We start from the raw sequence: 54833 nt of genomic DNA, 5'->3' as shown, positions 1-54833 counted from the left end.
GCCCTGGTTTGATGGCTATCTCAAATGGTTTCGCGGCCTGCTTCAACAAAGGGCAGGAACCGCTTGAAGCAAGAGAACCGTTCCCTTGCTTCTTGAAACAGCTAACCTGTCCCCCTGTTTTGCTGTTTTGCAACAGCTTTCGAAAAGTATGTTCTTTTGGACCTGCTCAGTTTGACGGTTAAACAAGCAGAAAAAGGGCATACTTTTTTATGCTTTTTGAGAATTATAAAATTATTTGTGGTAAAGTGGAAGCAAACTGAACGATTGGTAATCTGACTGAAGAAGAAAGGGAGATGACATTGTTTTACCCCTTTGAAATGGAACGTTATTTGGAAACCCTGCTGGGTGAGCGGGACCCGTTGTTGCATGAAATTGAAGAACAGGCACTTAAGGAAACCATCCCCATTGTGACGCCTATGGTTGGGAATTTTCTTAATTTGCTTGTCTTTACAAGCAAGGCTCAAACTATCTTAGAAGTTGGGACAGCCATCGGATATTCGACGATATGGCTGGCTCGTGCTGCCAAAGAAACTGGGGGGCACGTCACCACCATTGATATGAATAAGGATCGTCTAGCCCGGGCACGGGAAAACATTGAGTGTGCAGGACTGCGAGATCAAGTCACAACTTTAGAAGGAGACGCCCGTAAACTCCTAAGGACACTAGATGCGGCCTATGATCTTGTTTTTATTGATGCCGCAAAAGGGGAGTACTTAGAGTACCTTAGTTTAATTTACCCTTTAATTGCACCTGGGGGTCTGCTGGTGGTGGATAATGTCCTCTTCCGAGGATGGGTGGTGCCCGGAAGTACCTTTGCCCCTAAGTATGACCGGATGGTCGGAGGCCTGCGCCAATTCTTAGAGGACCTTTCTCTAAATCCTGATTTTTCAACCTCTGTTTTACCCTTTGGAGATGGAGTGTCGGTTAGTCGACGGATAGGCCCATGATTTCGAAACAGCGCTATGGTGAGATTGATTTCCTGAGGTCTGTAGCAATTTTGTTGATGGTTCTATTTCATATCGTCTATGATCTGAGGGAGTTCGCTGGGATCAATATAAACTATCAGGACCCGGTTTGGTTTCTGATCGGAAAAGCTTCAGCCTTACTCTTTATTTTCATTTCTGGGCTTGCCAGCGGGTTTAGTCGATCCCCCGTTAGACGAGGACTTAAAGTGCTGCTTTATGGAATGGGAATTACCATCGCAACCTATTTGGCCATGAAGGACATCTATGTTCGCTTTGGAATCCTGCATTTTTTGGGAGTAACCATGATCTTATCTCCGATTATTTACTCTCTGTCTTCGCGAATCCTCTGGGTCCTTGCCGGTGCTTCCGCTTTACTGGGTTTTTGGTTTAAAGGGCTGGTGCTGGAAACAAGCCTCTTCCTTCCCTTAGGCCTTATGTATAAGGAGTTCGGTTCTATGGATTATTACCCCCTTTTTCCGTATATCAGTGTAACCTTTCTCGGTGTTCTGGCTTACCGACATTTATACCAGCGGAGGTCAAAACCACTGGTTGCTTTTAAGCTGGATTATAAGCCAATTCTCTGGTTAAGTCGGAATTCTTTGCTGATTTATTTAGTTCATCAGCCCATAATTCTTCTAATAATCTTTGGTATAAGAGGATTCTGACTATCTAGATCAGTCATCTTCGGAGTATTATTGATAGAACAGTGTGGGATAATCAAGAAGGGGGCGCATGGCTTTGGTTATGTTTGTACATGAGCATCTAATGCAGGCAGTTTATTTTGCTCCACGCGGGAAGAAACGTCTTCTTTTTTTAGGAACGAATATTCAACAACGTTATTTAAGCCCTGAGGATAAGCTGATCGGTTTTGTAGGGGATGCGGGAGCAGGAAAGTCTTTACTGATCCGAGGTATGTTTCCGGGACTGGAACTCACGAATGATGACGATGGAATCAATATTAGACCCTTACCATTGATGGATGATGCAGATCGGGAGTATTTTCGCTATCATACCTATCACTTAGATGTCCGCTTTGAGTCCGCTTTTACTCAGCCCTGGAAAATCGCTGAAGCGATCCAAAAAGCGATTTCGGCAGGTCGTCGTGTTGTTATCGAGCACTTTGACCTTGTGTATCCCCAGCTCGGCGTCAATGCGGAAGTTCTGATTGGAGTAGGGGAGGAAGTGATTGTAACCCGTCCGACGGTCTTCGGCCCGGAACCGCAAAGCATAACGGATATTGTTTTTGATTCTATTAAGTACCGACGCATGGCGCACAGCGCCGAGGACATCACATCCATGATTCTTGAGGAAATGGGCTTACCTAAGCCTGAGGTGCACAGCGACATAAAACATGGTTTTGTCTTAGAACTTCCCGAAAAACCGGATATTGATTTAGATTTAGTTGAGCATCGCGTTCTCGACCTAATTAAAGCAGATTTGCCCATATGTTTTGCTAATGATAATCACATTCGAGTTGGAGAAATACTTTATCCATGCACAGGTCCTCGGATTCATATTCGACGTTCTGGTGAGATTAAAGGGTTTCACTTGCTTAAGGAATTTCGATTTGACCCCATCGCCCAGCTCTATACCATTGCTGGTATCGTGGGAGAGGAAACTACGCCTGCCCGGTCTTTGGATTTATTTGGTGCACGTAATCCGAAGGTTTAAATTGGCATTTTCCTAACGATTCTGATAAACTAAAATAGAAAAAACTGGTTAGAAGAAAGGTAAGGTTTTCGATATGCAACGTTCGAATGGTCGGGCAAATAATGAATTACGTCCTGTGAAAATATCACGTCAGTTTACAAACATTCCTGAGGGTTCAGTTCTCATAGAGATTGGCGAAACTAGGGTCTTATGTACTGCTACTGTTGAAGAAAAAGTACCTCATTTCCAAAAAGGGTCAGGTAAGGGGTGGGTAACTGCTGAGTACGCCATGATTCCTCGAGCAACTCAGACTCGGACCCAGCGTGAGGCAAGCAAAGGGAAACTCACCGGACGCACTATGGAAATTCAACGCTTAATCGGTCGCGCCTTGCGATCCGTGGTTGACTTAAAAAAACTTGGTGAGCGAACTATTTGGCTGGATTGCGATGTGCTTCAAGCAGATGGCGGAACCCGTACAGCCGCTATTACAGGGGCTTACGTAGCCATGATTGATGCGATTCAGTACTTAATGGAGAAGAAGCTTATTCGAACAAACCCAGTTCAAGATACTCTAGCGGCTGTTTCAGTGGGAAAGGTTCAGGGAGATGTGGTTCTGGATTTAGAATACGAGGAGGATTCTAAAGCTGAAGTGGATATGAATGTCGTCATGACAGGCGCCGGGAAGTTTGTGGAAATTCAAGGAACGGCAGAAGATATCCCCTTTGATCGGGCAGATTTAGATCATTTCCTAGAACTAGCTGAACAGGGAATCCGTTCCTTGATGGAAGTGCAGAAGTCTGCTGTGGAGACGACGGCATGAAGATAATACTAGCCACTCAAAACCAAGGGAAAATCCGTGAACTTCAAGACCTTCTTGGGGAAGAAGATATTGAAGTTCTCTCCCTAAAAGATATAGAAGACTGGGAAGATGTCGAGGAAAATGGTAAAACCTTTGCGGATAACGCTGCCCTTAAAGCCAGAGCAGCAGTCGAGAAAACAGGGTTAATTGCCTTGGCAGATGATTCTGGTTTAGAAGTTGATGCCTTAGACGGTGCGCCTGGGGTTTATTCTGCTCGATTTGCGGGTGAACCAAAAAATGACCATCGAAATAACGATAAACTCCTTGAACTATTAGAAACTGTGCCTGATGACCAAAGGCAGGCACGTTTTCGCTGTGCTTTAGTTGTAGCAACCCCTGAAGGGAAAGAATTTCTCACAGAGGGTACCGTCGAGGGGCAAATATTAACCGAACGTCGTGGAACAGATGGTTTCGGCTACGACCCGCTCTTTTTTGTCCCCGAATATGCACGCACCATGGCCGAACTAACCTTAGCTGAGAAGAATAAGCTTAGTCACCGTGCCCAAGCTTTTCGCAAAGCGATTCCGATTCTTCAAGCTCTTAAGGTATAGATTTAGAGTAAATACCCAGCATAATTAAAGCCAAAGATCTTGTCAAAAGCGAGGGAAAACTATCCAAAAAAAATCTTTTGTTTTTCCCTTGACGAATAGATAAAGATGAGCTATACTAATCAAGTCACCAAACGGACGGGGTATAGCGCAGCTTGGTAGCGCGCCTGCCTTGGGAGCAGGAGGCCGGGGGTTCAAATCCCTCTGCCCCGACCATTTAAATCCCAGCTTTCCTTAATAGTTGGTAACCTGGGTTCAAAAATCGTATCCTTGAAACTGCGCCTGTAGCTCAGTTGGATAGAGCATCTGCCTTCTAAGCAGGTTGTCGGGGGTTCGAGTCTCTCCAGGCGCACCAATATTAAAACCCTATGGTGGGTGTGGCGAAGTGGTTAACGCACCGGGTTGTGGTTCCGGCATTCGTGGGTTCAAGCCCCATCACCCACCCCATATTGCAAAAAATACACCGAGAATTTGATTCTCGGTGTTTTTGTTTTACTATCAGAAAGTATAAACTTGCGTTATATACTTTCTAACCATCAGTGCAACTAGGACTGCCGCCTTCGCCGGAGGCTTGGCGCCAGCCAAGTCTTCTTTATTACCCGTTAGGAATTATAATTAAGTTGATCTTGGAAACGGGGGAACAGGTTCACTGTTTCGCTAAGGCGAAACAAGGAACCTGTCCCCCCGTTTCATGTCCCCCTGTTTCACGGATTTTCTTGAGTTGGAAATGACTTAGAATTAAAATATAATTGACTTGGATGCTCTGGATATCCCTTGTTTGTCAGCAGAAACGTAAAGTTACTATTGGCACTATAATTGCATTATTTATCTGGATAAGTGGGATAAGGGGAAGGTCAATCTTGAAGCCAAAAAGGCGGATAGTAAACCATATTTCCTGTCCTTTATAGATAGGAAATCCTTTTTAATTGCTATATTCATTGTGGAGTGGTGATAATAATGGCTTATATATTAGGAATAGATACTGGAGGAACCTTTACAGATGGCGTCCTCTTAGATTTTGAAGCAAAGGCAGTCCTCGCCAAGGCTAAAGCCTTTACAACGCCGCAGGATTTGACCATCGGGATTAGAGAATGCATCAATAACCTAGGAGAAATCGACCCTAACCAAATCAAGATGGTTTCTCTCTCCACGACCCTCGCGACAAATGCGATCGTTGAAGGTCGGGGAGGAAAGGTAGGTCTAATACTGATAGGAAATAAACCGTCAGGAACATTCCCAGCCCAAAAGATCAGCTTAGTTTCAGGTGGACACGATGGGTTTGGTATTGCAACCTGCGAGCTTGATACGGAAGAGCTTAGCCAAGTTATTCGCCAAATGAAAGGTGAAGTAGATACTTTAGCTATCTCGGGTATTTTTAGTATAAGAAATCCGGAACACGAAAACCTTGCCAAAGAGTTAGTACAAAAAGAATGGGATGTGCCCATCGTTTGTGCTCACGAGTTAAGTTCTAGTATAGGGCTTTATGAACGGACGGTTACAGCATGCTTAAATGCCAAGCTATTGCCTATTATTGCGGACTTATTAAAAGCGGTTAAACAAGTGCTCCTGAAAAAGAAGATTAACGTACCAATCATGATCGTCAAAGGGGACGGATCTTTAATCAGTGAGGAAAAAGTTAGCCTTAAGCCCATCGAGACAATTCTATCCGGACCTGCTGCGAGTATTGTTGGTGCCATGTTTCTTTCGGGATTGGAAACTTTCTTAACTCTCGATATGGGTGGTACAACCTCTGATATTGGAATCATCAAAAGCAAATGTTGGAGAATGCATAAAGATGGGGCAATCGTTGCGAACTGGAGAACTCATATTGACACCGCTGGGATTAGCACCTTTGGAATCGGAGGAGATAGTTACATAACTGTTCCGACGAAAGGTCATTTAAATATCGGCCCAATCCGAGTAATCCCACTGAGTGTGGCAGGCGCCCGCTATCCTTATCTAAACAAGGAACTTAGTCAAATTCAAAGTTGCAAAGCACTCAGTGTTGAGAGTATCTTTAACGGGCAAACCTTGGATTGTTGGATGATTATTAAACCTCCTCAGGCTCTGGAGAACTTAAGTCGAGATGAACAATTAGTTATTGAAGTCCTAAAAGACGGACCCCATAATGTTCTAATTCTTAAAGAACGAATCGGGAAATATGTAAGTCCCTTTGCACTAAAATCCCTTGAACAAGCTGGGGTCATCGGACGGATATCCTTCACCCCAACCGATGCTCTCCATTGCCAAGGATACTTAGAAAAATGGAATGTTGAGACTGCCCATCAAGGGGCTAGGGTCCTCGCCAATACTTATGGTTGTAGTCCAGAGAAGTTTGTCACACATTGCCTGGATAATATCACCGAATCCCTTGCTCTTTCCATTCTACAAAGTGTTTCTTCTAAACAAGGATATGCCTTTGATATAAAGGATCCTAACTTGAAGTTTTTCCTAGAGCCCTTTTTCAAACGAATTAATCAAGATGCAGATATCCAAGTTCCTATCTGCCTAAATTACCCTATTGTAGCTATTGGCGCCCCTGTAAAAGCATATTTGCCAGCAGTGGGTGACTTATTGCAGACTCAAGTAATAATTCCTGAGCACAGTGAAGTTGCCAGCGCTATTGGGGCGGCTATGGGAAAAGTGACCGAAAAGATCACGGCTTTAATAAAACCCGGCTTTACAGTTCACGCCCCCTGGGGATTCGAAAAATTCATGTATTACGAAGATGCACGAGAAAAAGTTTTAGCTAAGGCAAAAGAAATCGTCTTGGAAAATGCCCGAAAAGCAGGTATAAGTGACCCGGAGATCACTGTAAACCAAGATAAGGTAACGAGCGAAACGGATTATGGGACGGTATTCATCGAAGAATTATTTGAGGTCATTGCCTCGGGCTATTGCCAAAGAAAGGACGATTTAAATGAATGCGAAGGTTTTTATTTGTAGCACTATGGCCGACGAGATCGAAAAGGTTCTTCCCCAGGGTATGGCTTATGAACTATTGCCCTATGCTCTTCATCGAGAGCCTAAAAAACTTAACCTGGAATTACAAGCCCGAATCGACGAGGACCAAGATCATGACACACTTCTATTTGGCTACGGCTTATGTTCAAACGGAGTTGTTAATCTTCATTCGGAAAAACACACGCTGGTTATTCCCAGGGTTCATGACTGTATCAGTCTTCTACTTGGTTCGCGGCAGATTTATCAGGAAGAATTCGAAAAATGTCCTGGAACCATTTACTTGAGCAAGGGGTGGATCGATCAAGGAGGTGATCCTAAGGCAGAGTACGAAAAATATAGTGAAAAATATGGTGAAGAAAATGCTCGATATATCATTGACACAGAATACCATAACTATAAACGACTTGTCTTCATAGATACGGAAGTAGGAGATCGTGCAACCCTTATCAACTATTCCAAACAAGCAGCGGACTTTATGGGGGCAAAGTTTGTAGAAAAAAAAGGATCTTGTCAGCTTCTAGAGAGATTAGTAACAGGAGACTGGGGAAAGGACTTTGTAGTGATTCCACCAAAAATGATGGTCACCCAAGAAAGTTTCTTCTAGTGGGACAAGAGGAGTGGTGATATGGCTTACATATTAGGAATAGACACAGGAGGAACCTTTACGGATGGGGTCCTCTTAGATTTTGAGGAAAAGGTTGTTCTCGCTAAGGCTAAAGCCTTTACAACTCCTCAGGATTTGACCATTGGCATTAAAGAATGTATTGAAAACTTAGGTGAGCTTGAGACAGAAAAGGTGAGAATGGTTTGTCTTTCCACAACCCTGGCAACCAATTCCATTGTTGAAGGACGGGGTGGTAAAGTCGGGCTAATCTTAATTGGAAAACGTCAGCCTATCGGAGACTTGCCTGCTCATAAAATTGCGCTGGTTTCTGGGGGCCATAACCTATACGGGGTCCCTTTCTCAGAGCTAGATACACAAGAGTTGACAAGGGTAATAGCCCAAATGAAAGGGGAAGTTGACACCCTGGCAATCTCAGGGAATCTTAGTATTCGAAATCCCGCCCATGAACAACAAGCCAAAGACATCATTCGCAGACAATGGGATGTTCCTATTGTTTGTGCACACGAACTCAGTTCAAAGTTAGGCTATTATGCCAGAACAGTAACTGCCTGCTTAAATGCCAGGTTACTACCCATCATCAGAGACTTACTGGGAGCAGTCAAGAGTGTACTAATTGAAAAAGCTATTCTGGCTCCAGTCATGGTTGTCAAAGGAGATGGCTCATTAATTAGTGAACAAACTGCTTTTGAAAAACCAATTGAGACCATCTTGTCAGGACCGGCTGCCAGCGTAGTGGGTGCAACATTTTTGACAGGAATTGAAACAGTTTTGACCCTTGATATGGGTGGAACGACAAGTGATATTGGCATCGTCAAAAACAAACGATGGCGAATGAATGAGCAAGGGGCAATGGTAGGTGGTTGGAGAACCCACATTAATACGGCAGAAATCAGTACCTTTGGCATTGGTGGAGATAGCTCTATAAGAGTTGATGCAGGAACTTACGTAAGAGGGGTTAACCAAGGGAAACTGAAGATAGGACCGACCCGTGTCTGGCCTTTAAGTGTTGCTAGCGAGCGTTACCCTAATCTTGTTGAGGAACTCAGATCGATAGAAGGGAAACGTGCTGTCTATCAAGGGCAAGCCGTCGATTGTTGGATGATCCTTAAACATCCCCAAAGCCTTGAGAGTTTGCGCCTTGATGAAAGGGCAATTATTGAGGCGCTAAGGGATGGAGCCCATAATATATTAACCCTAGAAAAACGTCTGGGTGGTTCCCACAGTCCCTTAGCCCTAAAATCCCTCGAACAGGCCCAAATGATTGGCCGAATCTCCTTTACTCCAACGGATGTCTTGCATTGTCTGGGTTTACTGCGAAAATGGAATGTGTCAGCAGCCCTTGAAGGATCTAGAATTTTAGCCATAGAATATGGCTGCTCGGCTGAGAAATTTGCAAATTATTGCCTTGAACAGATTACAAAGTCTCTTACACTTTCCGTTTTACAAAGTTTAGCCTCCAAACAAGGTCATACGTTTACCATCGATAATGACCAGAATTTCAACTTCTTAGACGAACCAATCTTTAAACAAACTAAAGAGGATCTCGACTTTAGCCTGAAAATTGGATTAAACTATCCCATAGTGGCCATCGGTGCGCCTGTTGAATCTTATTTGCCCACAGTAGGGGAGTTATTAAACACTCAGGTGATTATTCCTGAGCATAGTGAAGTAGCAAATGCAGTGGGAGCAGCAGTAGGTAAAGTCAGCGAAAGGGTAACAGCAATCATCAAACCAGGATACAAAGTCCACGCTCCATGGGGCTGCGAAGGATATATGATGATCGAAGATGCCCGCAACAGTATTCTTACCAAAGGCAAAGAAAGGGCTATCGAAAACGCCCGCCAGGCTGGAGTCAACAACCCCGAAATAACCGTCAACCATGACGTATCCTCCTGTGAAACAGATTATGGAAAAGTCTTCCTCAGTGAAGCCATCGAGATAATAGCTTCAGGCTACCCCTGAAACAGGGGGACAGGTTCACTGTTTCGCGAAACAAGATGACAGGTTGACTGTTTCGCCATTGAAACAGGAGGGGGCAGTCTAACCCTTTTGCCAAGAAATTTTGTAAATATTGAAAGTAGCACCGAGAATCAGTCTCGGTGCTTTTTTTAGTTGATTTAAAACCCATATTCCTTTTCGTTCACTTTGATTATTAATTAACTATTAAGTTCCCCCCTCAAAAATAATCTGGAACCCGTAAATGTAGTATGTAAGGTGGTCAAAAGTTTTAATATATGTTGCAAAAAAAAGACAAATAGAACATTAAAACCAATTTATGCCTTTTAAAATGATTATTTAAAGAAAAGAGGGTACAAATGAAAACAACTGATATGGCAAAAACTTCAGAATCATTGAGATCCACTAGAATTAAGAAAAAGCTAGCTATTGTCGTAACGGCAGCACTTTTAGCACTTCCCTTAGGAACAACACTTGTTCTTGCAGAAACAGTACCAGTCGAAACAACTTCTACAAACACCACAACGGATACAGGAAGTACAGATCCTGCACCTGACGCCACCAATGCGGACACCACCACAACAAATACCACTGGCCCAGATACCGCAGATACAGATTCGACAAGTACGGATACGACAGATACGGACACAGACACAAACACAGATACAGATACCACAAGCCCAGATTCGGAGAGCACAGATACAACGAATACCGATAACGAAGATGAAAATAACGAAGATACAGATACCACGACAGTTGTCGACGCTGACGGAAATGAAGTTGATCCCGCTAACTGGTTATCTGAACTAATCGGAAAACTTAAAATGGCCTTGGCCTTTGATCCGGCACGAAAAGGTGAGCTAAGTGAACAGCAGGCACTTGAAAAGTTAGCTAGAGCTCAGAAACTGATGGTTGAAGGAAAAATTGAAGAATCCCAGGTAGCTTTTAGTGAGTACACCAATAAGATTACTAAAGCGCAGGAATTCCTAGATCAGATTGAAGATCCCGACTCTGAAGAAGCCCAAAATCTTACAACTGCCCTTGCAAATGTCAACCATAATAATATTAAGGTTTTAGGCAATTTGCTAGATAAGCTTCCCCCGCAAGCCGCCCAAAAATTAGCCCTTAATGTCGTTCGCTCCATGGAAAAGGCTGTCATTAAGATGGAAAAACAAGAAGCTAAAAATGATAAAGTGACCTCACCCGAGACCACATCTGAGGGCACTTCGGAAACAACACTGTCAACCGAGAATAAAGCCTTAAAAAAACAAGCCAGAGAAGCCTTAAACGAATTCAAAAAATCTCTTAAACAAAAAGGAAAGATCCAGCTAGATGATGACCAAGACCAAGTCGACGAGGATAAGAAGGAAAACAATGTAGCAACTACACAGAAACAATTCTTCGCCGATGGTCAACCAACGTCTGTGACCGTTGCTCCTGCTGAATTGGAGTCTAAACAGATGACCGATCGATTATCCAAACAGGAGAATAGGGATCAAGACAAAAGGGACGAGAAAAGCAAAGACCAGGACAAAGACAAAAACCAAAATAATCAACGAAACAAACATCAGAACAGCCAACGAGATAATTAAATAGAATAGTTAACTTGCTACAAGGTCTAGCCTATTAAGCATCAAAGCGACTCTCGGGAGTCGCTTTTTCCATGCTAAGAAAATGTGGCGGTTAAGAATATTATCGGAAACGGTTGGGCGCTAAATATGTTTTAGACAAATTTCCCCTTACTTCGCAAAAAAGTTATGAGATGATGGGGAATGGCGATAGGGCATAAGAAAGAGAGTAAGACTATGAGGAAGATATTTCTGTATCTATTATTCGCAACACTGGTATTCTTTTTAGGAAATTGTAGTATTCCAGAAACAGTACAGGCAGAACAAGGAATCGTGACCACTGCAAAGGTTACCAAAGTTAGACCATTAACGGGCATAAAAAAGCTACAGAAAGATAAAATTAAGGCTGTAATTCTTGGAGATTCGATTGCCGTTAGCCAAGGTGCTTCAGATCCCTTAGAAACTGGATGGGATAGGGTTCTTAGACAATCCTTATCAAAGGAGTATTCAAACAATATTTTATGGGTTAATAAAGCTTCATCCGGAACACTTGTAGATTATTGTTTAACGAGAGCAACAGAGATAAAAAGCAATACGGATGTCGTCTTTATTTGTGTAGGAAGAAACGATAGAAATTATTACAAGCCGTATCAGTTTAGTAAAAAATATCAACAGTTAATCCGAATTATTAAAAGGGAGGCTCCTAACGCGGATATTTTTTGTATTGTTGAACCTCCTATGGTATCTGCTGATGAATCGTTATTTTTAGGTATCAGAAGAGCAATTATCAACGTATCTGATAAGACTGGGGCAAACTTACTAGATGTGTGGAGTGCATTTCCGAAAAATCAACGTGCTTTAGGTAAGCTGTTACAGGACGGGCTTCACCCTAATGACAAGGGTTACAAACTAATGTCAGATTACATAAATAATCGATTAGTTCGGCTTATAAATAAGATCTAGTAACCGCATAAAACGCTACTAAGTCAGTAAAGAAAGCAACCGCTCAAAATGCTTCTCGAAATCCTATGCGTTTCTTGCCCTAATATCAATGCGAGAAAAACAAAAAGACAGTTCAACCTTTTTAGGTCAACTGCCTTTAACTTACTAAATGGTGCGAGAGAAGGGACTCGAACCCCCACGGTTTCCCGCTGGAACCTAAATCCAATAAATTGCACCCTGCGCAATTATTAAGGAATATAGTAACCATGCTACTTTGAGACACTCCTATTGTTTGCTAATAAGTTTCCTGTTATGCAATTTGAAATTAAAATTTAAAGCATAGAAAATGAATTTTCATATTCTGTGCGTTTTTTGTGCGTTATGACCCGCTCTCAAGGGTCCTTTTTAATTTCCATTTCTTGCCCTTTTTCTGACCATCATATAGATTGCGGACGGTGTCGTCTAGTTCTTGGCGTCGATCGGCTCCGATGTGCTGGTAAGTTGCTTTAAGCGTCTGTATATCATGCCCTAGCCTTTCTGCTGCGTATTTATCCGGTATTCCCTTGGCGTACAACCAAGACGCATGGTAGTGTCTTAAATCGTGAAATCTAACGGGTGGCAATTCTTTGTGTTTATCAATTATATATTCTTTAAAATAGCTGGAGTAATAATCAGGACGAAGATCGAAGAGTCGTTCGGGTATGCTGTCCCAGCTCTTTCGATAGGCCTCAAGTAGATCCATGAGGTACGATGGGACCACAATATCCCTATATCCATTATCCGACTTTGGACCTTTGTCTACATAATCGTATTCGTCATTGATAGCCGTGTTTTCGTCCACGCGGATTGTTTTCTTTTTCCAGTCCACATCGTTAGGTTTAAGAGCAAATATCTCCCCTCTGCGTAGGCCACACCAAGCCGCTAACAAGACTATCATTTCGTCCCTGGTGCCCTTTACGGCATTATGCACCTTGAGAAATTCAAAGTCAGTCATTGGATAAGGTGTGTACTTCGCCTTAGAGGGTAAGTCTACATACTTTACGGGGTTTTTGTCTCTTAATGCTTCTCTTAGTATCTTGTTTAAAACCGAAATGTGTTTTCGCACTGTAGTAGGAGAAAGGAATCCCAGTTGCTTTGCCATAAACTTGCGAATGTGGATTTCTTCTACTTCCCTAAGCTTCATTTTCTTGAAATATGGAGCATAATGAACCCTTGAATATAGCTTATAAGTTGCATGGGTTGAAGGGGAAAGTCTCGTTTTATTAGTCTCGATCCAGTCGTTAATAAAAGCGATCACACCAATATTGCCAATGTTAGAGAAGTTCTTATCCTCGAGCTCTCTCTCGATCTCTTTGGCTGCAGCTTTACATTCCTTAAGAGTTGGTCTCGTTGCATATCGCCTGTCTTGAGTGCCGTCTTCTTTTAAACCAGCGTAGATTGTCGCCTGGTAGCCGTTTTTGACCTTCCTAAAACTCGCCATATTATCGTACCTCCGATTTAAACAATATCGCCTTTCCTAAAATCGTTACATTATCCTTCTTGCCATAAACCTGTTCAGGGTAGTTAGGGTTTTCGGATCTAAGGATAATCGATCCGTTAATCCGATACACTCTTTTCAATGTAGCATCTAGACCATCTATCAAAACTGCAGCAATTTCTCCAGTTTCAACATCTGATTGCTGTCTGATATACACTAAATCACCGTCAAGGATACGAGCCCCTATCATAGAGTCACCTTGCACCTTAAGGCAAAAGTCAGCCTTGATGCTTTCCGGGACGTATTCATAGTCGATTAGATCCTCTTGAGCCAAGATAGGTATACCGGCTGCTATTTTGCCTAGTACCGGTAATCTTCTGACGCTCTGATTTGCTTTCTCTCGGATCATATATTTGTCTACGTTTTCGTAGCCCATAAGCCATGCTGGGTTGAGGTCGAACTTATCACTAATGTTTCCAATTAAGTCAGACGGCATTGATTTGATGTCCCCAGACTCATATCGATTGTAAGTTGTCTTATTCGCGCCAAAGCTTTCGGCAAAGTCCTTTTGACTTAGCCCTGTTGACTCCCGGATCTCCCTGAGACGCGCAGCTGAGCGTTCTAATATTTCTTTTATCTTATCCACTTTGACAATCAACCTCCACGGCATGATTATATTATAGAATTGCGTGATTAGCAATTCTAATTTAGTTTTTACCGCATATAATTGTAAATTATACATTGACGAGACTTGTCTATGGGTATATAATAACCACATCGGTTGCATATTATGCAATCCAATAATAAAGCGGTGGTGAATAAATTGAGTGATAAGCATTTTTTAAAATTACGTGGAGCCGTTGCCGCGAAAGGTGAAACATTAACATCGTTGGCTGAAGAACTTTCTATTACCAATCAGGCTCTTGGCAATAAGCTTGCAAATAGGTCACCCTTTACTCTCTGGGAGATGCTAAAGGCTTGTAATTTCCTTGATGCGCCGATTGATATTTTTTTTGATCCAAAGTTGCATAATCTGCAATTTATGAATCGAGACAGGAGTGCATAAATTGTGATACGTGCAACGGGAGGTGGCCATGGAAACACGTAAATGTCCCAGATGTGGCAAGCCGGCCTATTCGTCGGTTTTTAATGAGGACTGGGAGTGCCCATATTGCCGGGAGGTGATCCAAGTAATTAAGAGGGAGGTGGTAACTTGCTCAGGAAAATCATCGAAACAAAAACAGGTCCATTGACAGCCGCTCAATTCGCGGAGGTCATGGACCTTGCGACTACGGACATACAAATCAACCGACTTAACTTCGGCAAGCGGACAAGTCTAAGTGAAGCGGTTGAGATAGCGGCCGGATGTTTTATTGCCATGAGTAGAGGAGCTGTTGCTTAAACATCTAGAAGGGGAGGTGATGCCATGTCGTACGAGATCATCCAGAAGCGCGGCTATGTAGAGCTCTGGATTGATGGTAAATTTGCCGGAAGCTTTGACTCAGAAGAGGAGGCAAAGGCAGAAGTCAATGCAGCGTAAGAAAGAAAGGTGAAAATTATTGGATGTCAAGGTAATTAATATGGCTAAAGAAGGAAAGCTCATGCCCTGCGCTCCGGACGTTTGCCAAGAGTGCGCTGTGAAGCACGAACCAGATATGCCGCACAATGCGCAAAGCCTATATTACCAGTACAAGTTTTATCAGCAGCATGGGCGGTTACCAACTTGGGAGGACGCGCTAGCACATTGTAAGCCTGAGGTGCAAGCCTGGTGGAAGAAAGAGCTCAGGGAACTGGGAGTAAAAACATTAGAAAGGTGGTATAGGAATTGGAAGCTATAGACATATTCAAGAAGCTTAGAGATGTTTCTAATGAGATGGTGGAAGCCCTTGAAGTGGAAGACTCCCAAAAAACTGAAGTTGCTATGGGCAAATTCTTAGTATTGATGATGCAACTAGAAGCGCTGAAGTAGGAGGTTATCTATGGTTAAACAAGCGCTGAAGTAGGAGGTTATCTATGGTTAAACAAGCGATCAAGACTTGTATATGCGGACAAGCCGTGGACTTTCCGGAAGGGGAAGTCAAATATATTTGCCGATGTGGAGCGGTTTGGGAGTTAGGGGAAGAAGGCTATTGGTTTACTGAAATGGCCCTTGCCCCAAAAGCCACAAAGCCAGTGGACATTTTGCCACGATCAGAGAAGTACGCCGCTTACCCTAAATCTAAGCCTAAGAGCAAGCGAAAGAAGGGGAGACGATGCTAGGGAGAATCAAAAAGGCTATCCGAAAACAGTTCCTCAAGGTTGATTGGATCAAGGCTGAAGTTGAGGCATATCAGAATCTCCAGCGAGAGAAGCGTTACCACCAAGAATGGGCGCAGCGTTTGCACAGTGGAAACACGGTCCGGGAACTAGATCCTCAAGAATCACACAAAACAAGAGCAACGGTTACTGATGATGAGGTAATTGTTGAGTATATGGACGGTCGGATGATTGGGCAAAGGCCAGTTACACCGACAATTATAAGGCCGTTTGGCATGGGGAGGCGAGAGCGCTGAAGAACGGAAAGAAACCAACGAGAAGGCAAAGAGAGATACTGAAATCTCTAAGACTTAATCCGTTAAACTGGCTGGTCGTGAAGGATTGCCCTCAGTGCTTTGAGGTTGTGCACCGTGTATCTAGGAAGGTTAGGAAATTACGAAGGGAGTGTTGAGCGGCTTGGACCGTAAAGCCTGGTTCATTGACTTCGCCAAAATTGCCGGGAGGCGAAACCTACAAGCTTACGCGATTGGAATTATCCGAAGCATTATATGCAATTCGGATATCTCAACTCAATTAGATGAGATTCGTAATGTCATTGAGTCTATGTGTGCAGCTCTTAACGATGAATCATTACCCTGGGATGTTATGGAAAATAAAAAAGCTTCCGCGCCAACGGAAGCCAAAGGAAAAACATATCACCTAGATTGTACCATAACTATCGCTGGAGTTGAAACATTAATGGAATGTGGAATGAAATGAAAAGGGTTGTGGTCCTTATGGCTGGAGTAGAATCCTATGAAGTTAAACTTAACTACTACGCCATGGCCGTGGCCATCCTTACCGATTGTTCCATCGAAACTGCTTTTGAGAAATTGCAGAGTGATCATCCTGATATGGTGAGGCCTCAGATTAGCGAAGAGGATTATCAAGATATCTCACGCTTCAAGGAAAGCGGTCTTTATTGGACCGAGATAGCGAGCTTCTACAATATACCATGGTACAACCTTTATAAAAGGGTGCGGGATCGGAAAGGGAAGGTGGGCTAATGGCGGTTATAATTGCCGGCACTGTCGAATGTGCTTATTGCGGAAAAGAAAGATCACCAAAGGATATGAAAATTGGCCACGTGTTCATTTTGAAAAGGAAATGGAGCGAGAGAAAGCAGAAGGAAGTTTCCTATGCTTTCAAGCAAAAGGATTGGTATTGCAAGGATGGCTGTCATCCTGATGATAGACACGGTAGTGAGACTTAAGAGAGAAGGAGAGCTATGGGGAATAAGAAGCAATATGGAGACTCTGATTCCTACGAGCGGAAACTCGAACGAGTCATGGAACGGATCGGAGTCAAGGAGTTTATTTACAACTTTGATCGATTTGGCTGTTGGGTCGAATTCCGCTACCAGAATGAGCTTTACCGATTCGAGCACAGCATAGAGAAGGCAAAGTCTAAAGGAATTAATCTTCGATATGGTTCAGATGCATTTGCACAAGTCGTATTAGCTCTAGAGGATCTTGCCCGAATGGTCGAACGGGGGATCTGAACTGGGTACCTGGGTAGCAGGGATGAAGTTTCTCCCGCCTCCAGTAGAGATCCCGAACTTTATTAGATTTTTAGGTTTCGAGCAAATACCTAACGGCCAGGAGGACATTAAGGAGCGGTTTCGACAGTTAGCCAAAACGATGCATCCGGACGTAGGCGGGACGGAAGAAGACTTCATCAAGCTTAAGGATGCCTCAGAAAAGGCAATGAAATATTTTGAGAGGTGAGATAACGTTGCACGCAAAAGCAATTGAAAAGATACGGTCTGAAATGACTCAAAATACAGCTAACTCCTACATTCAAGTGGTCGGTGGATTTCTGCTGCAGCATTTAGAATTACATCCCCAGGGTGCGGAGAAGATTCTGGCCATAGACAAAACCATTGCTAAAAGCCTTGAGGAAATGCGAAAGGAGGCCTCTAAAAAGAAGGTCGGTAATTGCGCTGTGCTCACCGATCAGGAAGGGTTTACTGTTGTCCTTAAATATTATGGGATTGAAGCGGCCGCTCCAGGTCCCGCCTCAAATATTCCTCCACAAAGCATTCCAAAGGAAGCGGCCGTAAATCCAACCGCTCCATCTGCACCAACAGCCACAAAGCCTGTCGATGACTTTGATATCAAGCTTGAGGACTTGCTGTCATAGGAGGTATTTGATGTTTACTGAATATATGGACCATTTTCCAGAAGGGTTAAGCCCTGACATCTTACGATATGCCACGGATGACGTATTCCGTCATAGTCGGTATATCTTTACCAGGCGTCAAGGGAAGCAACAATATGGCTATTGCACCCATTGTAAGCAAGAATTTAAAACAAATGGTTACTCCCATAATTCAACAAAAACATGCCCGGAATGCAATAGCGCATGTACCGTCAAAGCAAGCGGTCTTCGTCGCAAGAAATTGATTGATGAGGCATATTTCGTCTACTACGAAAAATCTCCTAAAGATCCGGGGATTATTATTGCCAGAGGAATCTATGCCGTTCGTGATTATTCAGATAACTATCACTTTGTCCAAACGATCTGCGTAGAACGAACCAGGTATATCTTCACCATGGGTAAGAGCTTGATGTTTGAGCGGTACGGCTATTATTCAAAGGCCAAAACAATGCAGCACGGGACGTTTGATTTACGGAAATCCGTTCATTCCATATATAGTCAATACAACGCTGATAACATGAGATTTATTGCCACTAAATATTCCCAGGAAAGCATCAGGGAAGCGGTAAAGGATACGCCCTTTGGCTGGAGCGGATGGGAGTCATATCACCATCAGGATATGGTCAAATTCTTTGATCTTTACTCAAAGTATCCAAGCATTGAGTATCTTACTAAGTTGGGATTTGAGGACATTGTTAAAGCAAAGCTGGCTGGCGAAATGACCTACAGCACCATCAACTGGCGAGGTAAGACCTTATTCAAAGTATTAAGGCTTTCGAAAAAAGAGTTCAATGAAATTAAGGCATCTAAGGTTTCACTTGACCCACTATTTTTAAAGATAATGCAATTATCGCGGAAGGACGGATCGAATCTATCTCCTACCGAGATAGGGGCTCTACGAAAACAACCATTTCACCTTAACGACTTACTAATCACATTGAAACATACTTCCTTGAGGAAATCCTTTAATTACCTTACAGGACAACTTGAAAAAAACAGCAAGCACTTTGCCAACTTTTACAATGCCTTAACTACATGGCGAGATTATATTGCGGATTGTATCACGCTCGAAATGAACCTCAAAGATGAAATGGTGCTTTTCCCGAGGAATCTGTATACGGCCCATCAGAACACCATAAAACAAATTAAGCTTAATGAGGATAAGGCTCTAAACGTAAAAATTAAGTTAAGGACAAATTACCTAAAAACCTATTACTTTGAGCACTTAGGCTTATTCATTCGAGCTGCTGAAAGCACTGGGGAGCTCATCAATGAAGGCAGCGCTCTACATCATTGTGTCGGTGGTTATGCCGCTCGATATGCGAAGGGTGAGACTGATATCCTATTTATTCGCAAAGTATCTGAGCCGGACAAGCCCTATTTTACGGTTGAAATCAAAAGCAAAACGATCTGGCAAGTAAGAGGAAGGAACAATTGCTCATATCCGCCAGGTGGCGACGTCGATCAATTCATCAAGGCATTTACCAATAAGAAACTCACTCCTAAAAAAGAAAAAGCACGTGTCCTGGTACCAGCATAAACGTAAGGAGGAACGCACATGAACGAGATCGCTATGGTGGACAAGAATCTATCCGTGGATCGAACGCCGGATATGATTGCCATTGAGATTAACAGCATCAAAGAACAAACTCGCAAGATAGTTCTGTTTAACAGTATTGAGATAGGCCGCCGGCTAGCTGAGGCAAAACTCATGCTTCCTCATGGGGAGTGGGGAGATTGGCTCAGTAAATCAGTTGATTATTCTCAGCGTACTGCCAGCAATTTAATAAGGATCTTTGAGGAATACGGATCAAGCCAGATGGTTCTATTCTGTGATAATGCAAAATCGCACGCGCTTGCCAATTTGAGTTATACCCAAGCCGTTGCGCTCCTGGGGATTCCTCAGGATGAGAGAGCGGCATTTATCCATGACCATGATATTGACAATATGTCCACCAGGGAGCTGCAGCAAGCCATCAAAGAAAAGCAAGAGCTTGAGGCCAAAGTCATGGAGCTTGAGGTCGCATGGGCTAAAGATAAAACCGTTGCCGTTAATTCCAAACGCATAGCCGATGAAAAGGCAGAAGAAGCGCAGAAATTACTCGAAGAGAAGCAGAACATTGAGTCAGATTTGCGTGTTACCGATAAAGTCCTTCGAGATACCCAGGCCGATGTTAAAAGGCTTCAGGATGCCCTTGAGGAGGAGCGGCAGCAATCGAAAGCTGAAGCTGAGCGGCTAGCTGGACTATTGAGTGAGGCTAAAGCCAATGGTGCTTCTGATGAAAAGGTAACGCAACTACAGAAAGAGCTTGAAGAGGCCCGAAAGCTGGTTGATACACTTACTCAGGAGCTAGATAAGCCGATTGAAGTTACAGCTGCACCGGTAGTCGAGAGAGTACCGGAAGAGATCGAGCGAGAACTCGCCGAACTTAGAGAGCGAAATAAGGAACTCGAGGCCAAGGGATCTCAGCCGATCAGTACAGCGACTATTAGATTCAAACTACATTTTGACTCGTTAGTAAAAGGATTTGGGGAACTGCTCCGTGTATTGGAAGAAATCGAAGATGGTGATCGCGATAAGTACAGGAGCGCAGTCAAGGCGCTAATCGGAAAGATGTCAGAGAAATTGTGATGAGGAGGGTCAATGGTGGCACGTTCGAGAAATATCAAGCCCAGCTTTTTTGAGAATGAGTATTTGGCAGAACTTAACCCATTGGCCCGTTTGCTCTTTATTGGGCTATGGGGCCATGCAGACAAGGAAGGACGTTTGGAGGATCGACCTAAAAAACTCAAAGCGGTTATTCTTCCATACGATGAATGCAACATAGATGAGTATTTACAAAGCCTTCACGATTCAGGCTTTATTGTTAGATACTCTATCGACGAAACAAATTACATCCAAGTCGTTAATTTCGCCAAACATCAAAAACCACATCCCAAAGAAGCTGCTAGCCAAATACCGCCACCGCCCGTTGATGACATAGTCGTGGAAAGTTACGGAAATTACACGGCTAGCAATGGAAATACCGAAACGAGCAAGCCTTTTCCTTCTATTCCTTCTTTGTCTTCTTTTCCTTCTATTCCTTCTTTGTCTTCCTCATCATCGGGCCAGGAAAAGACGGACAACGACAACGAATCGAATAGGGGAATTGAAAATGTGAACGAATTCAAGGAAAACGCGAACGACACCGCTCAAATCGTGGACGAACCGAGTGAAGACGAAACCAAAACAGGGAACGCGAGCATCATGTCCATTGGCACACGAGCGGTTGATTGGGCAGAGAAACACTGGGGGAGACTGATTCCTCCCGGAGATGCAGAGACCATTATTTCGTGGTCCGATGAGTTTCTTTCGCGTGGCAGTCCTGATCCGGATGCCGTGGTTATCGAGGCATTGAAGTATTGCCTTGATGCAAACGCTAGGAATATGCATTACTTACGAGCGGTACTTACTGACTGGCGCGAAGCCGGTGTCCTGACTGTTGATCATGTTTTAGGCCGAGAAGCTGAGCGCAAAAACCAAAAAGCACACAATCGGAATAAGGACCCGGGAGATAAGCCTCCGGAACCACCAAAGCCGGGGAAGTACGAGGCATTTTATCTTTGAGGAGGACGAGCCTAATGAAAATTGACAAGGATAAAGCCACTGGGTTTAAAGACATCGGAGGGAAGAAGGATAAAGCATGCTAAACAGAGTCGTGTTAATCGGACGCCTTACGAAGGATCCAGAGTTACGTTATACACCAAACGGCGTAGCGGTCTGCAATTTCACGTTAGCGGTCGACCGTAATTATAAAAATGCACAAGGGGAAAGAGAGACTGACTTTATCAATTGCGTAGTCTATCGGCAGCTAGCCGAACTTAGTGCAAACTATCTTGCTAAAGGGAAACTTGCAGCGGTCGACGGAAGAATTCAAGTCCGCTCATATACCGCTCAAGACGATCAGAAACGCTGGGTTACAGAGGTAATTGCAGAAAATGTCCGTTTCTTAAGCCCTAAGGACAGTGGGAGCACTGGTGGAGCAAGTTCATTCGGGCATGAAGTTAATATTGCTGACGACGATATCCCATTCTGACGGAGGTGAGTCGAGTGAATAAAGACCATCGCAAGAACGCCGAAGGATACAATGATCCTACTGCTTTTGAGGCCATGAAACGAGTGAAGGATCCACGCCGCCAGCTCCAAGGGAAGAGGTCAAAGGTTGTAGGCGAATACTTCGAAAATCTTATTTCTTCAGCATGCGACTACTATCGCGTTCAAAGCATTGCTCACATAGAAAAGACTCCGGAGCCAATGAAGCCCCTAAAGCCAGTACCGAGACAGCCGGGGCGCTTTATTGCTTGCTTTGAAAAAGCTGCTCAACCAGATTATAAAGGCACCATCCGAGGTGGGCAGGCAATTGTCTTTGAGGCTAAACACACGGATAATGATCGCATTGAGCGGGGCCGGCTAACCCAGGAGCAGCTTGACGGACTTGAAAAGCACTATCAGCTAGGAGCGTTGACCTTTGTAGTGGTATCCTTCGCGTTCCAGGACTTCTTCCGGGTACCGTGGACTGCATGGCGTGACATGAAAAAGATATACGGCCGCAAATACGTTAAGGCTGAAGAACTCGAAAGCTATCGAGTAAAGGCGACTAGTCAAATGATACTGCTCCTGAGCGGGATAACCTAAATTCGCAAGCGCTTGCCAATTTGAATTTTAGGAGGAAATGAACGGATGAGAGCTCTAACAATATGGCAGCCCTTTGCAACATTACTGGCAGAAAGACACAAGAAGATCGAGACACGGAGTTGGGCAACTAATGTCCGGGGAGCGGTTGCAATACACTCTGCGAAGAAACCATTCAAAGAGGTAAAAAGTTTAATAAATCCGAGATCCATAACGGTTATCAGCAATTTGTTATTTCCATATTCCCTAGAGAGGCTCCCAACCGGTCACGTGCTGGCAGTAGGAAACCTGGTTGATTGTAAGCGCATCGATGAGGCGTTCCTTGAAACGCTAAGTCCTACAGAGATACATTTGGGTGACTACACTAAAGGACGGTATGCATGGATATTTGAGGACGTAAAGCATTTTAAAACTCCTATTCAGGCTAAAGGCTCACAAGGATTTTGGGACTGGGTAGTACCTGACGGAATTGAAATAGCATAATGGATTTCTGCAGAGAGCGTGAAGTTAAGCGGACGAAGAAACCTTATAATTGCCGAATTGGAGCGGTTGAGGCTTAAGCGGTTCGCAGATGCCAGAATTAAAGAAAGGCTTGATGAACTCGAAGAAATGTGGTGCAAATGGAAAGAGTTCCGAATAAAGGTTTAACAATTGGGTGGGGGTGGAACATCAATGAGCGGTAAAAAGAATGGTACTGTTAATGTTCACGAAATAGCCAAAGCAGCCGCCATTGAAGCACTTAAACTCCAGAAAAAAGATGAACTAGAAAGGATATGGAAAAGTAGATTCCATAATACCGAATTACTACTCAAAAACTATCTTAGTCTAATCGAGCACTTTGAGTTATCGCAAGATAAAGCATCAGAAGAAGACTTGGTGGCTTTCGACTTCGATGGAGACGATGCAGATGATATCATCATTCGATCTATTAGGCGAAGTAGAATACGGACATTAGTTATGGTTTTTCACATTGAAGCCTGCTTAGGTAGACTTCGGACAAAGATGGCTGATAAAGGGCAGTTAGAAAAGTATGTTGTCATCGAAAAACTCTATCTTGATCCGGTTAAGAGTGTTATACCTTTGACGGAAAGAAAGCAGATAATAGCTGCTGAAGTTCATTGCGGAGATACTTCTGTATGGAAGTGGCGGAACGAAATGATTAACGAACTTAGTGTTTTGTTATTTGGTGTAGATGGATTGAGGCTAGATATTTAGCGCGAATAAATCGCGAATTTACAGCAAAAATATGCCGTGTTATACTTGTACCATCGAATTTTATTTAAGAAAGAAAGCCGTCCAGCGTGGGCGGCTTTTTGCATTCCCTTAAGGCGGTGAAAAGTAGTGCCTAAGAGAACAAGAATTGAGCCAGCTCTTTTCCAATGCCCGATCTGTAAAAAGAAGTTCTTTTCTTATCAGGACAGAATGTGGTGCCCAGAATGTACAAAGGGAGAAGAGGTCGAGGTCCAAAATGAACTTTTACAAAACAACAAAGTGGATACACAAGCGCGAAAAGATACTAAGGCGCGATGAATATATGTGTCGAGAGTGTAAGAGGTATGGCAAGACGACAGCGGCAACGACAGTGCATCACATTATCCCACTTGCCTGGTGCCTGAGCTACAGGATCTCCCTGGCTCTGATGAGTATTAACTTAATTAGCTTTTGCGATTCATGTCACGATAAGATGCACGATAGGTTGAGTAGGAAGCTAACGAACATTGGGCTGACTTGGGTTAAGAGGATGGGCGAGACTGGATTGAAGTGGATCGAGAAGTATGCAGGGGAATGGTAGAAGGGAGGACAAGAGAGTGGATGAGATCAATGGAATAATTCGTGATCAAATCAAGTTGTTAGCAAAGATTTCTAATAACGAAAACACTACAACGAGCGAAGTCATTGAATGTTCAGCTGTAATGGGAGATCTTTACAGATCACTGAACCAAGGGTAGCCCCCCACCTTCGACTTTTAGAAAAATAATCTCCAGGGACCGGAGGGGGGAGGTCTTTCCAATAGAGCGACCTTCAAAAAGTTTTTTTCGAGGGGGTGAGAGAGTTGGCGGCCAGGTCAAAAAAGTCAATTAAGTCAAAAACTGTAAGCTTCATGAAGAAGCTAGCTACTTATAAAAAAGAGTATGATTCAATAATTGATATCTACTCAGAGCTTGTCGAACAGTATGAAATCCTAACTGAAAGGTTCGTAACCAATGATTACAAGATTCAGGAAATGACTGCAGATGGTGGGTATAAAAAATCACCTATCGTGTCAACTCTCGAAAGCCTAAGAAAAGATATACTGGCATATTCAGATCGGTTACTCTTAAACCCTAAAGCTGAAGTGACTGATACTAAAAATAAAAAGGGCAAATCAAAACTGGCTCAAGCATTAGGTGATCTCAAACGTGAAGCATAAAAACTTTGATCTCGTGCTCGAATATGCCAACAGTATTGTTGAAGGTCGCAAAGTTGCCTGTAAGGAACAAATCCAAGGCTGTCAAAGATTTCTGAATGACTTAAAAAATCCAGACTATGATTTCAATCCCAAAGACGCAGAGTTTGTCATAGGAATAATTGAAAAAACTTTTGTCCATATGCAAGGTGAAAGATTAGATGGCACTCCATTACGAGGAGAGCCTTTTTTATTAGAACCATTTCACAAATTCCAAGTTTACGGCATACTTGGGTTTTATCATAAGGGTACAAAAATCAGGCGAGTCAAGGAAGTCTTTATTTATATTCCTCGTAAAAATATTAAGACTTCGTTCGCCGCTGCTTTGGCCTGGGCGCTTGGTATCCTTGAGCGGTTAAGCGGTTCAAAAGTTTATATTGTGTCGGCGGCTATGAAGCAATCTTTAGAAAGCTTTAATTTTATAAATTTTAATCTTGATCAAATGGGAGAAAAGCAAAACTTTAGAGTCATCGATAACAACCAAGAGCATAGCATCCAGGGTGATATAGGAGACGGATCTATTTTCATCCAAGCATTAGCAGCCAATCCGGATCGTCAAGACTCCTTGAACTGTAATATTGGGATAGCCGATGAAATCCATGCTTACAAATCTCCGAAACAATACAACATTATCAAGGAAGCTATGAAAGCATACACAAACAAACTCATGATCGGAATCACGACAGCCGGAGATGATATGACTTCTTTTTGTTATCAACGCTTGCAATACTGTAAAAAGATCCTTGATGGCACAGTCAAGGACGAAGCTTATTTTGTTTTTATTTGTAAAGCGGATCAAGATGAAAGCGGGGATGTAGATTACACGAACCCAATCATTCATGAAATGGCCAATCCTGCTTATGGTGTTTCGATCCGTCCGCAGGACATTATGAACGATGCGATGCAAGCTCAGAATGATCCGCAACAGAGAAAAGATTTCTTCGCAAAATCGCTCAATGTTTATACGGCGGCAATGAAAGCATATTTCAATGTCGAAGAATTCCGAGCATCAGATAAAAAGTACAACTGGACCATTGAAGAGTTGGCAAGATTTCCTATCAACTGGTATGGAGGTGGTGACTTATCTAAACTACACGACTTAACAACTTCGGCGTTACATGGAGAGTACAAGGGCGTTGATATTGCCATAACACACGCATGGTTTCCAATTGTGGCAGCACATCGCAAGGCAGAAGAAGATAATATTCCGCTATTCGGCTGGAAGGATGACGGATGGCTTGATATGTGTAACAGCCCAACCGTAAACTACAGCGATATTATTAACTGGTTTATAAAAATGAGGACCATGGGATTCAAGATCAAGCTCGTGGGCTTTGATAAAAAGTTTGGAAAAGAATTCTTTATGGGAATGAAAAAGGCTGGCTTTAAGATCGTTGACCAACCTCAGTATTTTTATAAAAAGTCAGAAGGTTTCAGGCGTATTGAAAAGGCGGCGAAGGATGGCAACTTTTATTACTTACATTCCCAGGCTTATGAGTATTGCCTTCAGAATGTTAGAGGTATTGAAAAAACCGATGACATGATGCAATACGAAAAGGTCATGCCGAATCAGAGAATTGACATCTTTGACGCTGACGTGTTCGCGACAGTACAAATGTTAGAGGACCTCGAAAAATCTACAAAGGCAGCGGGGTGGTTTGAATGAGAAAAAAGCGTGGCAACACGAATAGGGCTCCAACACCGACAACAAAGAGAAGCGACACATCTTGGCTCTGTTCAATCGATGCTTACAATATCCTGACTGCCGGACAATACACACGGCTTTCGGATTGCCCAGAGGTCAAGATGTGCGTGCATGTCTATGCTGACCTTATTAGCAGTATGACCCTTTATCTGATGCAGAATACCGACAAGGGTGATATCCGGGTAAAAAATGAGTTATCAAGAAAGCTAGACATTAACCCTAACAAGCTAATGACTAGCAAAACGTTTATTTATAACCTAGTCTGGACGTTAATGTTACCCGGGGAAGGAAACCAAGTGACTTACCCACGATACGACACCGATGGATACCTCGATAACCTTGAACCACTTAAACCATCGAGGGCAACATTCTTCGACACTCCAAATGGTTATGCAATCCGTTATGGCGATGTAACATACAGCCCCGATGAGGTCCTTCACTTTGTCATCAATCCAGATCCAGAAAGACCGTGGATTGGGACTGGATACAGAGCGGTCCTCAAGGATGTACTCAAGGGATTAAAGCAAGCCAGCACAACCAAGCAAGCACTTATGGAAAGTCCTGCACCTTCGATCATAGTTAAGGTCGATGGACTGACTGAGGAGTTTGCAAGTCTTGAGGGAAGAACAAAGCTTGCTTCTCAGTATCTTGATAGCTCAGAAAACGGTAGGCCTTGGTTTATCCCAGCTGATCTTTTTGATGTTCAACAGGTCAAGCCTTTGACGCTTAATGATTTAGCCATTGCCAAGAATATGGAGATCGATAAAAGGACGGTAGCTGGTATTTTTACCATGCCGCCTTTTTTAGTTGGAGTTGGTAACTTCAACAAGGATGAGTTTAACAACTTTATTGGCACTCAGATTATGTCAAAGGCAAAAATCATTGAGCAGGAATTGACTCGTAAGTTGCTTTACTCTCCAGATCTTTACTGGCGATTCAATCCGCGCAGCCTTTACTCTTACAGTTTGCCGGAGATTATTAATGCAGGAAGTATGATGGTGGACCGTATGGCTATGAGGAGAAATGAGTGGCGCGAGTGGATTGGGATGTCGCCAGAGGAGGACATGGAAGAACTACTTGCCCTAGAGAATTATATCCCTGCTGATAAGCTCGGCGAACAAAACAAACTAAATGGAGGAGGTGGTGATGGTGGATCGTAAAATAAGGCAAGTCAGAAGCCTGCCCACTCGATTTAGAGCGGCAGAAGACAATGGAGAAAAGTACATCGAAGGATACTTTGCTACATTCAGTGGTGTATATGAGTTATGGCCGGGCGCGACTGAAAGCGTCGATTCTCACGCTTTTGACGACGCATTGGCCGGTGATATTAGAGCACTAATTGACCATAAAACTAGACTTGTACTAGGACGCAATAAGGCTGGAACCCTTGAGCTCAAAGTAGATAGTCGTGGTTTATGGGGCCGTATAACAATCAATCAATCCGACACTGATGCAATGAATCTTTATGCAAGGGTACAACGTGGGGATGTCGATCAATGCTCTTTTGGTTTTGATATTCTTGATGAAAAGCCAGAGTATCGGGAAGACGGAACTATACACTGGACAATCATGTCAGTGGAGCTTCATGAAGTTAGTTGTGTTACATTCCCTGCATATGAGGATACCTCCATAGCGGCCAGGAAAAAAGATTTTGACCAAATCAAAACTCGCCAAATCCAAGCATGGCGAACCAAAACGAAAGAGAGGTTACAGAAATGGCATTAAGACAACTGATGCTCAATAGACGCAAAAAGGAACTAAACGCAAAGCTCGAAGAATTACGCGCTAAGGATACTGAGTTTACAACCAGATCCGAATCAATGAAAACCCGTGAGGCCGAACTCGAGGCGGCTGTCAATGAAATTACTGAGGCATCGACTGATGAGGAAAGGGCCGCGGTGGATGAGGCTGTCGCAAGCTTTGAGGCTGATCAGGAATCTCTTGCGACTGAGCAGAGTGAAAACGAAGAAGCAAAATCAAAGCTTGAAGGCGAAATTGCAGAGCTGCAAAAAGAATTAGACGAACTTGATCAAAGGTCAAAAACCCCACCGGCTGGGTCTACTGGTGAAAAACGCAAAAAAGAAAATGGAGGCGAAGTAAGAATGAGAGGTACAGGATTTTTCAGAAACATGGAGGCAGAACAACGCTCTGCATTTTTAGCCAATACTGAGGTTAAAGACTTCCTTTCCCGAGTTCGTGAGTTTAAGGGCCAACAACGAGCAGTTTCAGGGACAGACCTCTTAATCCCCGAAGTTGTACTTGATCTTTTAAGAGACAACCTACACCGTTATAGCAAATTGATCACAAAGGTTAGACTGAAGCCTGTTAATGGTAAAGCTCGTCAGAATGTTGCAGGAACCATCCCGGAAGGTATCTGGATGGAAGCGGTTGGAGCTCTTAACGAATTAGCTCTTAGCTTTAATCAGGTTGAAGTTGATGGTTACAAAGTTGGTGGATTTGTACCAATCCCAAATTCTACCCTCGAAGATAGCGACTTGAATCTCGCTAACGAAATCTTAGACGCACTTGGTCAAGCTATTGGTTACGCTATTGATAAAGCTATCCTTTTTGGCACCGGAACGAAGATGCCCATTGGCATCGCAACACGTTTAGCTCAAACGGCAAAACCAGCTAGTTGGGATGACAATGCCCCTGCCTGGACAGATCTTCACGCTTCTAACTTGCTAAAAATTGACCCGGCAGGAAAAACGGCAGAGGAGTTCTTCGCTGCATTCATGTTGCTTTTATCTGTTGCGAAACCAAACTATTCCTCCGGGGCAAAGTTCTGGGTTATGAATTCTATCACATATGCTACCTTACTTTCCAAAACTCTTAAATTTAATGCAGCAGGAGCTTTAGTTGCCTCCCTCAATCAAACCATGCCGATCATTGGTGGTGATGTCATAATCCTAGAGTTCGTAGCAGATAACGACATCATTGGTGGATTTGGGTCGCTGTACCTCCTTGCTGAACGTGCTGGTTCTCAGCTTGCCGTATCTGAACACGCTCGGTTTATCGAGGACCAAACAGTATTTAAGGGCACAGCTCGTTATGATGGTAAACCAGTATTCGGAGAAGGTTTCGTCATGGTTAACATCGCAAACTCTGCCCCAACAACCTCGGTATTGTTTGCTCAGGATGTGGCTAACACTGTGGCAACTCCTAAAGCCTTACCGATTGCCGGCGAATACTCCGGAGCTCAGGAAGTGTCTCTAACATGTGATACTGTAGGAGCAACGATTTACTACACAACTGATGGCAGCACTCCGGATGCAACAAAAACTGCATACAACGGACCTATTGATGTCACTGCTGATACTACAATCAAGGCCATCGCCATTAAGAGCGGCTTGACAAATTCTGCAGTTCTGACAGCTGCTTATACTATTACTGCGTAAGTGAGGGATTAATATGGACACCGCAACAGTACTGGCTTTAGTCAAAGAGCGTTTGGGCATAAAGACAACAGTGCGGGACACCTACTTGACGGCCATAGTTGAGGGTGTTCTGAAAGAACTAGAAGATGAGAAAGGGTTAGTCCTGGATGGGGCTAACCCTTATCATTTGATCTTTGCGGTTGACTATGTAACCTGGCGCTATCAAAGCCGCGATAGTAATACCGGGATGCCAAGGCATTTACAATATCGTTTGCATAACTTAATGATCCATGTAGGAATACCTCCCGATGAGGTGATTACATGACCAAAGATAACGAACTCACTTTAATTAGTGTAACCTATGGGGAAAACGATATCGGAGATGCTATCCAGATAGAATCAAGACTGAACGTCCTATGTGACGTCTTATCTGTTACAAGGTCTGAGCACTACCAAGCGGCGGCAAATGGACTTAAACCAAGTTTTGTCTTTGCAGTTAATAAGTTCGAGTATGATGGGCAGAAGATAGTTGAGTTTGAGGGGACTAAGTATAAGGTTGATAGAACCTATGCTCCTAGACAATCAAAGGGTATTGAAGATTTTGAAGACATTGAGCTTGTCTGCTCCGGCCTTGTAAATGGGGCGATGTGATGGGTGTTCAATTTGAGTCAAACGCTAAGGAAGTAAAGGCTGCTATAGCAAAACTTGAAAAGCAAGCACTCCGGGAAACAGCTAAGCTTCTTCGAAAAGAGATTAAGAGAACCGTACCAGTCTATGAGGGTGTGCTTAAAAAGAATGTCGGGTCATGGGTAAAGGGTAAGTCAAACGAAACGCCGGTGCTACAGATCGGAGTCTACAACAGGGCGAGGGCAAGAAAAAAAGGTTATCGTTACGCTTATCATGCTCACTTGGTGCAGTTCGGGACGGTAAAAATGCAAGGGACTGATTACCTGAGGGCGCCAGTATTCCGCAATATTGATAAGATCAAGGACATTCAATCTGACTTTATCAGGAAAATTGAGGACATCAGAAAAAATGGATTACCGGAAGTGGGGGATGAAGAGGCAGATGATTAAACTTAGAAATGTCATAACAACTTACCTCAAAACTATTCATCCTCGCGTATATTACAGACGCGCCCCTTCCACGGCAGAATTCCCCTATTTAGTATTCACTTGCCCGTTATATCCAGACGGTGAAGGTTTTGAAATTTGTGTCTTAACTATCGATGGATGGGATAAGCCGACCAATGGAGACACAACCGAACTTGAAACGCTTATGGAATTACTTAAGGGCAAGAAAGACCCGGTTACAAACCTTCCAACTGGCCTCGATAAAAAAACATTCATCAATGATGAGTTAGTAGTAACATTCTTCCTGGACAACATATTGCCAGTAGATGACGATGACGAGTCGATTGAAAGAAGGCAGCACAATTACTCGGGTAGATTAATTAGGAAAGGGTGATAAGATTGCCAGAATTAACAACGGAACAACTTGAAAATGTACAGATTGACTACGGGATAATCTTTAAAAACTTTGGTGAATTAGATGCCGCGATGCTCGGACCAACGCGAGGCGGTGGAGAATTCAAAGCCACTGCTACCGTTAGGCAAATCCCGTTCGATGGTCAAAAGGGTGACACAAAAGATATGAAAGTAGTCGAAGATATTAACGCATCATTAACGGTCATCACTCTTGACACATCTATGGCATCCTTAGCCTTGGCGATGCCGTGGGCAACCTATGACAGTGTGGCTGGGACAATTACATGCACTAGTGCAAATATCGGAGTTATTGCAAGCGAAGCATACCTTAAAAATGTCACAATGTTTTGCAAGGTTATCGGCGGGGGATACCGAAAGATCACACTGTATAACGCCATGTCTGATAAAGAGTTTGCTTTAGCTGCAAAACCTAAAGGCGAAGGTGAAGTAAGCTTGGAGATTAAGGCGCACTGGGATGCAACGGATGACACTGCAAACCTGTTTAAGGTTGAGACGGTAGCTGATTTAACTCCAGCTGCGTAATAAAAGGCGGGGAGAAATCCCTGCCCTAATATTTTAGAGGTGAAAAGCATGATATCCACAGAGCAAGCATTTGACATGCTCCCTTCGGTGGTTGATCTTTACGATAAACTAGATATTGACGGGTACCGGAAAAAGTTTGCCGAAGAAAATAAGGGTAAGGAACTGAATCAGAAAGAGTTAGGTATTCATCTTATTAAGTATGTTCTTAAAAACTCAGCCAAGGTAAAAGACGAAGTCTTTGAAATCGTCGCTGTCTTTGAGGACAAACCAGTCGAAGATATTAGAAAACAAAACTTCATAATTACCTTTAAATCATTCAAAGGAATCTTTTCCGACAAAGAAACAATGAGTTTTTTCAAAGATGCTATGCGATAGGGTATGCGAAAACATTAAATCTATTGCATAGCCATTATGGGATTGATCGATCAAGCAAGGTAAGACTTAAAGACCTCGTAAAACTACTAAATGCAGCACAGAAAAAAGAATCTGAAGACAGCCTCTGGGAAATGTGGCTTACCTTATATCCGAAAATGAACAAGGATAACTTCGAAAGCTTTGAGGATTACAAGAACCGAGCGATTAAGTCGGTCGTAAGGGCTACAGAAAAGACGTCAGAAGAGATAATATCTGAGTTGATGCCCGTAATTGCGGCGCACGAAGGGAAGAAATAAAGGATGAAGTTTCCGTCTATCAAGATTGACCTAGATATGCAACAATATTATGACGATCTAGTCATTTATAAAAAGAGCATCGAGGCACAGATCGACGCTCTGGCTAAAGAACCTTCGATATGTACTCATAAGGAAACTGAGGAAATGGATGATAGTGGAATTATTATTTGTGCAAACCACAGGTGTAGAAGAGTAATTAGCTCAAGCAAATATGATCATGTCACCTAACAATGACACAGAACAAACGCTCTTTGCTTAAGGGGCGTTTTTTATATGCCATTGAGGGGGTGAAGGCTATCGAGATATTCAAACTGTTCGGGTCCATCATGGTTAACAACGACGCAGCCAACCAAGCTATTGACGAAACAGACGGAAAAGCGCAGAAAACATCCATGACATTCGGCGAAATGCTCGGATCAGCCGCCAGAGTTGGAGCTGGAATTGCTATGGCGATGGGTGCGGCTATCGTAGCAGTCGGAGGCCTGGCGGTTAGCCTAACCGATGACTTACAAGGAGCCCTTAACAATATCCAGTCTCAAACTGGTGCTACTGACGAATCAATGGTGGAAATGAAAGACACCATGCTTGCGATTTACAACGCTAATCTCGGGGAAAACTTCGACGACATAGCGAGGGCTATATCTGAAGTTGGAAAGCAAACCGGGGCAACCGGTGACGAACTTGAAGACATGACCAAAGATGCCTTAATGTTACGCGATACATTTGAATTTGAAGTAACAGAGTCCGTTAGAACCGTCGATATGATGATGAAACAATTTGGCATATCTAGCGACGAAGCGTTCAATCTAATTGCCCAGGGTGCTCAGGCTGGGCTAGATAAAAACGGAAACCTCTTGGACTCTATCAATGAGTACAGCATTCACTTCGAGCAACTCGGATTCGACTCTGAAGAAATGTTCAACATGATGGCAAATGGAGCAAAGTCTGGAGTTTTTGACATTGACAAACTTGGAGATGCAATGAAGGAGTTTGGTATCCGGTCTAAAGATGGAAGTAAAACTTCAGCCGAAGGATTCGCTGCGCTAGGACTAAATGCAGCGGAAATGACAGCTGCTTTTGCAAAAGGTGGAGATGCATCCAAAGAAGCTTTTGACAAGACCACTAGGGCTCTTTTTGAAATGGATGACTTGGTAGCGAGAGAAGCTGCAGGGGTCGCTCTTTTTGGTACCCAGTGGGAAGACGTAGGAGCTAAGGGTATTGAGGCCTTAGTTAATACTCAAGGTGAAATAAGTAAAACTGTCGATGCTCTCGGCAAGATCAATGAAGTAAAGTACAACACTTTCGCCGAGGCAATGCGAGGTATCGGGCGCAATCTACAAACTGGAATACTTCTTCCTCTTGGCGAGAAAATCTTACCGGCATTAAATAATTTTGCTAGTTGGATTTCAGATAATATGCCAGCTATTCAGAACGAAATCAGCTATGCCATGAGCATTGTTGGTTCTGTATTTGATGCTATAGGCGCAGTTGTTTCGACCGTTATTATGCCTCAGTTTAATGCTTTTAGGAGTATGATTACTGAAAACATGCCACAAATTCAAGAGGCAATTAAGGCCATGTACGATTATGTTAAACCAAGCTTTGATAGATTGGCGGAATCAATAAAGACTAATATTCTGCCTATGATTCAAGGTTTTTGGGATCTTGTTCAAAGTGCAATGCCGACAATACGAGTGATCTTTGAAGTAGCTATGTTAGCTGTTGGTACAGCTCTGAAGATCGCTATGGATGTTATAGCGATCTTCCTCGGGGTCGTAAAGGGTATGTACGATTTTATCAAGCCACCTTTGGACTTAGTAATAGGTATATTTAACAAGGTATCAAGCGCAATCGAAAAAGCCCTTGGATGGCTCCTTGATTGGAATGGCACCCCAGCAAAAGAGAAGACTGTAAGAGTTAATTACAAAGAAACGTCTAGTGCCAAATCAGTCGGTGAAAGGTTAGGTAATAACGCTAAAGGCACCGACTTCTGGCGTGGAGGATGGACCAGGGTTAACGAAGAAGGCGGGGAGATCATGAACCTCCCTCGGGGCACGCAAATAATCCCCCATGACGTATCAATGGAGATGGCAAGAAACTCAGGGAGATTATCTTCAGCAATCGTTTTTGAGCGTGGTGCCTTTGAGGGGGCTATGATTATGGATGACTACAGCGTGGATCGCCTCATGGATCGGGTTATGGATCGCCTGGCACTCAAAGGGGTGAAGTGATGCGAACATATACCATAGCCGGCAACACAGTGACAATCCAGAAAAACTCACTAAGCTACAACGACACCCTAAACGACAGGACGACATGCTCATTTGTTGTCATTGATCCAGCGTTTGAGGTCGATATCGGCATGGAGGTTATAGTCCAGGAAGATGCAGATATCATCTTCGCAGGGACTATAGACAGCGCATTGGAAAGCGGAGACAAAACTAACTATGTTTCTTTGGCTTGTGTGGACTTCTCTCAGCTCATCGATAAGCGGATCATTGCGAACTCTTACGAGAATGAACTCGCCGGTGATATTGTCAGGGATTTCATAACAACAGTATTTGCCGAAGAGGGAATCACTGCCGGAAATGTTCAGGATGGCCCTGTAATCTCGAAAGCCGTATTTAATTATGACAGCGGTAACATCGGCATGAATTATCTGGCCGACACAACCGGTTTTAACTGGGAGATTGACAATCTTAAGCGATTGAACTTCTTTGATAGGGCAACATTCACAGCGCCGTTTGAGTTAACAAACACGAGTCACAATTACCAGGGGTTAACCGTCAAGAAATCAAGATCAGACTACCGAAATAGGCAGTATATCCGTGCTGGCACAGATACAACGGGAGAAATACCCCTCGAAAAACCAACTCCCGCGCCTGACGGAGTGTCAAAAACGTTTGTTGTTAGGTTGCCGATAGCTCAAAAGCCCAGGATATTTATTAACTCGGTAGAAGTAATTGCCTCTGATATCGGAGTTAATGGGCTTGATACCGGGAAGAAATACTATTTCACCTACGGATCTAACGCTATAACTCAAGATAACAGTGTTGCGACGCTGACAAATCAGGTCTTAGAGGTGACGTACAAAGGTCTTTATCCCTTGCTGGTTGTCGCTGATTCACCTGGGCAAATAAACTCCCGGAAGGCAATAGAAGGAGGCTCGGGGGTCCACGAGAACATTATCCAAGAGCAAAACATTGATACTCGCCAGGCAGCGCTAGAATTCGCTCAGGGTAAGCTTGAGAAGTACGGTATCATACCTAAAATCGTGACGTTTAACACGTATGAGAAGGGCCTCAAGGCTGGGCAACTCCTGCAGATTACAAATACCAAGCACAATCTGAGCGGAAAGTTTTTGATCGACTCAGTGTCGGCAAGGAATGACGGAGTTCTAACACTCTACTCGGTTAGATGCCTAGACGGTGCTAGTATTGGTGGATGGGAGCAGTTATTTAAGACGCTGCTTCAAGGAAATAAAAAGCTGGTTATCCGTGAAAATGAGGTTGTAGTTAAGCTTATTACCTTTAGTGATGAGTTTGTGAACCTAGCCATGGAAGACGAAATGACTTACTATCTCCACCAATACTGGATTTGTGGTCAATTGGAAAATGAGTTCATGTTACCTTGGCAGCCGCCGTCAGAGATTACATGCAGTGAGGAGAGGATATTATGAGCGTAACTGACGCAGCTAGAGCGCTGATATTAGCCTCTACAATAGCAACAAGCATCGACAATGTAGATGCGTTGAGTGTTAAGACGATTGCAGGCGAGTTAGTAAGGATCACTCCCCAGAATGTCGTGACGATCAGCACGACTGAACGAAAATACGAGTTTTACTTGACCGAAAACGAGGGTAATGGGGATCTGGTTGGTATGTCTCTTTACGGTAATGGGGCCACGATTACGCTCGGAGATGGAAATGAATTAGCTACTCAGACCGTAACAATTACTAAGACCAATACTCAAAGCCTACTGATTTACTGGACTGTTAGGGTGGTGGTTTAATGCCTGATTATGTAAAAACAGAGTGGATTGGCAAGGTTACGCCATTAGGCCCAACGAACCTAAATAAAATGGAGCAAGGGATATTTGACGCTATTCCAAAGGATCAGAAGGCCGCTACCAATGGTGTAGCTACATTAGATTCCAGCGCCAAACTCATCACAGCTCAATTGCCAGTGATACCAACCGCAAACCTTGGCAATGTTATGGCCGCAATGTCAATACTTGGCGAGGCGTGGGAGCTATTAGCGACTAAGGAATTTACATCAAACGGCACTTATCACACGTTTTCGGGAATATCATCTGATTACAAAAAACTTAAAATTGTTTCAAATGCGATTCGTTACGATAGTAACTCAAACTCAATCGACATATCGTTTAATGGCATAAATAGTTATTATTACAAGTATAGCCAACTCATTAATGGCAGCATGAGTAGTGTTGCCGAGACAAACAGGCTACAAGTTGGTGGCGCTCTATCTCTTGGGAACCAAGCCAACGCCCAAATTTTTATCAACAATGGGTTGACTGAAAAGCGAGTTGCAAACTGGATTGTGGGTGGAGGGCTTTATAATTGCGTAGGCGGGGGCACTTACCCATATGACAACGCTCTTATATCGTCAATTCTACTAGAGGGTGCATTTCAAACTGGATCAAAAATACAGCTTTTTGGTAGCAAGCTTTAAGCAAAGGAGGGTAATAACTTGCATGAGATATACCGAATAAACACCGAAGATGGACTGGTGGAAGTCGAAGAGCTGGATAACGGTATCAAAATGGAAACGCTAATTGAGCCAAGTGAGGCGTACTTGCAAAGATTAGCAGAGCAACCAGGTCCGCCTCCGCCAGAACCTAACCAAGATGATTACTTGCTTGATTTAGACTTCAGGATCTGCATGATCGAATTAGGATTATAGAAAGGAGAATAACCATGACTTACATCTACTGCAAAAAGGTAATCCAAAACGGGACCTACGGGACCGAAGAAGACATGATGATTAAGTTGGATGTGTTTTTGCTCAACAACCGAATCACTCAAGATCAATACAACGAACTCGTTGGATTACTAAACGCAAGCGCCTAACAGGGCGTTATTTTTATGAGAAAGAGGTGTAATGGATGGCAATCTTAAAGGATCTTATCAGAGACCTTAAGGGAATTGTAGTTCCTCAATATCTCAAAGAGGACGGCTCAGATTTTGAAGCACTTAAGGGTAAAAACGGCGCATTAAACGTCAATGCGTATATAAATGGGAGTTTAGCGAACAACCAAACTAATAAAGTTGTTACTGCAAATGCAAATATTTTGGCATCAAATTATACACCGTCAAAATATTCAAAATCAGTTTTGCAAGTAGCAACAAATACAGCAGGAGTTTTATCTTTAGTTGTTGATGGTGTATCTGGTACTCTTAACAGCGGAGAACCTTTAGTCGCTAACGCATGGTACGAGTTTGAAATATCTTTACTTTCTAGCTCCACCTATAATCTTAAATTATCTGTAGGTGCAACAATGCAAGTTAAATGGCAGGTGATTTAATATGACATCACCATTACAAGGGGTAGTTACCCCTCAAGAACTCAATTCCCTACAGGCAGATGTTGGGACGCAACTAACTGAATTAAAATTAAACTCAGGTACATTTTATGATAACAGATTTGCAATCAGTGAGTTAAACTTTAATTTTATTAAACAAGGAATTGTTGTGCCGAACGACTCTGGTAAATTCGATTCTGCGTATGCAACAAGACCTCATATAGTAAAAGCGGATAGTACGCTTGGTAAGTACCATCTTTATTATCTAGGCAATACATCTCAAAACAATACTCCCGGGGTTGGAAGTATCGGGTTGTCAGTAAGTGATGATGGCGTTAATTGGGAAAAATACGCAGGTGCTCCATTGGCAAGTGTAAATGGTGGTGTGGATTTCTTTGTAATGCGTGATGAAAAAGTTGACCATAAGTTGGTGGCTTATTTTTCAAAGAATTTAACAACAATAAGTCGTAGAGAAGCCTCTAATGATGATGGCACGGAATTTGGTGCAGTTACGGACGTACTCTCTGTAGGAGCAACGGGAACGTGGGATGATGTTCGTATACAGTATCCATCGGTGATTAAACGTGGTACTCAATATTTATTGTATTATATGGGATTGGGAACGAGTGACACATCTTGGAGGATTGGAGTTGCAATTTCTGAGGATGGCATTACATTTAAAAAATCACCACTGAACCCAGTAATGGAACCTAGATTAACCAATCCGTGGGAATCTGGTCATGTATTTGACCCTCACGCTTTTGCAATTGGTAACGTAATATACATGGGGTACACAGGAGGCACAGTCAATCCTCTAGCTGAGCAAATTGGCGTGGCATCTTCGGTTGATGGAATAAACTTTAACAGATATTCAACAATGCCTATTATTAGTCTTGGTGGCGTTGGTAATTTTGATGAGACATGGACAATTGATCCTGAAATGATATTAATAGGGAATAAACTTCACCTATATTATACAGGACATAACGCCAATGGTGACAGACAAATAGGTCTTGCCATTGCGGAACAGGGGGTATAGAAATGGACAAATTAGAAGCAATAGCTTTTTCGTCAATGATACCATTGCCAAATAAAAGCCCTATAAATTTAACTATTACAGATACAGTTGCAACGACAAGGGACGACATTTGCCATTGTTTTTTGCCACCAATTCATTCTGATGTTCCGGATTCAACGATGTTTGTTAGAGTTATAGGGTACGGCACATTCTCAACTACGAACACGTTAAACATACGTTTATCCTTTAAAGACTTATCAGATAATTGGTTAACAAGTGTAGATAGTGCGGTAGTTGGTGCGGGTTCGCGTAAATTAATTGATACAGGATGGAAACCATTAAGCGCAGTTCCTATTACAAAAAGTTACCTGAAAAGCGGAAATCCAACAGAATTTATTATAAGATTATGGGTCAGTGGCGGAAGCGTAATATTGGAACCTAATTTCACGGTTTTAATTGGAATAAGACCATCTGTATAGTCTAAGATCACAGTTATTTTCACCAAGCGTAAGGAGATAAAATAATGGACATTGTTAATATTAACAATGTCCATTATTTTGGGTTGGTGTTAATAATTCGCATTATTTACGGTGGATTTTCGAATAGCATATGTGGATAGAAATGAGTATATTCTCGAACACAATTTATTTAAGACAATTCCAATAACCCAGCAAACCGAAGCCAAAACAATAAACATGAGGATTGGATTTTTTAGCGAGTAAATGAAATCCTTAAAGAAATAGTAGAAAATAAATGTGTGAAAGAGGAATATTTCCATAGATACCTTGCCGAATGAAACCAAAACCTTGTTTAAGAAGTTCCATTTCTTTACGAATATCCAATTTAAACTAATAAGAAGCAACCCAAAGAGTGAGTCAATGCGAACACCCGAGAAAGGTTGGTGATAGAATCTCAAGAAAACAATTGTAACTATTAGACCAATTATCACAGGTATTGCTATTAGTGTTTTATTAAAAAGAAACTGAGTTATCTTTGTTTTCAATTCTGATGTAAGATGTACGGAAAGTAAAATACCTACACCAAAGGGCAAGTACCATTCATGTTCAGGGAAACTAGTAAAGAGCAACAATGTAAGTGCAATAAATATAATGACAGGAAAGCGTTTAATTAAATAATACAGGAACGGAAATACCGCATATAGTGCAATAATTGCTGACATGAACCACCAAGTAGGATTGTATCCGTGACCAAAAACATATTCCTGTAATCCGAAAAATTCTATTATCAACTTTACTATTGCATGGTTTCCATACACTGATTGAATTGATCTTCCAAATATAAATACTCCAATTGGCACAAATATTAAAAAGATAACCCAGTAAGTAACAAAGAGTTTAGAAAATCTCTTGATATAAAAGTTTAAAATTTCTAGCTTTTTGTTTTTTACAGATTCAGCCAGTCCATAGCCGCTAAGAATGATAAAAATTGCCACGGTAACTTTTGATGCCAATGCTAATTTGTTAAAAATATTAACGCCCATGACGTTTACTGAGAATTCGGGATTTTCATAAAACAAATGATGGAACAGAAGTAGAAAAATAGCAAATCCTTTTGTTGCCACAGTATCTTCTTTTGTAAAGAAATACTTCAATTAAATCACGTCCTTTCAGTTTATTAATTTTTCTATATGAAATTCTAAAATCCTTTTTTAATTCCCTACAGACGCAAATAGTTAAATAACCTTCGCTAAAGATGGCAAAAGCGAAGGTTTTGTAAAATGGCACTAAAAAGGACCGGGTAATCCCGGTCCTCAGTCTTTAAATTGCCATGAATTTTTTGTACATCTCGCGCCTTGCCTTGAGATTCAGCTTAGCATATTTTTGGGTTGTGCTAACGCTTTCGTGCCCCATTTCCTCGGCAATGAAAATGATGTCAGCTCCACGCTGGATCAAGTGGGTTGCGAAGGTATGTCGGAGGGTATGCGGTGTTGCCTCGATCCGGAGCCCAGCCAACTTCGCCTCACGCTTAATCTGTTGCTCGATAGCTCGAATTGAAATCCTGTTGCCGTACTTGTTGATAAACAGTGCTGGATTTTTATCTTTACGAGTGTCTAAGTACTCCAGCAGCTTGTCTTTGGCAATGGTGTTAAAATGTACGATCCTCTGTTTATTGCCTTTGCCTGTGATCTTGATTTCATTGTTCTCCATGTCTAGATCGTCGATGTTTACAGAGACTAACTCACTAACCCGCATCCCGCTCGAAACAAGCAGCTCGATGATCGCTCGATTGCGCAAAGAACGTTTGACGTATCGAAACTTTTCAAACTCCTTATCTTCCAGGTACTTGATCATGCTAGTCGGTTCTTTGGGGACCTTAATATTTTGCATGGGGTTGGGGATGTTGGCCTCGTATGTCGTCCAGGTGTAAAAGGCCTTAAGGATTGATACTTTGCGCATGTAGGTACGTTCGGCCATATCTTTATACTGAGCTAGGTATGCTCTGAGATCGGTTTTGGTTGCTTCGATGGTGGGTTTACCCAGGAAAGGCGGGAGGTACCGGAGCTCCATTTCGTATTGTTCTAAGGTACCAGGTGCAAGGCCGTCGAGTTTACGGGCTGTTAGGAATTCTTGAACATATCTCATATTTTTCGCTCCTCTTTCTTGGACCGGAGCGTCGTGGTATAATAACCAAGACACTTCGGTGTCGTGATAAGCACTCGTTCGATGCTGGCCGGCGGAGACGGGTGCTTTACTATTGGTGTTTTTTAAGTTCTTCAATGATCTTCTCGACGCTGATTATTTCGTCTATTGGACGATTCGCTTCCCAAAATCTAATTGAGTCCTCGATAATTTCAGTCTTATCTTTTTTGAGTAATAAAGACCAAGCGGAGAGACTGTTCATGATCTCTGGACTGAATCGATAGGAAGTAGATTTCTTTGCCAATATTTACACCTCCTTGTGTTAGATAATAACGCTGTAACGCAATAGCTACAATGGGAAGTATGTCCTGTTTTTACCTTCCCATTAGTCCTAATGCTTTTTCTCAACCGTCTATCGACGGTCTTTTTTATGCCCCAAATCTAAGCCTGAAAAGTCGCAGGAGGTGGCGGCGAAGTAGGGCGCTGGGGCTCACACGGGTAGCAACGAAAGGGGCGAAAGCCGGAAAGTAGGTGTCTAATGGCTGAGGCAGTAGATAAAGAGGTGTGCTCAGTAAAGCACGGGGAATTAAATAGGCGTGCAGAAGTCCAGGATAAGCGATTAAACTCACACTCCGCAGATATAACTGACTTAAAGATCATTGTAGGTCAGTTAACTCAATTATTAGAGACTACTACAAAAGCTCTGGAAACGATGGAAAAGCGAGTTTCTACTCTTGAAACTGCCCATGAAGATTCTAACGGTTTCTGGAGTTCTCCCGGTGGTCAATGGATCATTAAGGGATCAGTAACTATTGCTGTTGTCCTCACGCTTGCCGCAATCGGGCAGAACGTCAATCCAGAGTTTCTGGCTAGTATATTTGGAAAGTGAGGTGATACATATGACCAAACCAAGCATCAAGTGGATCGGATCCCCTAACCATAGCGCAGCGTCTAAAAAGCTAAAAACTATCGCCATCGTCGACCACATCATGCAGGGGTCATTAGCTGGCACGGATTCATGGTTTAAAAACCCAGCCAGCAAGGCCAGCTCACACTTTGGCGTAGGCAAGAATGGTGATATACATCAATATGTTGGCCTTGACTACCCAGCATGGGCTAACGGGGCCGTAAATAAGCCAGATTGGCCGTTATATACCGGGGTGAACCCAAACTATTACACAGTCAGCATCGAGCACGAGGGCTATACCGGGGACGTTATGCCAGAGGCTCAGTACCAGGCAACACTTGCCTTGCATCGGTGGTTGATCGAGCTGCTCGGGATACCTGTGACTCGAGATACGATCATAGGTCATTACCGGATCGATAGCGTTAATAAGGCCAATTGCCCGGGGAGTGGGTTCCCATGGGAACGACTGTTTAGGGATCTGGAGGGAGGGGAAGACGTGTTAGATGTAGCTGTGTTATTAAACACTAAGGACGATTTTTGGGCCGGGGCTGATGTAGCGGCAAGGCATGGGAATTGCGGGATATTTATTCGGCCGGCTGATCGGTCGGTACCAAAGGACGCCATGAGCGCCAAGCGGCTGATTTTAGTCGGTGGGCCTACGACAGGGCACCCAAGCGAAGTCTTGCTGTCGGGCCATGATAAATACGGAACTGCTGCTGAAGTTAAAAAGCATTTAGGTTAAAGGAGAACGTCAATGGCTAAATCAAAATTAAGGCCCTGCAAAGATGTTGACAAAGAATACGATATGCTTTGGCTTTGGTGCCCTGGATGTGATGAGTATCATGCTGTCAAAGTAAACACTCCTAGTGGTTGGGGATGGAATGGAAGTCAGGAAGCGCCAACTATCACACCTTCAATATTAGTAAGGGGCACAAAGCCGATTAGCGACGAAGAGGCCGAACGAATCCTGGGCGGGGAACACATTGAACCAGTTCCTACAGTCTGCCACAGCTTCGTCACAGACGGGAAGATACAATTTCTTACGGATTCAACCCATGCGCTTTCAGGTCAAACGGTAGATCTGCCAGAGGTAGATATGTAAATTCGCAAGCGCTTGCCAAAATCAATTTTTAATGGAGGGATAACCAATGCCGTCAGATTTATTTACAACATCATACCTTGGGTCCTATGCAGGACTAGTGGCCGTGACGTATCTCCTGGTCCAGTTTTTCAAGGAGCCGATCAGACAACGACTAAACGACTGGTGGATTCGGATCTTGGCCGTGGGATTTGCGCTGACGATCCAACTTTTCACACTGTTTGTGACGGGTAATTTTACGGTTGAGGCCATCGGTCTGGCCGTGCTTAACTCGTTTCTGGTAGCGATCACGGCGGCCGGAACGCATAATATTAGTCAACCCAGCACACAACAACTTACTACAACACTAAATACATTTGAGCCTATTATTTATAAGCCCCAGGTGGCCGATGTGAGCCCGCCGATTATTACGCCACAGCCTAAGAAATCGACCGAAGGTGATCCGGTACCACAGACAGTACAAGATTAATAATTGACATAGCGAAAGCCCTCGGCCTTAATTGGTCGAGGGCTTTTTTGGCGTTTTATTAGTTATTTCATTGGTATTTCAACAAATCCCGTCTCGCCATTGATTGGACTAGATATAACCTCTAATTCATACGTCTGAGATCCTTTCGATACCTCGTATCCCAATTCGCCAGACAACTTTCTTCCTGATGCAATAGATCCGTCTAGCTGGCCCTTACCGTCAGTCATTGCCCCTATGCTATATTCTTGACCTCGACCATCTTTGTCAACCAACTTAAAAGACATCATACTGCTGACTTGGGACTCTACATTCCCTTGATTCTCGATAGTTAAATCAATCAAAAGGAATGTATTCCCGTCTTTGGGCTTCATGACCTGATTCCCATTCGTGGTTCTGATGCCATTTACTTTATACTGGAGATCACCGAGCTTAAAGGTGTCACCAATTGCATAGTTCTTATTTTTTGGCTCTGGAGCCGGCGTAGTCGGTGGCGTAGGATCAGGTGTCGAGGTATTCGATGTATTTTCCTTGGCTGGTGGCGTAGCGGTAGGTGATCCGCATCCAAGCATAGAAACCATGAGGCCGATACATAATAATAGATAAATAATCTTTTTCAACTCGTTCACTTCTCTTTCTTTTGTTTTTGTATCTTTCACTGGGTTAATGCGTTTTTCCTGCTTTCCGACAGAATTAATGGTTTTGCGACTTATTGCTGACGAACTACTTAGCGTTCAATCGCAAACGAACATCTTAACGTTCAATGCAACGCTCATTCGCTGGTCTGTTCGTTGGACAATCGTTGGGTCGTTCGTTCTAACGTACAATAAAAACACCTGTAATCGACATGAGAGAAGGGAGGACAAGATAAGACTATCTAGAAAAGAGCAGAGCGAAACGAATGAAAATGAGTGAGTGAAGCGGTCCCGCCCTGCCGCGCCGAGCGCGAATTTTTTCACTTGAGGCCCAAATCTCTCTTGATAGATTCCCATATTTTGCCCCGAACCATTGCGGGGGTGGTTCCCTTGGGAAGCGGATCACGGCCTTTCTTATAGCCGGCTATGATCGGTAGCTTATTCTTCGCTTTATTCGCCTTAAAGCCATTGATTGCAGCCTTTGTTGTTCCATAGGCCACCTTTGATACTATCCTTGCCAACATGTTGCCGTGTGCTTCTTTTGGGTTAATAGGGATAAACAAAAGGCTCCCAATGAGGACGATGGATAGTATTTTAGCACTTGGTTTTCTCACGCTAAGCCCTCCTTTATTGCGCTTAATAAATGGACTTCATACCTGACCTTAGTCTTCGACTCTGCAACCAATCGCCGAATTTTCTGCCCATGCTTAGGATCATCGGTGACAATGATCACCTTTGGGAATCGAGCCGGATTACCCAACTTTTTCATGAGCTTGGAACCGGCGACACCTTCCTTAAGGTAAAGGTCATCGTAGATATCGATCTTACGAAACTTGTGCCGGCTAACTGATCCGCGATCAATCTCGATGCAGTACCAGCGTATTTCTCCGGTCATGAGAATCTTTGTTGAACATAAAGCATCAACTCGTAAACCAAACTCCTTTAGCTCCTCAGTTTCCCATGTAAGGACCGTTTCGCCCTGCTTACGCATGAACCATACATAAACCCATGACAACGCCAGAGAGTGCTCTATTTGCCCGGGATATTTGCCTTGATAGTAAACCGTTGGAGCGTCAAGAGAGAGGCGCGTGCGCTTTACTAGCTTCCTGTCGTAGAGAGATTTCATGCGGGCCTGACACTTGCGCTTACCGGATGGGAATTTAAAAAATAACTCTGTAAGTTGATCGGTGCTCATTACGCCGCATAACTCAATTGTCTCAAGGATAGACCTATCACGTATCGATCCTTTCATCGCATTCGTCATTGCCTGCAAATTTATACGCCCCCTTTGGTACTCGCTCGTTGAGAATAGCATAGGCCTCCCTAGCCGAGAGATACATCGCTTGCACCATCACATCATTATCATTATTCCAAATCGCCCTGCCTTTAATTTTGGGCAGATCGGACCCTCTTGTATTGCCGGACCCTAGCACGATCTGACTGTCGATCTGATCTCTAACGTGAAAGCACATTGCCCCAGCAAGTTGGGATCTGACATCCGTGAATCCATCCCATATCTTAGCGTTAGGTTTTTGAGTGGCGAGGACCATACTTATCCCGGATACCCTGGACAAAACCGACATATCCCCAATGTACTCGAAACACTTTTTATTTCTGATCTGTGTCAGTTCATCGAGAATCAAAACTAAATAATCTAAGTCATCGTGTTCTTCGCAGTATTCCTCGAAGTTTTGGCACCCGGCTTTTCGGAGGATTCTCTGTCTGCGGTGCATTTCTCGAATGTGTTTTTGGAGTAGTATCTCCGTCTCTGCATCTGTTAGTGCTAAGTTTACCCAGGGAGAGAACCGGGGGAAGTCTACGCCTTTTCTGTCGATCACAGATACCTTATTCCCCTTGAGTAGTGTCGCAACCATCAGGCCGAGAAGAAAAGACGTTTTTCCGTAGCCAGTCATTCCTCCGACCATCATGTGAGGTAATCGGTACAAATCTTCGACGATTAGTTTTCCGTCCGGGGTTTTACCAACAGGGAAAGGAGCAATCATTTGGGCCAACCTCCTTTAATATAACGATGGGTCGAATTCAAACTTGATCTCTGTGGGGAATTCGCTTTTGTAAGTTTTAAGGACCAGCTTTCTTCCAGTGGCTTCGATCTCAACGATTGAGTTAGTATAGCTTTCAAAGTAGTGCCGGTTCTTTTCAAAATCTGACTTATCGACCCCAGCCGGGAGGGCAAAGACGTAATCTTTTCCCGAGTCGGTTGGATGCGCTTTCATGAGTCTGGGCCTTACTCCTTCTTTGTTTTGTAAATGCGTTCCGATAATAACTTCTTGAACTCCTTTGCCCTTGAATTGACGAATTAACCAAGTTATAAGGGATGCTGCCACGCCGATTATGTCGGGCTTAACTGAGTTGCTCACGGTTTCTTCACTTCGACGATCTCTCGATAAATATCCACGCACAAGAACGCGACAAGAGCCTCTTCGTCGATAACTGCCTTGATGTTGTAGTCCTTAATGGCCTTACGGATTATTTTTTGGATTTTGGTGATATCCATGAATCATTCCTCCTTCTTATTGATTCACCCTTAATGCCACGACAAGTCATTGAGATCATCCATGAGATTTTCCATTCTTTCTGTGCAATCCTCGTTGCCCATTCTGTTCTCCAGGGAGCTGGCTAACCACGTGACCAACTCGTATTCAGTGACATTGTACTTTTTGAGCAATGCTAATGCCTTTTCCACTCCTTACCCGCTCCTTCCTTGTATCCAACAACCCCATTTTTTGAATCGGTTAGACCAAAATAATCCCTGAGCACCATTCGGATAATAAAGCTCTTTTCACCCTTAGGAATCGTATTAAGTTTTTCCTTAAGCTGTGGATCTGGCCTAAAGGTTTCTTTCTCCAGAAAGGTTTCTTTCCTTTTTGGGACTTCCTTCCCATCTTTAGGAATATTCACACTTCCACCTCCACAAAGTTTTGTCTGACTGACGTATTATAATGTATAGGCTGGGTGTCGGTAGGGGGCTGGTGGGTTACTTCATGGTATAGAATATTAGTGATCACCAATATTTATGCTTAAAAAAATAGATAAAAAATTTTGGCCAAACTAATAATTTTTTTATCAGTCTGGCCAAACGTGCTCCACCGAGAACCCTAGTGCCTTTGCAATTTTCTTAGCTGTCTCAACTATACATGTCTTTTTGCCGTTTTCTATGAGGCTTAGTTCGCTTTGAGATATCCCAGTCATTTTGGATAATTCTTTTTGCGTAACCTTTTGTTTCTTCCTGATCTCTTTTATTCGGTTCATCCTAAGTCATCACCACAAGTTTAATCCTTCAACATGTTTCCTTAAAATTCCTGCTATGATGAATATAGGGTATTACTACATAAAATATATGTCACTACCAATAAATCTTAACAACTTGTTCGACACGATTTTAACGATTTCGACCAATGGGTCAATGTATAATTGTCTAAATCAATTGAGAAATTTAGGGCTAACGTCCTAATATAGGTAGCAACAAAGGGGTTGAGGGGAAGAGATATGCAATTTACATTACGCGCTACAAGAATATCCCAGGGATACTCCGTTGATGAGGTCGCAACGATTTGCGATGTATCACCAGAGACGATTACTAATTACGAAAAACATCCATCAAAGCTGCCGCTTTACCTTATAATATTACTGGCCGATCTCTATAAGGTGTCACCTAATTCGCTTATTGCAAATACCTAGAACTATAAAACAAGATCCCTGTCCTTTATATAGGAAGGGATCTTGTTTGTTTAGCCTTTATTATTTGTGCGGTATTTGTGCGGTATTGCTATTTTTTGTGTAACGCACGAAAACGCTTGTAAGTCTGATGTGGTGCGAGAGAAGGGACTCGAACCCCCACGGTTTCCCGCTGGAACCTAAATCCAGTGCGTCTGCCAGTTCCGCCACTCTCGCAAAGATTTCTTGCAACAGAGAGAATTGTATCATAATAATGGAGATATGACAAGTGTTAGGTTTTTACATCAAAGAATATTTTCCAGAACGAACTTTTCGTTATCATAAATGTTCTTAAACAAAACTTTCAGGGTTGATACTTCCCCGAGGGAAAGTGTCACATCTTGACGGTTGAGGAGTTTTTCTAACCGACTCATGCTGAGATTAATCCGGTCAATTTCTTGATGATCGAGGAGAATACTCCACCAAGTGTTATTATTATCCCAGCTTTCCCGGACAGCGGACAATTCCTTCTTAGCTCCCTCCCAATTCTGAAGAGAGACGAATTGTTCTACAGATTCAAGGCGTATCCCCGTAGTATGAGTCGTGGTTTGAATATAACGATAGGAAGTAAAAGACCCTCCTAATAATAATAGAACAATAGTAATAATGGTTAATAGGGTGCGCAACCAGTTTCACCTCACACTATTCTTTACTTTGGTCGGCTTTTTATTTTCCTTAGCTTGTACGTAGAGATTTCCCGAGGAATCAAGGCTTGCTATAAGGACGTCTTCAATCCTTTGTATTCCCTGTGTATTAAGTTGAGTGTTTAACCAGTGGATATCTTTTTTGCTTTGCTCTAAGTAGTTCTTTTTAAGTTTACCATCCATAATAATCGTTAAGGGCAGCCCTTCGTAGGGGGGTGTTATTTGAAAATCCTCAGGAATGGTTGGCCTTTTGTGGGCTTTAGGAAAAACACTGATTTGCCCGTTATTCTCCAAGATCGCGAATTCAACATCGGCTATGTTCGGAATGTTATTAAGGCGAAGTTCTTCTAGAAGGTCGCTGATATTATAACAATTTCGTTTGAGTTCCTTTTCAGAAATTTTCCCCCGGTCTATGAGGATACTCGGTTTGCCGCAAATAATATCTCGAGCCCTTTCACTTTTTAAGGAAACGTAAGCAAAGGTCATACTTGCTGATAGGAGAACTAAAATTGGTATAATGCCACTGAGGAGTGGAACCCCTACGTTTTCACTTGGTACAGCTGCGAGTTCGGAAATCATAAGAATAACGACCAACTCAAAAGGCTGTAATTGCCCAATTTCCCTTTTCCCCATTAAGCGCAGGGCAATGATGACCACTACGTATAGAATAAGGGTCCTAACTACAACAATAAGCATACTTGTTCCCCTTTCTTAATCGTTCGTAAAGGTTATTTTACCCTGAAAAAAAAGAGTTATCCGTTGAAAACTCCTTAGGGCGTCAGTAATTTGATTACAAGAAGTAAGTCTGTTATAATTGATTAGTAAATTTTTTGTAGTAATTTAGAAGTATAGACTTGCGTTATTACTTTCTAAGGTACCGGGGTGCCCGTAGTTTTTTTAGATGTATTTGGCTTAAGCGGGGGTTTGTAGTCTTTAAAAAACGGTAAGACTATCGAAGTATCCACAGCTGCCTTGCACATAGACTAAATAGTGTTTAAGGGGGAGAACCTAATGTCAGTCTCAGTTGAAAAAGTAGAAAAAAATGTCGTAGCTTTGGAAGTTACCGTTGAAGCCGAAAAATTTGTTAATGCGGTGAATCAAGCTGCCAAAACAATGGCGAAAAAAGTAAATGTTCCAGGATTCCGTAAAGGTAAAGCACCTCGTCGCATGGTTGAACAATATATTGGGAAAGAAGCCCTCTATGATGAGGCCTTGGATCATTTGATCGGACCAGCCTATGCTGAAGCAGTTTTAGAAAGTGGTATTGATCCAGTCGATCGCCCCAACGTTGATTTGGTACAAATCGAAGAAGGAAAAGACCTTATTTTCAAAGCGAAAGTCATGGTTAAGCCAGAAGTTGAGCTTGGAGAGTATAAAGGACTTAAAATCGAACAAAATGCAGCCGTTATCACAGAAGAAGAAGTGATGGAAGCACTTACCAGTAAACAGCAGCAACACGCCCGCCTCGTAACCCTTGAAGAGGGTAAAGTCGAAAACGATGATACCGTCACCCTAGATTTTGAAGGGTTTACTGACGGAGTTCCTTTCGTAGGCGGTAAAGCTGAAAACTATGAACTTGTTATCGGATCGGGTACATTTATTCCCGGTTTTGAAGAGGGTTTAATTGGCGCTGAAATCGGACAACCTGTTGATGTCAACGTTACCTTCCCAGCTGAATATCATAGTGCAGAGCTAGCTGGAAAAGAAGCCGTCTTTAAAACACTCATTAAAAAAATCCAACGCAAGGAACTTTCCGCTTTAGATGACGAATTTGCAAAAGATGTTAGCGAATTTGATACTCTGGATGAATTGAAAAATGATTTGCGGAATAAATTAATGAAGACTACGGAAATGAGAGTCAAAGACGAACATCTTAAGGCGATTGTCTCTAAAGTGGTTGACAACGCAAGTGTCGAGATTCCAGAAGTTATGATTACTGAAAGAATTAAAGCAATGATGGAGGATCTAAGTCGTAATCTTGCCCAACAAGGTTTAACCCTTGAGCAGTATTACCAATTTACCAACTCCACGGAGCAAGCTATGCAGGAGCAAGTACGTCCTCAAGCTGCTGAAGGCGTCAAAACAGATTTAGTTTTAGAAACTATTTCCAAAATAGAAGGAATTGACGTCACGGAAGACGAAGTAGACGAAGAGATCAAGAAAGTTAGTGAGCGTCATGGTCAAGACGCTGCATTACTAAAACAGACCCTTATAGCGCGTGGGGAGCTCCCGTTCTATAAACAAAGCATGATTAGTCAAAAGACGGTCAACTTTTTAGTAGAACAGAACACCTAAACCCGACGCCTTGGGGGGAATTCTGAGGTATAGAGGTGAGAGGATGGCAAAGTACACCGAAGACAAAAATCAACTCAAGTGTTCATTTTGCGGTAAGACCCAGGAGCAAGTAAAAAAATTAGTTGCTGGTCCGGGGGTATACATTTGTGATGAATGCATTGAACTTTGTAATGAGATTATCGAGGAAGAGCTCACAGATGACTTAGGGGTTGAAATTGGGGATATTCTGAAACCTAAAGAAATCCGCGCAATTATTGACCAGTATGTTATTGGCCAAGAGCAAGCGAAAAAGGCACTTTCCGTTGCGGTTTACAACCACTACAAAAGGATAAATTTGGGCATGAAAATCGACGATGTTGAATTGCAAAAATCAAACATCGTTATGTTGGGACCCACAGGTTCAGGAAAGACTTTGCTGGCCTCGACGCTGGCTAAAGTCCTTAATGTTCCCTTTGCAATTGCAGATGCCACCTCCCTAACTGAGGCAGGCTATGTGGGTGAAGATGTCGAAAATATTCTTTTGAAATTAATCCAAGCGGCGGACTACGATGTTGAGAAAGCAGAAAAGGGTATTGTATATATCGATGAGATCGATAAAATTGCCCGTAAGTCAGAAAATCCCTCTATTACAAGGGATGTCTCAGGAGAAGGAGTTCAGCAAGCCTTGCTGAAGATTCTTGAAGGAACCGTTGCTAGCGTGCCCCCACAAGGAGGCCGCAAACATCCTCACCAAGAATTCATTCAGTTGGATACAACAAATATATTATTTATTGTTGGTGGAGCCTTTGACGGGATTGAAAAAATCATTCAAAACCGAGCAGGAGAAAAAACCATGGGCTTTGGTGCAACCATCCCAAATAAGGTCAATTTGAATGTCGGTGAAGTCCTGAAGGGTATACTACCCGTTGACCTTCAGAAATTTGGCTTGATACCGGAATTTGTAGGGCGTTTACCTGTCATTGTAACTCTTGAGGCCCTGGATGAAGCGGCCCTAGTCCGTATTCTAACCGAGCCTAAGAACGCTTTAGTTAAGCAGTACCAAAAGCTGATGGAGCTAGACGGTGTCACTTTAGAGTTCAAAGACGCAACTCTCACCTCCATTGCTGCGGAAGCGATTCGAAGGAATACCGGGGCACGAGGACTCAGGTCAATTCTTGAGGATCTCATGATGAATGTCATGTATGATTTACCTTCACGTAATGATGTATCAAAATGCGTTGTTACACCTGAAGTCGTCTTGAAAAAAGAAGAGCCCCTTCTTGTTATGACCGAAAAAGTCAAAAAAGGTAAGAAGGAAGAATCCGCTTAAGCGAGGTTCGAGGCAGGATCACATACCGCGTAGTTTGCTGATTTGACTATGCTTTATACGAAGCGCTAAATATGAAGCAAGTTTAAATACAATAAGCTAATAAAAACACCGGGCAGTTCAAAAGAGCTTCCCGGTGTTTTTTTAACGTTTCAGAAAGCATTCCTGTATTAACCTTATCCTCTTTCACTCATGTCATCCTGAGCGCAGCGAAGGATCTAGATCCGTGAGCTCAGGATGGTATAAGTAATCTTTCGTTTATCGTGACGCGGGTACGCATGGGAATTCTGAACCAAGTGAAGAAACTTAAGCCCTAGATCCTTCGCTATCGCTCAGGAACATTAACCTAAACTTATTATTAGAGTAGCTAAGTTTTCTTTATCCAAGAGTTTTTTTCCCACTTTGTGGCAATACTAAAAAGTAGAGATTGCTAGGAGGGAAATCAGTGCATGAATGGACTCAGTGGAATAGTTATGATGGTTCAGTTAGTCTTCGCTGTTGTAATAGGGCTTTACTTTTGGGGAATGCTTAAATCCCAACAGGGAAACAAAATCTCAGTTGAGCGAGAATCCCGCAAGGAACTGGAAAAGTTGCAAACCATGCGAAAGATCGCTTTAACTACCCCTTTATCAGAAAAGACACGTCCCATACATTTCGAGGAGATTATCGGTCAAAAAGAGGGGATAAAAGCCTTGCGAGCTGCTTTATGCGGTCCGAATCCTCAGCATGTGTTAATTTATGGAGCTCCCGGTGTGGGAAAAACCGCCGCAGCAAGGTTAATCTTAGAAGAGGCTAAGAAAAATCCTCTCTCACCCTTTAAAACAAAGGCTCATTTTACAGAAATCGACGGTGCTACAGCACGTTTTGATGAGCGGGGAATCGCAGATCCCTTAATAGGCTCAGTGCATGATCCAATTTACCAAGGGGCAGGAGCTATGGGATTGGCGGGAATACCTCAGCCCAAGCAAGGAGCAGTTACAAAAGCACACGGTGGAATTTTGTTTATTGATGAAATAGGAGAACTTCATCCCATCCAGATCAACAAGCTTCTCAAAGTCTTAGAGGATCGCAAAGTTACTCTGGAAAGCGCTTATTATAGCTCGGAGGATTTAAATATTCCGCAGCATATCCATGATATCTTTCAAAATGGCCTTCCAGCAGATTTTCGCCTTGTGGGGGCCACGACACGAAGTCCGGAACAAATTCCACCCGCCATCCGCTCACGCTGTATGGAGGTATATTTCCGAAGCTTACTTCCAGATGAAATCGCAGAAATTGCCCGTGTAGCTGCAGCAAAAATGGAAATGCCTATAACCCCCGCTGCAGTTGATGTCGTCAAACAGTTTGCCAGCAACGGTCGTGAAGCCGTCAATATGGTTCAACTTGCTGCAGGAGTAGCACTGACCGATCAATTGTCACAAATCGACGTGGAGATCGTAGAATGGGTTGTGTCAACTGGACAGTATGCGCCTCGTCCCGATAAAAAAGTTCCGGCAGAACCCTGTATTGGTGTTGTCAATGGTCTCGCGGTTTACGGACCAAATATGGGGAGACTGCTAGAGTTGGAAGTGACTGCTCTTCCTGTGACACCGGGCACTGGAGAATTGTTAGTGACAGGTATCGTAGAGGAAGAAGAACAAGGGTGCTGGCCAGCACAATGCCTTTGTCTGTTTG

75 protein-coding genes and 4 tRNA genes are annotated in these 54833 nt (G+C 43.0%); 63 read left to right on the top strand and 16 right to left on the bottom strand.

Going from position 1 to position 54833, the window contains the following annotated elements; all coding sequences use genetic code 11:
* Window positions 1–299 precede the first annotated feature (299 nt).
* From HGJ98_RS07430 to HGJ98_RS07370, 13 genes are all read left to right on the top strand, one after another.
* A complete protein-coding gene (locus HGJ98_RS07430; RefSeq protein WP_291350590.1) occupies window positions 300–947 on the top strand; it encodes an O-methyltransferase in 648 nt (215 codons plus the stop codon).
* Entirely contained in the window at window positions 944–1630 is a 687-nt protein-coding gene (locus HGJ98_RS07425; RefSeq protein WP_291350419.1) for a heparan-alpha-glucosaminide N-acetyltransferase, read from the top strand. Before HGJ98_RS07430 ends, HGJ98_RS07425 begins: the two co-directional genes overlap by 4 nt.
* Window positions 1631–1697: 67 nt before the next feature.
* Window positions 1698–2636, top strand: a complete 939-nt coding sequence (locus HGJ98_RS07420) for an alanine-tRNA synthetase second additional domain-containing protein (RefSeq protein WP_291350418.1) — start codon at window positions 1698–1700, stop codon at window positions 2634–2636.
* 73 nt (window positions 2637–2709) lie between these two features.
* Window positions 2710–3435 carry a ribonuclease PH gene (gene rph, locus HGJ98_RS07415; protein ID WP_291350417.1) on the top strand — a complete coding sequence of 242 codons (726 nt, stop codon included), beginning with the start codon at window positions 2710–2712 and terminating at the stop codon, window positions 3433–3435.
* The gene (locus HGJ98_RS07410) at window positions 3432–4025 is read left to right on the top strand and encodes an XTP/dITP diphosphatase (protein WP_291350416.1); all 594 of its coding nucleotides are present in this window, start codon (window positions 3432–3434) and stop codon (window positions 4023–4025) included. Before rph ends, HGJ98_RS07410 begins: the two co-directional genes overlap by 4 nt.
* A 136-nt stretch (window positions 4026–4161) precedes the next feature.
* Window positions 4162–4238 (top strand) — tRNA-Pro (locus HGJ98_RS07405).
* Between the two features lie 62 nt (window positions 4239–4300).
* Window positions 4301–4377 (top strand) — tRNA-Arg (locus tag HGJ98_RS07400).
* Between the two features lie 16 nt (window positions 4378–4393).
* A tRNA-His gene (locus tag HGJ98_RS07395) sits at window positions 4394–4469 on the top strand.
* A gap of 510 nt (window positions 4470–4979) precedes the next feature.
* Window positions 4980–6968: a hydantoinase/oxoprolinase family protein gene (locus HGJ98_RS07390; protein WP_291350415.1), complete on the top strand. Its 1989-nt coding sequence runs from the start codon at window positions 4980–4982 to the stop codon at window positions 6966–6968.
* A complete protein-coding gene (locus HGJ98_RS07385; RefSeq protein WP_291350414.1) occupies window positions 6943–7590 on the top strand; it encodes a DUF1638 domain-containing protein in 648 nt (215 codons plus the stop codon). Before HGJ98_RS07390 ends, HGJ98_RS07385 begins: the two co-directional genes overlap by 26 nt.
* A 21-nt stretch (window positions 7591–7611) precedes the next feature.
* Window positions 7612–9573: a hydantoinase/oxoprolinase family protein gene (locus HGJ98_RS07380; RefSeq protein WP_291350413.1), complete on the top strand. Its 1962-nt coding sequence runs from the start codon at window positions 7612–7614 to the stop codon at window positions 9571–9573.
* Window positions 9574–9926: 353 nt separating this feature from the next.
* A complete protein-coding gene (locus HGJ98_RS07375) occupies window positions 9927–11159 on the top strand; it encodes a DUF5667 domain-containing protein (protein ID WP_291350412.1) in 1233 nt (410 codons plus the stop codon).
* A gap of 213 nt (window positions 11160–11372) precedes the next feature.
* Window positions 11373–12098, top strand: a complete 726-nt coding sequence (locus tag HGJ98_RS07370; protein ID WP_291350411.1) for an SGNH/GDSL hydrolase family protein — start codon at window positions 11373–11375, stop codon at window positions 12096–12098.
* A 358-nt stretch (window positions 12099–12456) separates the two neighbouring features.
* Here HGJ98_RS07370 and HGJ98_RS07365 read toward each other — a convergent pair whose 3' ends face one another.
* Together HGJ98_RS07365 and HGJ98_RS07360 are read right to left on the bottom strand one after the other, a co-directional pair.
* On the bottom strand, window positions 12457–13557 hold the full coding sequence (locus HGJ98_RS07365; protein WP_291350410.1) for a site-specific integrase: 1101 nt from the start codon (window positions 13555–13557) through the stop codon (window positions 12457–12459).
* A gap of 1 nt (window position 13558) precedes the next feature.
* A complete protein-coding gene (locus HGJ98_RS07360; RefSeq protein WP_291350409.1) occupies window positions 13559–14200 on the bottom strand; it encodes a LexA family transcriptional regulator in 642 nt (213 codons plus the stop codon).
* 144 nt (window positions 14201–14344) lie between these two features.
* Here HGJ98_RS07360 and HGJ98_RS07355 point away from each other — a divergent pair, with 144 nt between their 5' ends.
* The 42 genes from HGJ98_RS07355 to HGJ98_RS07150 all read left to right on the top strand — a co-directional run bounded on the left by HGJ98_RS07355 (window position 14345) and on the right by HGJ98_RS07150 (window position 39951).
* Window positions 14345–14620: a hypothetical protein gene (locus tag HGJ98_RS07355; RefSeq protein WP_291350408.1), complete on the top strand. Its 276-nt coding sequence runs from the start codon at window positions 14345–14347 to the stop codon at window positions 14618–14620.
* Between the two features lie 147 nt (window positions 14621–14767).
* Window positions 14768–14956, top strand: a complete 189-nt coding sequence (locus tag HGJ98_RS07350; protein WP_291350407.1) for a hypothetical protein — start codon at window positions 14768–14770, stop codon at window positions 14954–14956.
* Window positions 14957–15379: 423 nt separating this feature from the next.
* Entirely contained in the window at window positions 15380–15523 is a 144-nt protein-coding gene (locus HGJ98_RS07345) for a hypothetical protein (protein WP_291350406.1), read from the top strand.
* A gap of 44 nt (window positions 15524–15567) precedes the next feature.
* Window positions 15568–15813 carry a hypothetical protein gene (locus HGJ98_RS07340; protein ID WP_291350405.1) on the top strand — a complete coding sequence of 82 codons (246 nt, stop codon included), beginning with the start codon at window positions 15568–15570 and terminating at the stop codon, window positions 15811–15813.
* On the top strand, window positions 15807–16106 hold the full coding sequence (locus HGJ98_RS07335; protein ID WP_291350404.1) for a hypothetical protein: 300 nt from the start codon (window positions 15807–15809) through the stop codon (window positions 16104–16106). Before HGJ98_RS07340 ends, HGJ98_RS07335 begins: the two co-directional genes overlap by 7 nt.
* Window positions 16107–16266: 160 nt before the next feature.
* Entirely contained in the window at window positions 16267–16569 is a 303-nt protein-coding gene (locus tag HGJ98_RS07330) for a hypothetical protein (protein ID WP_291350403.1), read from the top strand.
* On the top strand, window positions 16566–16856 hold the full coding sequence (locus tag HGJ98_RS07325; protein ID WP_291350402.1) for a hypothetical protein: 291 nt from the start codon (window positions 16566–16568) through the stop codon (window positions 16854–16856). Before HGJ98_RS07330 ends, HGJ98_RS07325 begins: the two co-directional genes overlap by 4 nt.
* Window positions 16856–17062: a hypothetical protein gene (locus HGJ98_RS07320; protein ID WP_291350401.1), complete on the top strand. Its 207-nt coding sequence runs from the start codon at window positions 16856–16858 to the stop codon at window positions 17060–17062. Before HGJ98_RS07325 ends, HGJ98_RS07320 begins: the two co-directional genes overlap by 1 nt.
* 15 nt (window positions 17063–17077) lie before the next feature.
* Window positions 17078–17350, top strand: coding sequence for a hypothetical protein (locus tag HGJ98_RS07315; protein ID WP_291350400.1), 273 nt, complete (start codon window positions 17078–17080; stop codon window positions 17348–17350).
* A gap of 22 nt (window positions 17351–17372) precedes the next feature.
* Window positions 17373–17576 carry a hypothetical protein gene (locus HGJ98_RS07310; RefSeq protein ID WP_291350399.1) on the top strand — a complete coding sequence of 68 codons (204 nt, stop codon included), beginning with the start codon at window positions 17373–17375 and terminating at the stop codon, window positions 17574–17576.
* A 7-nt stretch (window positions 17577–17583) separates the two neighbouring features.
* Window positions 17584–17991, top strand: coding sequence for a hypothetical protein (locus tag HGJ98_RS07305; RefSeq protein WP_291350398.1), 408 nt, complete (start codon window positions 17584–17586; stop codon window positions 17989–17991).
* A 10-nt stretch (window positions 17992–18001) separates the two neighbouring features.
* The gene (locus HGJ98_RS07300) at window positions 18002–19549 is read left to right on the top strand and encodes a PcfJ domain-containing protein (protein WP_291350397.1); all 1548 of its coding nucleotides are present in this window, start codon (window positions 18002–18004) and stop codon (window positions 19547–19549) included.
* An 18-nt stretch (window positions 19550–19567) separates the two neighbouring features.
* Window positions 19568–20641, top strand: coding sequence for a DUF3102 domain-containing protein (locus HGJ98_RS07295; RefSeq protein ID WP_291350396.1), 1074 nt, complete (start codon window positions 19568–19570; stop codon window positions 20639–20641).
* 15 nt (window positions 20642–20656) lie between these two features.
* Window positions 20657–21616 (top strand): DnaD domain protein, encoded by a 960-nt coding sequence (locus tag HGJ98_RS07290; RefSeq protein ID WP_291350395.1) that lies wholly within the window; start codon window positions 20657–20659, stop codon window positions 21614–21616.
* A gap of 76 nt (window positions 21617–21692) precedes the next feature.
* On the top strand, window positions 21693–22085 hold the full coding sequence (locus HGJ98_RS07285; protein WP_291350394.1) for a single-stranded DNA-binding protein: 393 nt from the start codon (window positions 21693–21695) through the stop codon (window positions 22083–22085).
* Between the two features lie 5 nt (window positions 22086–22090).
* Window positions 22091–22684: a Holliday junction resolvase RecU gene (locus HGJ98_RS07280; RefSeq protein ID WP_291350393.1), complete on the top strand. Its 594-nt coding sequence runs from the start codon at window positions 22091–22093 to the stop codon at window positions 22682–22684.
* Between the two features lie 45 nt (window positions 22685–22729).
* Window positions 22730–23164: an ASCH domain-containing protein gene (locus HGJ98_RS07275; RefSeq protein ID WP_291350392.1), complete on the top strand. Its 435-nt coding sequence runs from the start codon at window positions 22730–22732 to the stop codon at window positions 23162–23164.
* Window positions 23165–23353: 189 nt separating this feature from the next.
* Window positions 23354–23896 (top strand): hypothetical protein, encoded by a 543-nt coding sequence (locus HGJ98_RS07270; protein WP_291350391.1) that lies wholly within the window; start codon window positions 23354–23356, stop codon window positions 23894–23896.
* Window positions 23897–24149: 253 nt separating this feature from the next.
* The gene (locus tag HGJ98_RS07265; protein WP_367142697.1) at window positions 24150–24473 is read left to right on the top strand and encodes an HNH endonuclease; all 324 of its coding nucleotides are present in this window, start codon (window positions 24150–24152) and stop codon (window positions 24471–24473) included.
* A 16-nt stretch (window positions 24474–24489) separates the two neighbouring features.
* Complete coding sequence (locus HGJ98_RS07260; protein WP_291350390.1) at window positions 24490–24630, top strand: hypothetical protein; 141 nt, start codon at window positions 24490–24492, stop codon at window positions 24628–24630.
* Window positions 24631–24734: 104 nt separating this feature from the next.
* Complete coding sequence (locus tag HGJ98_RS07255) at window positions 24735–25091, top strand: P27 family phage terminase small subunit (RefSeq protein ID WP_291350389.1); 357 nt, start codon at window positions 24735–24737, stop codon at window positions 25089–25091.
* Complete coding sequence (locus HGJ98_RS07250) at window positions 25081–26793, top strand: terminase large subunit (protein WP_367142693.1); 1713 nt, start codon at window positions 25081–25083, stop codon at window positions 26791–26793. Before HGJ98_RS07255 ends, HGJ98_RS07250 begins: the two co-directional genes overlap by 11 nt.
* Complete coding sequence (locus HGJ98_RS07245) at window positions 26790–27992, top strand: phage portal protein (RefSeq protein ID WP_291350388.1); 1203 nt, start codon at window positions 26790–26792, stop codon at window positions 27990–27992. The genes HGJ98_RS07250 and HGJ98_RS07245 overlap by 4 nt, the downstream gene beginning before the upstream one ends.
* A complete protein-coding gene (locus HGJ98_RS07240; RefSeq protein WP_367142692.1) occupies window positions 27982–28557 on the top strand; it encodes an HK97 family phage prohead protease in 576 nt (191 codons plus the stop codon). Before HGJ98_RS07245 ends, HGJ98_RS07240 begins: the two co-directional genes overlap by 11 nt.
* Window positions 28548–30230, top strand: a complete 1683-nt coding sequence (locus HGJ98_RS07235; RefSeq protein ID WP_291350386.1) for a phage major capsid protein — start codon at window positions 28548–28550, stop codon at window positions 30228–30230. The genes HGJ98_RS07240 and HGJ98_RS07235 overlap by 10 nt, the downstream gene beginning before the upstream one ends.
* Window positions 30231–30243: 13 nt before the next feature.
* Entirely contained in the window at window positions 30244–30534 is a 291-nt protein-coding gene (locus HGJ98_RS07230) for a hypothetical protein (protein ID WP_291350385.1), read from the top strand.
* On the top strand, window positions 30531–30860 hold the full coding sequence (locus tag HGJ98_RS07225; protein WP_291350384.1) for a phage head closure protein: 330 nt from the start codon (window positions 30531–30533) through the stop codon (window positions 30858–30860). The genes HGJ98_RS07230 and HGJ98_RS07225 overlap by 4 nt, the downstream gene beginning before the upstream one ends.
* Window positions 30860–31285, top strand: coding sequence for an HK97 gp10 family phage protein (locus tag HGJ98_RS07220; protein ID WP_291350383.1), 426 nt, complete (start codon window positions 30860–30862; stop codon window positions 31283–31285). Before HGJ98_RS07225 ends, HGJ98_RS07220 begins: the two co-directional genes overlap by 1 nt.
* Window positions 31278–31676 (top strand): hypothetical protein, encoded by a 399-nt coding sequence (locus HGJ98_RS07215; protein WP_291350382.1) that lies wholly within the window; start codon window positions 31278–31280, stop codon window positions 31674–31676. Before HGJ98_RS07220 ends, HGJ98_RS07215 begins: the two co-directional genes overlap by 8 nt.
* A 5-nt stretch (window positions 31677–31681) precedes the next feature.
* Window positions 31682–32239, top strand: a complete 558-nt coding sequence (locus tag HGJ98_RS07210; RefSeq protein ID WP_291350381.1) for a hypothetical protein — start codon at window positions 31682–31684, stop codon at window positions 32237–32239.
* Between the two features lie 48 nt (window positions 32240–32287).
* A complete protein-coding gene (locus HGJ98_RS07205; protein WP_291350587.1) occupies window positions 32288–32614 on the top strand; it encodes a hypothetical protein in 327 nt (108 codons plus the stop codon).
* 23 nt (window positions 32615–32637) lie between these two features.
* Entirely contained in the window at window positions 32638–32910 is a 273-nt protein-coding gene (locus HGJ98_RS07200; protein ID WP_291350380.1) for a hypothetical protein, read from the top strand.
* 3 nt (window positions 32911–32913) lie between these two features.
* Window positions 32914–33138 carry a hypothetical protein gene (locus HGJ98_RS07195; protein WP_291350379.1) on the top strand — a complete coding sequence of 75 codons (225 nt, stop codon included), beginning with the start codon at window positions 32914–32916 and terminating at the stop codon, window positions 33136–33138.
* A gap of 2 nt (window positions 33139–33140) precedes the next feature.
* Complete coding sequence (locus tag HGJ98_RS07190) at window positions 33141–35141, top strand: phage tail tape measure protein (protein ID WP_291350378.1); 2001 nt, start codon at window positions 33141–33143, stop codon at window positions 35139–35141.
* The gene (locus HGJ98_RS07185; RefSeq protein ID WP_291350377.1) at window positions 35141–36589 is read left to right on the top strand and encodes a hypothetical protein; all 1449 of its coding nucleotides are present in this window, start codon (window positions 35141–35143) and stop codon (window positions 36587–36589) included. Before HGJ98_RS07190 ends, HGJ98_RS07185 begins: the two co-directional genes overlap by 1 nt.
* Window positions 36586–36921, top strand: coding sequence for a hypothetical protein (locus HGJ98_RS07180; protein WP_291350376.1), 336 nt, complete (start codon window positions 36586–36588; stop codon window positions 36919–36921). The genes HGJ98_RS07185 and HGJ98_RS07180 overlap by 4 nt, the downstream gene beginning before the upstream one ends.
* Entirely contained in the window at window positions 36921–37604 is a 684-nt protein-coding gene (locus tag HGJ98_RS07175; RefSeq protein WP_291350375.1) for a hypothetical protein, read from the top strand. Before HGJ98_RS07180 ends, HGJ98_RS07175 begins: the two co-directional genes overlap by 1 nt.
* A gap of 18 nt (window positions 37605–37622) precedes the next feature.
* On the top strand, window positions 37623–37835 hold the full coding sequence (locus HGJ98_RS07170; protein WP_291350374.1) for a hypothetical protein: 213 nt from the start codon (window positions 37623–37625) through the stop codon (window positions 37833–37835).
* Window positions 37836–37849: 14 nt separating this feature from the next.
* Complete coding sequence (locus HGJ98_RS07165; RefSeq protein WP_291350373.1) at window positions 37850–38002, top strand: hypothetical protein; 153 nt, start codon at window positions 37850–37852, stop codon at window positions 38000–38002.
* Window positions 38003–38037: 35 nt separating this feature from the next.
* Window positions 38038–38457 carry a hypothetical protein gene (locus tag HGJ98_RS07160; RefSeq protein ID WP_291350372.1) on the top strand — a complete coding sequence of 140 codons (420 nt, stop codon included), beginning with the start codon at window positions 38038–38040 and terminating at the stop codon, window positions 38455–38457.
* Between the two features lies 1 nt (window position 38458).
* Window positions 38459–39493 carry a hypothetical protein gene (locus HGJ98_RS07155; protein ID WP_291350371.1) on the top strand — a complete coding sequence of 345 codons (1035 nt, stop codon included), beginning with the start codon at window positions 38459–38461 and terminating at the stop codon, window positions 39491–39493.
* Between the two features lie 2 nt (window positions 39494–39495).
* The gene (locus HGJ98_RS07150; protein ID WP_291350370.1) at window positions 39496–39951 is read left to right on the top strand and encodes a hypothetical protein; all 456 of its coding nucleotides are present in this window, start codon (window positions 39496–39498) and stop codon (window positions 39949–39951) included.
* An 89-nt stretch (window positions 39952–40040) separates the two neighbouring features.
* On the opposite strand, the gene HGJ98_RS07145 is transcribed toward HGJ98_RS07150, so the two are convergent.
* From HGJ98_RS07145 to HGJ98_RS07135, 3 genes are all read right to left on the bottom strand, one after another.
* A complete protein-coding gene (locus tag HGJ98_RS07145) occupies window positions 40041–41084 on the bottom strand; it encodes an acyltransferase (protein WP_291350369.1) in 1044 nt (347 codons plus the stop codon).
* Window positions 41085–41250: 166 nt separating this feature from the next.
* Window positions 41251–42075: a site-specific tyrosine recombinase/integron integrase gene (gene xerA, locus HGJ98_RS07140; RefSeq protein ID WP_291350368.1), complete on the bottom strand. Its 825-nt coding sequence runs from the start codon at window positions 42073–42075 to the stop codon at window positions 41251–41253.
* A 109-nt stretch (window positions 42076–42184) separates the two neighbouring features.
* Window positions 42185–42376, bottom strand: coding sequence for a hypothetical protein (locus tag HGJ98_RS07135; RefSeq protein WP_291350367.1), 192 nt, complete (start codon window positions 42374–42376; stop codon window positions 42185–42187).
* A gap of 234 nt (window positions 42377–42610) precedes the next feature.
* Between HGJ98_RS07135 and HGJ98_RS07130 the strand changes: the two genes are divergently transcribed.
* The 4 genes from HGJ98_RS07130 to HGJ98_RS07115 are packed head-to-tail and all read left to right on the top strand — an operon-like array spanning window position 42611 to window position 44547.
* The gene (locus HGJ98_RS07130; protein WP_291350366.1) at window positions 42611–42961 is read left to right on the top strand and encodes a hypothetical protein; all 351 of its coding nucleotides are present in this window, start codon (window positions 42611–42613) and stop codon (window positions 42959–42961) included.
* A 10-nt stretch (window positions 42962–42971) separates the two neighbouring features.
* The gene (locus tag HGJ98_RS07125; RefSeq protein ID WP_291350365.1) at window positions 42972–43721 is read left to right on the top strand and encodes an N-acetylmuramoyl-L-alanine amidase; all 750 of its coding nucleotides are present in this window, start codon (window positions 42972–42974) and stop codon (window positions 43719–43721) included.
* Between the two features lie 12 nt (window positions 43722–43733).
* Complete coding sequence (locus HGJ98_RS07120) at window positions 43734–44081, top strand: DUF6527 family protein (protein ID WP_291350364.1); 348 nt, start codon at window positions 43734–43736, stop codon at window positions 44079–44081.
* A gap of 46 nt (window positions 44082–44127) precedes the next feature.
* Window positions 44128–44547, top strand: a complete 420-nt coding sequence (locus HGJ98_RS07115) for a hypothetical protein (protein WP_291350363.1) — start codon at window positions 44128–44130, stop codon at window positions 44545–44547.
* Between the two features lie 62 nt (window positions 44548–44609).
* On the opposite strand, the gene HGJ98_RS07110 is transcribed toward HGJ98_RS07115, so the two are convergent.
* The 8 genes from HGJ98_RS07110 to HGJ98_RS07075 form a co-directional block, all read right to left on the bottom strand.
* On the bottom strand, window positions 44610–45164 hold the full coding sequence (locus HGJ98_RS07110) for a DUF4352 domain-containing protein (protein WP_291350362.1): 555 nt from the start codon (window positions 45162–45164) through the stop codon (window positions 44610–44612).
* Window positions 45165–45499: 335 nt separating this feature from the next.
* Window positions 45500–45793, bottom strand: a complete 294-nt coding sequence (locus HGJ98_RS07105) for a hypothetical protein (protein ID WP_291350361.1) — start codon at window positions 45791–45793, stop codon at window positions 45500–45502.
* The gene (locus HGJ98_RS07100; RefSeq protein ID WP_291350360.1) at window positions 45790–46194 is read right to left on the bottom strand and encodes a hypothetical protein; all 405 of its coding nucleotides are present in this window, start codon (window positions 46192–46194) and stop codon (window positions 45790–45792) included. The genes HGJ98_RS07105 and HGJ98_RS07100 overlap by 4 nt, the downstream gene beginning before the upstream one ends.
* A gap of 217 nt (window positions 46195–46411) precedes the next feature.
* Entirely contained in the window at window positions 46412–47182 is a 771-nt protein-coding gene (locus HGJ98_RS07095) for an FtsK/SpoIIIE domain-containing protein (RefSeq protein ID WP_291350586.1), read from the bottom strand.
* 15 nt (window positions 47183–47197) lie between these two features.
* The gene (locus tag HGJ98_RS07090) at window positions 47198–47557 is read right to left on the bottom strand and encodes a hypothetical protein (RefSeq protein ID WP_291350359.1); all 360 of its coding nucleotides are present in this window, start codon (window positions 47555–47557) and stop codon (window positions 47198–47200) included.
* The gene (locus HGJ98_RS07085) at window positions 47554–47694 is read right to left on the bottom strand and encodes a hypothetical protein (RefSeq protein ID WP_291350358.1); all 141 of its coding nucleotides are present in this window, start codon (window positions 47692–47694) and stop codon (window positions 47554–47556) included. Before HGJ98_RS07085 ends, HGJ98_RS07090 begins: the two co-directional genes overlap by 4 nt.
* Window positions 47695–47867: 173 nt before the next feature.
* Complete coding sequence (locus HGJ98_RS07080; RefSeq protein WP_291350357.1) at window positions 47868–48098, bottom strand: hypothetical protein; 231 nt, start codon at window positions 48096–48098, stop codon at window positions 47868–47870.
* A 165-nt stretch (window positions 48099–48263) separates the two neighbouring features.
* The gene (locus HGJ98_RS07075) at window positions 48264–48449 is read right to left on the bottom strand and encodes a helix-turn-helix transcriptional regulator (protein WP_291350356.1); all 186 of its coding nucleotides are present in this window, start codon (window positions 48447–48449) and stop codon (window positions 48264–48266) included.
* A 237-nt stretch (window positions 48450–48686) separates the two neighbouring features.
* Here HGJ98_RS07075 and HGJ98_RS22380 point away from each other — a divergent pair, with 237 nt between their 5' ends.
* Window positions 48687–48878 (top strand): helix-turn-helix domain-containing protein, encoded by a 192-nt coding sequence (locus tag HGJ98_RS22380; protein WP_367142691.1) that lies wholly within the window; start codon window positions 48687–48689, stop codon window positions 48876–48878.
* A gap of 130 nt (window positions 48879–49008) precedes the next feature.
* Here the strand turns inward: HGJ98_RS22380 and HGJ98_RS07070 are convergent.
* The 3 genes from HGJ98_RS07070 to HGJ98_RS07060 all read right to left on the bottom strand — a co-directional run bounded on the left by HGJ98_RS07070 (window position 49009) and on the right by HGJ98_RS07060 (window position 50254).
* A tRNA-Leu gene (locus tag HGJ98_RS07070) sits at window positions 49009–49091 on the bottom strand.
* A 68-nt stretch (window positions 49092–49159) separates the two neighbouring features.
* Window positions 49160–49540, bottom strand: a complete 381-nt coding sequence (locus HGJ98_RS07065) for a DUF4363 family protein (protein ID WP_291350355.1) — start codon at window positions 49538–49540, stop codon at window positions 49160–49162.
* Window positions 49541–49546: 6 nt separating this feature from the next.
* Window positions 49547–50254: a DUF421 domain-containing protein gene (locus HGJ98_RS07060; protein ID WP_291350354.1), complete on the bottom strand. Its 708-nt coding sequence runs from the start codon at window positions 50252–50254 to the stop codon at window positions 49547–49549.
* Window positions 50255–50569: 315 nt separating this feature from the next.
* On the opposite strand from HGJ98_RS07060, the gene tig reads away from it, so the two are divergent.
* From tig to HGJ98_RS07045, 3 genes are all read left to right on the top strand, one after another.
* Window positions 50570–51853: a trigger factor gene (gene tig, locus HGJ98_RS07055; protein ID WP_291350353.1), complete on the top strand. Its 1284-nt coding sequence runs from the start codon at window positions 50570–50572 to the stop codon at window positions 51851–51853.
* Window positions 51854–51896: 43 nt separating this feature from the next.
* On the top strand, window positions 51897–53162 hold the full coding sequence (gene clpX / locus HGJ98_RS07050; protein ID WP_291350352.1) for an ATP-dependent Clp protease ATP-binding subunit ClpX: 1266 nt from the start codon (window positions 51897–51899) through the stop codon (window positions 53160–53162).
* 446 nt (window positions 53163–53608) lie between these two features.
* Window positions 53609–54833, top strand: a 1225-nt coding sequence (locus HGJ98_RS07045) for an AAA family ATPase (RefSeq protein WP_291350351.1), incomplete at its 3' end; no start/stop codon positions are given.

It is taken from the genome of Desulfosporosinus sp. (assembly GCF_014237355.1).
Lineage (GTDB): Bacteria > Bacillota > Desulfitobacteriia > Desulfitobacteriales > Desulfitobacteriaceae > Desulfosporosinus.
The sequence above is the reverse complement of the archived record's forward strand: the minus strand, read 5'-3'. Positions and strand labels throughout refer to the sequence as shown.

What these genes read in the sequence shown, in the direction of transcription:
- HGJ98_RS07155 (WP_291350371.1), top strand. Translation starts at nt 38,459, where the DNA reads ATGACATCACCATTACAAGGGGTAGTTACCCCTCAAGAACTCAATTCC.
- HGJ98_RS22380 (WP_367142691.1), top strand. Translation starts at nt 48,687, where the DNA reads ATGCAATTTACATTACGCGCTACAAGAATATCCCAGGGATACTCCGTT.
- HGJ98_RS07185 (WP_291350377.1), top strand. Translation starts at nt 35,141, where the DNA reads ATGCGAACATATACCATAGCCGGCAACACAGTGACAATCCAGAAAAAC.
- HGJ98_RS07120 (WP_291350364.1), top strand. Translation starts at nt 43,734, where the DNA reads ATGGCTAAATCAAAATTAAGGCCCTGCAAAGATGTTGACAAAGAATAC.
- HGJ98_RS07365 (WP_291350410.1), bottom strand. Translation starts at nt 13,557, where the DNA reads ATGGCGAGTTTTAGGAAGGTCAAAAACGGCTACCAGGCGACAATCTAC.
- HGJ98_RS07355 (WP_291350408.1), top strand. Translation starts at nt 14,345, where the DNA reads ATGCAATCCAATAATAAAGCGGTGGTGAATAAATTGAGTGATAAGCAT.
- HGJ98_RS07160 (WP_291350372.1), top strand. Translation starts at nt 38,038, where the DNA reads ATGGCAATCTTAAAGGATCTTATCAGAGACCTTAAGGGAATTGTAGTT.
- HGJ98_RS07275 (WP_291350392.1), top strand. Translation starts at nt 22,730, where the DNA reads ATGAGAGCTCTAACAATATGGCAGCCCTTTGCAACATTACTGGCAGAA.
- HGJ98_RS07420 (WP_291350418.1), top strand. Translation starts at nt 1,698, where the DNA reads ATGGCTTTGGTTATGTTTGTACATGAGCATCTAATGCAGGCAGTTTAT.
- HGJ98_RS07075 (WP_291350356.1), bottom strand. Translation starts at nt 48,449, where the DNA reads ATGAACCGAATAAAAGAGATCAGGAAGAAACAAAAGGTTACGCAAAAA.
- clpX (WP_291350352.1), top strand. Translation starts at nt 51,897, where the DNA reads ATGGCAAAGTACACCGAAGACAAAAATCAACTCAAGTGTTCATTTTGC.
- HGJ98_RS07265 (WP_367142697.1), top strand. Translation starts at nt 24,150, where the DNA reads ATGAACTTTTACAAAACAACAAAGTGGATACACAAGCGCGAAAAGATA.
- HGJ98_RS07060 (WP_291350354.1), bottom strand. Translation starts at nt 50,254, where the DNA reads ATGCTTATTGTTGTAGTTAGGACCCTTATTCTATACGTAGTGGTCATC.
- HGJ98_RS07390 (WP_291350415.1), top strand. Translation starts at nt 4,980, where the DNA reads ATGGCTTATATATTAGGAATAGATACTGGAGGAACCTTTACAGATGGC.
- HGJ98_RS07175 (WP_291350375.1), top strand. Translation starts at nt 36,921, where the DNA reads ATGCCTGATTATGTAAAAACAGAGTGGATTGGCAAGGTTACGCCATTA.
- HGJ98_RS07230 (WP_291350385.1), top strand. Translation starts at nt 30,244, where the DNA reads ATGGACACCGCAACAGTACTGGCTTTAGTCAAAGAGCGTTTGGGCATA.
- HGJ98_RS07410 (WP_291350416.1), top strand. Translation starts at nt 3,432, where the DNA reads ATGAAGATAATACTAGCCACTCAAAACCAAGGGAAAATCCGTGAACTT.
- HGJ98_RS07085 (WP_291350358.1), bottom strand. Translation starts at nt 47,694, where the DNA reads ATGGATATCACCAAAATCCAAAAAATAATCCGTAAGGCCATTAAGGAC.
- HGJ98_RS07130 (WP_291350366.1), top strand. Translation starts at nt 42,611, where the DNA reads ATGGCTGAGGCAGTAGATAAAGAGGTGTGCTCAGTAAAGCACGGGGAA.
- HGJ98_RS07310 (WP_291350399.1), top strand. Translation starts at nt 17,373, where the DNA reads ATGAAGTTTCTCCCGCCTCCAGTAGAGATCCCGAACTTTATTAGATTT.
- HGJ98_RS07380 (WP_291350413.1), top strand. Translation starts at nt 7,612, where the DNA reads ATGGCTTACATATTAGGAATAGACACAGGAGGAACCTTTACGGATGGG.
- HGJ98_RS07220 (WP_291350383.1), top strand. Translation starts at nt 30,860, where the DNA reads ATGGGTGTTCAATTTGAGTCAAACGCTAAGGAAGTAAAGGCTGCTATA.
- HGJ98_RS07245 (WP_291350388.1), top strand. Translation starts at nt 26,790, where the DNA reads ATGAGAAAAAAGCGTGGCAACACGAATAGGGCTCCAACACCGACAACA.
- HGJ98_RS07125 (WP_291350365.1), top strand. Translation starts at nt 42,972, where the DNA reads ATGACCAAACCAAGCATCAAGTGGATCGGATCCCCTAACCATAGCGCA.
- HGJ98_RS07165 (WP_291350373.1), top strand. Translation starts at nt 37,850, where the DNA reads ATGACTTACATCTACTGCAAAAAGGTAATCCAAAACGGGACCTACGGG.
- HGJ98_RS07315 (WP_291350400.1), top strand. Translation starts at nt 17,078, where the DNA reads ATGGGGAATAAGAAGCAATATGGAGACTCTGATTCCTACGAGCGGAAA.
- HGJ98_RS07340 (WP_291350405.1), top strand. Translation starts at nt 15,568, where the DNA reads ATGGTTAAACAAGCGATCAAGACTTGTATATGCGGACAAGCCGTGGAC.
- HGJ98_RS07180 (WP_291350376.1), top strand. Translation starts at nt 36,586, where the DNA reads ATGAGCGTAACTGACGCAGCTAGAGCGCTGATATTAGCCTCTACAATA.
- HGJ98_RS07295 (WP_291350396.1), top strand. Translation starts at nt 19,568, where the DNA reads ATGAACGAGATCGCTATGGTGGACAAGAATCTATCCGTGGATCGAACG.
- HGJ98_RS07115 (WP_291350363.1), top strand. Translation starts at nt 44,128, where the DNA reads ATGCCGTCAGATTTATTTACAACATCATACCTTGGGTCCTATGCAGGA.
- HGJ98_RS07325 (WP_291350402.1), top strand. Translation starts at nt 16,566, where the DNA reads ATGAAAAGGGTTGTGGTCCTTATGGCTGGAGTAGAATCCTATGAAGTT.
- tig (WP_291350353.1), top strand. Translation starts at nt 50,570, where the DNA reads ATGTCAGTCTCAGTTGAAAAAGTAGAAAAAAATGTCGTAGCTTTGGAA.
- HGJ98_RS07300 (WP_291350397.1), top strand. Translation starts at nt 18,002, where the DNA reads ATGTTTACTGAATATATGGACCATTTTCCAGAAGGGTTAAGCCCTGAC.
- HGJ98_RS07190 (WP_291350378.1), top strand. Translation starts at nt 33,141, where the DNA reads ATGACACAGAACAAACGCTCTTTGCTTAAGGGGCGTTTTTTATATGCC.
- HGJ98_RS07225 (WP_291350384.1), top strand. Translation starts at nt 30,531, where the DNA reads ATGACCAAAGATAACGAACTCACTTTAATTAGTGTAACCTATGGGGAA.
- HGJ98_RS07425 (WP_291350419.1), top strand. Translation starts at nt 944, where the DNA reads ATGATTTCGAAACAGCGCTATGGTGAGATTGATTTCCTGAGGTCTGTA.
- HGJ98_RS07215 (WP_291350382.1), top strand. Translation starts at nt 31,278, where the DNA reads ATGATTAAACTTAGAAATGTCATAACAACTTACCTCAAAACTATTCAT.
- HGJ98_RS07195 (WP_291350379.1), top strand. Translation starts at nt 32,914, where the DNA reads ATGAAGTTTCCGTCTATCAAGATTGACCTAGATATGCAACAATATTAT.
- xerA (WP_291350368.1), bottom strand. Translation starts at nt 42,075, where the DNA reads ATGAGATATGTTCAAGAATTCCTAACAGCCCGTAAACTCGACGGCCTT.
- HGJ98_RS07370 (WP_291350411.1), top strand. Translation starts at nt 11,373, where the DNA reads ATGAGGAAGATATTTCTGTATCTATTATTCGCAACACTGGTATTCTTT.
- HGJ98_RS07285 (WP_291350394.1), top strand. Translation starts at nt 21,693, where the DNA reads ATGCTAAACAGAGTCGTGTTAATCGGACGCCTTACGAAGGATCCAGAG.
- rph (WP_291350417.1), top strand. Translation starts at nt 2,710, where the DNA reads ATGCAACGTTCGAATGGTCGGGCAAATAATGAATTACGTCCTGTGAAA.
- HGJ98_RS07335 (WP_291350404.1), top strand. Translation starts at nt 15,807, where the DNA reads ATGCTAGGGAGAATCAAAAAGGCTATCCGAAAACAGTTCCTCAAGGTT.
- HGJ98_RS07385 (WP_291350414.1), top strand. Translation starts at nt 6,943, where the DNA reads ATGAATGCGAAGGTTTTTATTTGTAGCACTATGGCCGACGAGATCGAA.
- HGJ98_RS07150 (WP_291350370.1), top strand. Translation starts at nt 39,496, where the DNA reads ATGGACAAATTAGAAGCAATAGCTTTTTCGTCAATGATACCATTGCCA.
- HGJ98_RS07205 (WP_291350587.1), top strand. Translation starts at nt 32,288, where the DNA reads ATGATATCCACAGAGCAAGCATTTGACATGCTCCCTTCGGTGGTTGAT.
- HGJ98_RS07235 (WP_291350386.1), top strand. Translation starts at nt 28,548, where the DNA reads ATGGCATTAAGACAACTGATGCTCAATAGACGCAAAAAGGAACTAAAC.
- HGJ98_RS07375 (WP_291350412.1), top strand. Translation starts at nt 9,927, where the DNA reads ATGAAAACAACTGATATGGCAAAAACTTCAGAATCATTGAGATCCACT.
- HGJ98_RS07270 (WP_291350391.1), top strand. Translation starts at nt 23,354, where the DNA reads ATGAGCGGTAAAAAGAATGGTACTGTTAATGTTCACGAAATAGCCAAA.
- HGJ98_RS07320 (WP_291350401.1), top strand. Translation starts at nt 16,856, where the DNA reads ATGGCGGTTATAATTGCCGGCACTGTCGAATGTGCTTATTGCGGAAAA.
- HGJ98_RS07095 (WP_291350586.1), bottom strand. Translation starts at nt 47,182, where the DNA reads ATGATTGCTCCTTTCCCTGTTGGTAAAACCCCGGACGGAAAACTAATC.